Raw genomic sequence first — 57,671 nt, 5'->3', positions numbered from 1 at the left:
AGCGCAGAAAATATACCTTTTTTAATCTCTCCCGTATAACCGGTGCCCCCTATAAGCACAATTTTACGGGTAAAATTAAGAATGGCAAAATTAGGGTTTTGTGTACCATCTATCAAAGGGTCTGCCTTAAAGCCCGGTGCACATATAACATGCCAGTCGGCAGTAAGATCGTCAAGTTCATTTTCGTTTGGGCGCAAAAACATGTTGTAGCAAAACAGGTTGCTCCATGCATGCTCTGTAACTGCCCTTACATTAAGTCTGTAGTTAGAGTCTGCACATACGTAACCATCGCGCACGTAAACTTCTTTATTGCTAAGATATGCTGTTACCTTATTGTAAAGCGCATCAAACTTTTTACTATCAAAAGGCAAATTTACCTTTCCCCACCATACTTTGTCTGCGGTAATAGCATCTTCAACAATAAAGCGGTCCTGAGGGCAACGTCCTGTAAACTCTCCTGTGTTAATTGCAAGTGCCCCTGTAGATGTTTCTGCTCCCTGCCCCTTTGCAACACATATACGGTGAAGCTCTGCAGGAGTTAACTGGTAATGCACGGAAGCGCCTTTGATTCCAAGGGTTTCCAGCGAAATCGATTTCGTAAAAAGAGCGTAATTATCCATAATCTTTGGGTTAAGTTGGGTTGATAACTGAGTGCAAATATACTAATTATCAACCAACACCTAACATATTACGATAATTTTATCCTTTTCGCTTAATTATGTGTAAAAATAACACTAACCAAGCCGATATTAATAGTAATCCTCCAATTGGAGTTATGAAGCCAATTTTCTTAAAATCGAATGAAAAAAGTGTATTACATGCTAAAAAATATATAGAAACCGAAAAGAATGCAACACCGGTAACTGTTAATGTAAGTATGGTTTTTTTAGCCTTATCGGTAATTAGATTTGTGCTGCCCACGAACAATAAAAAAAGCGCATGGTATATCTGGTACTTAACCCCTGTCTCAAAAACAATGATCGATTCGGGCGAAATTAATTTCTTCAGTCCATGTGCGCCAAATGCCCCAAGGGCAATTGCTATAATGCCTAATATTGCTGCGGTTGCGATAACTTTCCTGTCCATTTTTAATAATTTTAATGATGTAAATTTATAAACTCTGCAAGATTTAACCTTATAAAAATGTAATATAATATAACGTTTTACTACTTTCGTGTTACAATTTTAAACATTGTCATGAGAAATATACTTATTATAGGTGCCGGCCGTTCGGCATCATCGCTAATACAATATTTGCTAAACAAGTCAGAATCAGAACAACTGCACCTTACTATAGGCGACCTCTCTGCCGAGCTTGCCGAACGTAAAACCAATGGCCATCCTAATGCCCGCGCCATTGCTTTTGACATTTTTAACGAGACACAGCGCCATGAAGAGATAAGCCGTGCTAACATTGTTATATCTATGCTGCCCGCACACCTGCATTATGAGGTGGCTAAAGATTGTATTACCTACAAAAAGCACATGGTTACGGCATCTTACATTAGCCCCGCCATGCAAAACCTGGACGAACTGGTTATTGCCAATAACCTTGTTTTTATGAACGAAGTAGGTCTTGACCCGGGCATAGACCACATGAGCGCCATGAAGATATTAGACGAAATAAGGGATAAAGGTGGTAAGGTAAAATTATTTGAATCGTTTTGCGGAGGGCTTGTAGCCCCCGAAAGCGACAATAACCTATGGAACTATAAATTTACCTGGAATCCACGCAATGTGGTACTTGCAGGACAGGGCGGTACTGCCAAGTTTATACAGGAAGGCACGTATAAATATATACCGTACAACAAGTTATTCAGGCGTACCGAGTTTATGCATGTAGAGGGCTATGGCCGTTTTGAAGGCTATGCTAACCGTGACTCGCTTAAATACCGCAGCGTTTATGGCCTTGACGATGTGCTTACGCTATACCGGGGTACCCTGCGCCGTGTGGGCTTTTCTAAATCGTGGAATATGTTTGTTACCCTGGGTATGACAGATGATACGTATGTTATGGAGAACAGTGAAAAGATGAGCTACCGCGAATTTACCAATTCGTTCCTGCCCTACCACCCTACAGATTCGGTTGAACTTAAACTAAGGCACGTGCTTAAGATAGACCAGGATGATATACAGTGGGATAAATTATTAGAACTGGACCTCTTTAACCCTAACAAGATAGTCGGGCTGCGCGACGCTACCCCCGCCCAGATATTGGAAAAAATATTATCTGACAAATGGACACTAAACCACGACGATAAAGACATGATCGTGATGTACCACAAATTTGGTTACGAGCTTAACGGTGAAACCAAACAGATAGATGCCACCATGGTGTGCATTGGCGACGACCAAACGTATACCGCAATGGCTAAAACGGTAGGCTTGCCGGTTGCAATTGCTGCGCTGCAAATACTTAATGGTAATATTACTACGCCGGGAGTTCAGCTGCCTATAAACCGTGAGGTGTATACCCCTATCCTTAAAGAGCTTGAAGAATTTGGTGTTGTGTTTCATGAAAAACACGTGCCTTATATGGGTTACAATCCTCAAAACGTGGCGAGTTAAGTGTTTTTTTTTACCACGAATTACACAAATTTATTGACGGGTATAACTTCTTTTAAATAATTAGTGAAATTTGTGTAATTCGTGGTTAAACAAAACTTATTATTATATTTGACTTACAAACTGTAAGCCATGAAAATAAATTCGTTACAAATAGAAATAGACGGCATTGATAAGGAGATACTCCGTTACCTTATGGAAGATGCCAGAAAGCCCATATTACAAATAGCAAGTAAAATTGGGATTTCCGGTGCCGCCATTCACCAACGCCTGCGCAAACTGGAAACTGCGGGCGTAATAGCAGGTTCTAAATTTATAGTGAACACCCGTATTTTGGGCTATACCACCATGGCATTTGTGGGTATCTACCTGGATAAAGCCTCAAGCAACTCCGAAACGGTTAAGGAACTCCGCAAAATACCCGAAGTGCTGGAATGCCACTACACCACCGGTAACTGGTCTATCCTCATAAAAATGATATGCCGTGATAATGAACACCTCATGCAGTTGCTAAACAAGAAGATACAGCCTATAGACGGCGTTTCGCGTACGGAAACATTTATATCGCTGGAACAACAAATTGAAAGGCAGATACAATTGTAGATTTCAGATTTTAGATTTTAGATTGAGCTACACTCATATCTTAATTACATTACGCCAGACCCTGAAAGGGTCGCACATAATAGCGTGGGGCATCGCCCTACGGAATAAGAGTAATATTTCAGATTTTCAATTTTAGATTTTAGATTGAGCTTCACTCTTGCTTAAAACTACACGGCTACTGACCCTCAAATGGTCAAACATTATTGTATTGTCATCACCTTACGCGAAATAACACCTTGTGTTCCTCAGAAAACTTTGGTATTCATTGTGGTAAAACCCTTCTATTCAACCCACAAAAAAACCGCCTGACAAAAATGCCAAAGCGGTTTTTTCCTTCTATATATAGACAGGGTTTTTAATCCCTGGAACGGCCTCCAAAAACCTGAAGTGCCCAGTACAGTAAACTCGCTACTGCACCTATAGCAGCTACCACATACGTACGTGCTGCCCATTTTAAAGAATCTTCGGCACCGGCATATTCCTGTTGGGTTAACATATTTTTATTTTTTAACCATGCTAAGGCACGGTTGCTGGCATCATATTCTACAGGCAGTGTTATAAAGCTGAATATCGTGGCAAATGCCATAAACACAAGCCCTATTAAAGCTATGTAATAACCCCAGCCCAAACCCGATGCAGCACCTAATACCAGTCCGCCAATTACAAGCCATTGCGATAAGCCCGATGTGGCATTAACAACAGGCACCAAATTAGAACGTAATTTCAGCATATTGTAAGCTGTGGCATGCTGCACAGCATGGCCTACCTCGTGGGCAGCAACTGCGGCTGCGGCTGCATTGCGCTGGTTATATACGGCTTCGCTAAGGTTAACGGTTTTATCGGCAGGGTTATAATGATCTGTCAAACGGCCTGAGGTCGAAATAACGCGCACATCATAGATGCCGTTATCAGTCAGCATTTTTTGGGCGATCTCAGCACCGCTCATTCCGTTGCGCAGGTGCACGCGGGAGTAAAATTCGAACTTGCTTTTTAATTTAGAGCTTACCGCAAAGCTAACTAAAGCTATAAGCCCGATAAGTATATAATATCCTAACATGGTTGTTTTTTATTTTGAGATACTAAGTATATAGCAAAAAGAAAGCCAATCTTTACAGACTGGCTTTAGTTATGTTATTTTGTCATATTATTTATTACAGATAAAAATCCTGCCATAAATTATTTTGCAGACACATTTGTGTTTAAAAGTTACCACATAGATTTATAGGTTTTAGTTATTTCCTGAAAGAAAAACATAGTTGAAGCTACACTTCATTATCCTGCCTATATAAAATTCATTTCTATCTAACCTTATCTCAAAATTAGCATATGTATCTATGTGGTAAAAATTGTTTCTTAAATCATTATTACCCCACAAGGTTAATGATCTTACCCGGAACGATTACAAACTTTTTAGGCTGCTGCCCGTTAAGCTGTTGTATAGTACGCTCATCGGCCATAACGGCTTCCTGAATTTGCTCTATGGTTAAATCCATAGGCAGTTCTATCTTAAAGCGCATCTTACCGTTAAACGATACAGGGTATTCTTTACTGCTCTCTACAAGGTATTCCGGATTAAAATGCGGGAACGGCACTGTAGAGATACTCGTCTGGTGGCCTAATTGTTTCCAAAGCTCCTCTGCAATGTGAGGTGCATAAGGCGAAATTAATATAGACAACGGCTCCAGTATACTGCGTTCATGGCAGTTGATGGCTGTAAGCTCGTTAACCGCGATCATAAAGGCACTTACGGATGTATTGAACGAGAAATTCTCGATATCGTCCTGCGTTTTCTTAATAGTGCGGTGCAGTATTTTAAGTGCTTCGGGCGTAGCCGGGTTAGCGGTTACTATAAGTCCGTTATCATCAAAATACAACTTCCATAATTTTTTAAGGAAACCTGATACTCCTGTAATACCGGCAGTATTCCACGGTTTGGCCTGCTCTAACGGACCTAAGAACATTTCGTACAAACGAAGCGTATCGGCACCGTACTGCTCACAGATCAAATCGGGTGTTACCACGTTGTATTTAGACTTGGACATTTTTTCAACTTCGCGACCTACAATGTATTTACCGTTATCCTCTGTAATGAATTTAGCATCATTATAATCTGATCTCCATTCTTTAAATGCTTCTATATCTAATTCATCTGATGCATTTACAAATGAAACATCAACGTGTAATTTTTGAAATGAATCTATACCAATGTGAATAGCCGTTGTATTTGATGTTGTTAAAGAAAATAATTTTTGTGATAAATTTTCTAAAATATTATTACCAATTTTAGCCCCAACATATACTCCATCTCTTTTAAAACTAATTCTAAAATGTTTGTCAGCTTTAGATTTCTCAAAAATATTTATACATTCTTTTACATAATAGTAAGATATCAAAAGACCATCTAAATTTGCTCCAACATCATCCAAGCCAAATTCATTGTTATTTCCTGAGCTACCAACAGACAGCCTATAAACAAACGCAGATGTTCCCAATATCATTCCCTGGTTAATCAGCTTCTTAAAAGGCTCTTCTTTTTTTACAAAGCCACGGTCTTTTAAAAACTTATTCCAAAAACGGCTGTACAACAAGTGGCCCGTAGCATGCTCGCTGCCGCCTATGTAAAGGTCTACGTCCTGCCAGTAATCTTCGGCTTCTTTACTTACAAAGGCATCGTTATTGTGCGGGTCCATGTAACGCAGCCAGTACCATGAGCTACCTGCCCAGCCCGGCATTGTGTTAAGTTCCAGAGGGAACACGGTTACTTCGTCTATCAGGTCATTGCTTACCACCTTGTTTTCGGTAATGCTCCAGGCCCACTCGCGGCTGTTGCCTAATGGTGGCTGGCCATCCTCGGTAGGTAAATATTTTTCTACATCCGGCAGGCGGATGGGTAAATGCTGCACATCAATCAACTGCGGACTTCCGTTTACATAATATACCGGGAACGGTTCGCCCCAGTAACGCTGGCGGCTGAAAACAGCATCGCGCAGGCGATAATTGGTCTTGCCTTTTCCTTGTTGTATACCCTCTAAAGCTTTAACTACCTTTTTGGTCGCCTCTTTATAATTGGCGCCATCAAGGAAATCAGAATCTTGTAGCTTCACATTGTCTTTCGCGCCGTAAGCTTCTACAGAGATATCCTGTCCGTCGAAAATGTTTTTTATATCGATGCCAAAATGCTTTGCAAAATCATAATCCCTTTGGTCACCCGCAGGAACAGCCATCACGGCACCGGTACCGTAACCGGCCAGTACGTAGTCGCCTATCCACACCGGGATAGGTTCTTTAGTAAAAGGATGTTCGGCATACGCCCCTGTAAATACCCCTGATATGGTTTTTACATCGGCCATACGCTCACGCTCACTGCGTTTCGCCGTAGCCTGTACATACTCTTCCACTGCTGCTTTCTGGGCAGGCGTTGTTATTTTAGCCACAAGGTCATGCTCCGGTGCAAGCGTCATAAACGTTACCCCAAATATGGTATCAGGGCGCGTTGTAAATACTTCTATGGTATAATTCGCATCTGCTGAATGATCTTCAAAACCATCGGTAATGTCTTCAAAGAAGTCTTTAAGCCCCAAGCCTTCAAGTATAGACGGGTTGCCGTTTTGGTTGATGGTAAGGCCGTCTTGAGTATTCTCCTCAAACGAGGAAGTCCTCCCCTTTTCTTCAGGCCTCACCCCCAGCCCCTCTCCTTTGGAGAGGGGGGGAGCATCACTCAAATCATCATCAACTTTATAAGATTTTCTGTTGGATAAGGCAATTCGTATATTGGTTAAGACACTATTAATATCATTTGTGACTTGTTCATTAGTAAATCTAAGTACTTTAAAAAAATGCTTTTGTTCCAGTTCTAAAGTACGATTTTCATCAAGTTCATTTTGTTCTGAACTGTTATGATATCCACCATCAACTTCAACGATCAAACGCTTTTCAAGAGCAACAAAATCAGCAATATATTTTCCAATGGCATGTTGTCTCCTGAATTTAAACCCTAAATTCTTATTTCGTAATGCCTCCCATAGTAACGCTTCAGCTTGGGTTGCATCTTTACGGTTATTCTTACCATGTTCAACAAGCGCAGCTACAATGGTTTTATCCGCAGTCTGATATCCTGGAGTGGAGCTCGCTCCCCTCTCCTTTGGAGAGGGGTCGGGGGTGAGGCCATCAATTACCCTAAACACCACCGATGCCCCAACCGATTTACCTATCCAGTTCCTTTGACTTTCCTTAAGCGATTCGGTCCAGTCTATGGTGTCAAGGCCGGTTAGTAAACGCTCGGCATACGCCGAAATACGCATACTCCACTGGGTCATCTTTTTACGAATAACCGGGTAGCCGCCACGTTCTGATACTCCATTTACAATTTCGTCGTTAGCTAAAACCGTTCCCAGTGCCGGGCACCAGTTTACCTCGGTTTCGGCAAGGTAGGTAAGTCTGTATTTTAATACTATCTTTTCCTGTTGGTCTTTGGTGTAGCCTTTCCAGTCGGCAGCAGTAAATACAGCAATGTTGTCATCGCTTACGGCATTTACATTGGCGTTACCTTCGGTTTCAAAAATGCCAATAAGGGTATCAACATGCTCTGCCTTATCACTGTTCTTGTTATACCATGAGTTAAACAGTTCAATAAAAATCCACTGTGTCCATTTATAATATTCGGGGCTGCTGGTGCGCACTTCCCTGTCCCAGTCAAACGAAAAGCCTATTTTATCCAGCTGCTCCCTGTAGCGGTTTATATTCGCCTCGGTAGTTACAGCGGGGTGCTGCCCGGTTTGTATGGCATACTGTTCTGCCGGAAGGCCAAAACTGTCATATCCCTGTGGGTGCAGCACGTTAAAACCCTGGTGGCGTTTGTAGCGGGCATAAATATCAGATGCTATATAGCCCAGCGGATGGCCCACATGCAGACCCGCCCCACTTGGGTACGGAAACATATCGAGTACATAGTACTTTGGTTTGTCTGATTTATCTTCGGCCTGAAATGTGCCGTTCTCTGCCCAGTATTTTTGCCAGTGGTCTTCAATTCGTTTGTGGTCGTATCTCATTTTTCAGTTTCTTAGGTGCTGAGGTTCTTAGGTTCTTAGATATAGTATTTAGGAGTTATCTTCACCTCTAAGGCACTAAGCACCTCAGAAGCTAAGCCCCTCTTAAAAAAAACAAATTTACGCTTATTGTACGAATGTCAAAACTTTGCCCGTTATAAACTATGCCGAAAGAAATAGTTTATTTATTTTTACGCCTAAATTAAAAAACTTATGGCATCATCTTTTGAAAAATTCCAGAAACGACGGGTAATTTCATCGTACTTTTCCGTTGTGCTGTGTATTTTTATAGTGCTTACCCTGCTGGGGGCGCTGGGGCTGTTTGTTATTAATACCGATAAAATTTCCGGTTACGTAAAAGAGAACATACCCATGACGGTATACTTTAAGCGCGATGCTACCGATAGTATTACCAAAGCTTTTGGTACCCGCCTGGCAAATTCCGGCTATGTGAAAGACAGCAAATATGTATCTAAAGAAGATGCTGCCAAAAACAATCCTGATTTAATGCAGGGTTCTGAAACACTTTTAGAAGAAAATCCGTTACTGGACTCCTACGATATCCACTTAAACAGTGAGTACGTGCAGGCTGACAGCATCAAGAAAATTGAAGTTGAACTGCGCTCTGACCTTGCCGTGGGCGACATTAGCTATGATAACGTATTGGTAGACCTTGCCAACGAGAATATTAAAACAATAACTTTCTGGATACTTATCATTAGCGGTGTATTAGCATTCATAGCGATGCTGCTTATAAACAGCGCCTTAAGGCTGTCTATATTTTCGCACCGCTTTACCATAAAAACAATGCAAATGGTGGGGGCAACAAAATCGTTTATACGTAAGCCTTATATATGGAAGGGTATCAAGCTTGGGTTGTATGGCGCATTGCTTTCTATCGGTGCCCTTATTTACCTTGTATACTGGCTGGATGGCGCGTTCCCTATGCTTAACATTTGGGAAGACTGGATTCCTACCGCTATTGTACTTGGCGGGGTTTTAGCCTTTGGCATCATCATAGCGCTTATAAGTACTTTCTTTGCTACACAACGATTCCTGAACTTGAGGACGGATGATCTTTATTAGATCTTTTGGATTTTTAAATGTAAGATAATAGATAAGAGACATTAGATAATAGACTAACAAACAACATAACACGTAGCTCCTCCTCTCTCCTTTGGAGAGGGGCTGGGGGTGAGGAAAAAACTAAGTACCATGGAAAACAACGAAATAAAAACGCATTTCCTTTTTGAAAAGGTAAATTACAAAATACTACTTATTGGCTTAGGTGTTATTGCACTTGGCTTTATATTAATGGCCGGTGGCGGCAGCGACGACCCTGCTGTATTTAGCGATGCTATATTTAACTTCCAGAGAATTCGCCTTGCGCCTACTGTGGTGCTTATAGGTTTTGGCGTTACTATTTATGCCATTCTTAAAAATCCTAACCCAGCGTTAGCTACTGCCAGTACCGCTGAAACTTTCCCGGAAGACAGAGCTATTAAAAACTTTAAAAACAATAAATAGTACATGGAGTTTTATCAGGCCATTATCATTGCAATTATTGAAGGACTAACCGAGTACCTTCCTGTTTCGAGCACCGCACACATGATCTTTACAAGTTCGTACTACGGTATACAGGACGATCCGTTTGTAAAACTTTTCCAGGTATCCATTCAGTTTGGTGCCATACTTGCCGTAGTGGCATTGTACTGGAGAAAATTCTTTGATTTTAGCCGACTTAACTTTTACATTAAACTTGCCTGCGCCGTAATCCCCGCATTAGTTTTAGGCAAACTTTTAGACGACCCTATTGATGAAATGCTGGGCGATCCTATACCTATTGCCATTGTATTAATAATTGGTGGTGTTGTTTTACTGTTTATTGAAAACTTTTTTAAAAACCCAACGGTATTTAAGGAAGAAGATATCAGTATTAAAAAAGCGGTGACCATAGGTTTTTGGCAATGCCTTGCCATGATGCCGGGCACAAGCCGTTCTGCCGCCTCTATTATAGGTGGTATGCAACAAAAACTAACCCGTGAAGCTGCTGCCGAATTTTCATTTTTTCTTGCTGTACCTACCATGCTTGCCGTTACTGTATATTCTATTTTCCTTAAAGGATATGGGCCCGAAAACGCCGAGGTAAAAGGCTATAAATTACTTATGGAGGCAGATAACCTAAAGCTGTTCCTTATAGGTAATGTTATTGCTTTTGTAGTAGCCATTATTGCCATAAAAGGCTTTATCGGCATCATTAAAAAATACGGCTTTAAGCCCTGGGGCTGGTACCGCATAATTGTTGGCGCTGCACTTTTGGCTTATTTTGTAACTAATAAAGCATAACCATTGCCTACTACTCCAGAAGAATTTACCGAAGGCCAGATTGTACTTATAGATAAACCACTTACCTGGAGCTCATTTCAGGCAGTGAATAAGGTAAAATGGAGCCTTAAAAAGCACCTTGCCCTAAAAAAAATAAAAGTGGGCCATGCCGGCACGCTCGACCCATTGGCTACCGGACTGCTTATTATATGTACCGGTAAATTTACCAAGCGCATCAGCGAACTGCAGGGTATGGAAAAGGAATACACGGGTACGTTTTACCTGGGTGCCACTACCCCATCTTACGATCTGGAGACCGAAGTAAACGCAACGTTCCCCACAGAGCATATTACCGAAGAACTTATACACGCTACCATCCCGCAATTTTTAGGCGAAATAGACCAGAAACCGCCTATTTTTTCTGCTATAAAAAAAGATGGTAAACGCCTCTATGAACATGCCCGTAAAGGTGAAGAAGTAGAGATCGCTTTTAGAAAAACTACTATTCACGAATTCGAAATTACCCGCATAGCTTTACCCGAAGTTGATTTTAGGGTGGTATGCAGCAAGGGTACCTACATACGCTCACTGGCGAATGATTTTGGCGAAGCATTACAATCGGGGGCACATTTAACGGCTTTGCGTCGTACAAAAATCGGGGTATTCTCTGTTGAAGGCGCTATCACTCCTGATGCTTTTGAAGAGGGCGTTACTCCATAACCCTTAGCCACGAATTGCACAAATTTTCGCAAATTAAGCAACGATTGAATTTGTTAGATTATTGTGTTATGATTTACTACCCAGTAACTGTAGCAACCAAATACAGCTTTGTACTATGAAATATATACTTATCTTCCTGTTTGGATATGCTTCCCTTTTTGCTCAAAACAAAATCCAGCTAAAGGATGGCGACCTTATTTTTCAGGATATGGATTGCGGCCCGCTTTGCGACGCTATAGAAGCGGTTACCGAAGGCTACAACGGCCACGACTTTAGCCACATGGGCATGGTATATCATCGCAATGACACCCTATTTATTATAGAAGCTGCGGGGAATGCGGTACGGCTATCTACTCTTGAAAAATTCTCTAAGAATACAAAAAAGCCCATGTATGTGGGCCGGTTAAAGAAGCAATACCGCAAACTCATTAACCCTGCCATAGCATTCTCTTTAAAGCAAATGGGTGTACCTTATGATGATGAGTACGTTTATGATAATGGTAGCTATTATTGCTCTGAACTGATATATGATGCGTTTAAAGAAGCAAATAATGGCAAGCCTTTCTTTGAGTTATTCCCTATGACGTATAAGCAACCCGGCACTAACGGGTTTTTTCCGGCATGGGTAGATTATTACAAACAAATAGGCAAACCAATTCCCGAAGGCCAGCCCGGTTGTAATCCCGGTGGAATATCTACGAGTGATAAGATTGAGATAGTGGGAAAGATTTAAGTTTTCAGTCGCAGTCACAGTTTTCAGTCTTAGTTTGTCATTCTGAGCGAAGTACAACATAGCCAAAGAATCTCAATTTATCATTAGAGATTCCTCCTTCGTCGGAATGACAGAACCTAAATTTATCTACTTTAAACTCATGTTATGTCATTCTGAGCGAAGTGTAACGCAGCCGAAGAATCTCAAAATCTAACTACCACCTTTTTCACGTACTGTCATCGCAAGGCACGAAGCGATCTGTCCACAACACACCCCCACTCTCAAGAGGGGAGCAAGCTACACTCTTACCGTATTCCGTATATGAAAAATAAGTGTAACGAAGTCGAAGAATCTTACTTACTTTATAAATAGAGATTCCTCCTTCGTCGGAATGACAGAGCCTCAAATTTATCTACTTTAAACTCATGTTATGTCATTCTGAGCGAAGTGTAACGCAGCCGAAGAATCTCAAAATCTAACTACCACCTTTTTCACGTCTGGCATCGCAAAGCACCGAACGATCTGTCCACAACACACCCCCACTCTCAAGAGGGGAGCAAGCTACACTCTTACCGTATTCCGTATATGAAAAATAAGTGTAACGAAGTCGAAGAATCTTACTTACTTTATAAATAGAGATTCCTCCTTCGTCGGAATGACAGAGCCTCAAATTTATCTACTTTAAACTCATGTTATGTCATTCTGAGCGAAGTGTAACGCAGCCGAAGAATCTCAAAATCTAACTACCACCTTTTTCAAGTACTGTAATCGTGAGGTATGAAGCGATCTGTCACTAAACAACACACCCCCAACCCCTCTCAAGAGGGGGAGCCAGCTACACTCTTGCCGTATTCCGTATATGAAAAAGAAGTGTAACCAAGTCGAAGAATCTTACTTACTTTATAAATAGAGATTCCTCCTTCGTCGGAATGACAAAACGGATAATCTAAAGTTATATACTCAAAAAATCACCCCAACAACCCTACAATTTCCTGCATGGTGCTTAAACCTTTATCATGCAAATACCATTTTTGCAATTCGGTTTTGGCTTCTTCGTTTATAATGCCATGTTTTTGTTTAAAATCCACAATAAGCTTAGCGGCCTCTGCCGGGCGTGGGCCCCAACTGTTTATCGGCTCTAAAGTTTCTTTATCTAATAAAATTAGTTTAGGTATAGAACGGCTGCCATTGGTAAGGTAGGCATCCATCAACTCAGGATTATCGTCGCGCAAAACAATCTGCAAATCGAGCCTATCAGTAGCTTCCGTCATTTTGTTAATAACAGGAAGTATCTGTGCCGCATCGCCACACCATCCTTCAGAGATTACAAGCAGTGTATATTCCTTGTCTAAGTTTTTAAGGGTATCGTTTATGTCCTGCGGTATTTTTATGGTCTTGTCAAGGCGGTTCATACGCACCTCGTTAAGCGTGCTGTAATGGGTTAGGGCTTCACTTTGTGTAGTGCCTGTGCTAAGGCCTTCTAATAATAATTGCGACACATGGTTCCTGTATTCAGTATACGAGTAACTGTTTTTCAGGCTTTTTTCGATGATAGATTCTGTTGCTGTCATAATGCAAAATTAAGTGGAAAAAATAATTCCGCTTTAAGTACTTCAAAAAAAAGACCATTCAATAAAAAGCAGTAATTTAGTCATGAAATTACATCTACAATGAAATTTGAAGGAAACACCATTGGCATCATCCTATCGGGTGGTGGTACCAAAGGCATAGCCCACGCGGGTGTACTAAAATTTTTCGACGAAATAGGCTTACGTCCATCGCATATTGCAGGCACCAGCTCGGGTGCCATTGTGTCATCTTTATATGCCTGGGGCAAGCAGCCCGAAGAAATACTGGAATTCTTCAAATCCATTTATTTCTTTCACTGGAAACATTTTACATTTAGCAAACCCGGCTTTATAGATTCAAGCGCCTTTCGTGATTATTTTTACCATATTTTTAAAGATGCAACCCTTGGCGACCTGCCTTATAAAATGCACCTTACCGCTACCGATTTGGTGTCGGGAAAGCTTAAGATATTTGGTGCCGAAACAAAAATTGCCGATGCTGTTCTTGCATCATCTGCATTTCCCGGGGTTATATCGCCTTATGAAATTGATGGGCGCATATACAGCGATGGCGGGATCATTAACCATTTCCCTACCGATGTGTTGCAGGGACGCTGCGATACCCTGATAGGTATTTATGTGAGCCCGATACAGAAAATTGAGGCTGCCGATCTGAAATCTATAAAATCGATAACCACAAGGGCTTACGACTTGCTTTCGGCCAACAGTAACATGCAAAAGTTTACGTTATGCGACTGGGTTATAAGCCCTGATGAACTGGCGTTATACAGCACTTTTGAAACCAACAAAGCCAAGATGGACGAGATTTTCAGGATAGGTTATGAAGCCGCAAAAAAGTCGTATACCGAGCTTATTGTTTAGCTTCAAGTTAAGCATATCCATTACTACTTAATTAAAATAATGAAAGTAAATATCGAATACAGAGATAATTATAATTCTCCTTTTCCAGAGGCAGAATTAAAATCCATTAAAAACTACACAAAACTATATTTACAAAATGACATTGTAGTTAAGGAGGAAATATTTGAAAACATGATACTACAGGAAGGTATCTGTTATTTATTACCTGGGCAAGAATTTACAGATATTGTAGAAGAAATAGATACGACAGTGTATTGGAATATCAGAAGCGAAAAGGAAACCAAAAACAACTATGAGGTTTGGCAATCAAAGATTTATCAAAACGGTGTACTCTCCAAAGATTATAGTATAGAGGTTCTTATAAATGGCAAGCTTTTAGCAAGTAGATCTTTTACTTCTGAATTGATACCCATACAAGGCTCTACATTTAAAAAGCTTCATCTTACCGATTTATTGAACGTCAAATCTGACTCGCTATATAGCTTTTACTTTGATGAGGTTGGAAATATAGAGTTAATTATGCCGTATACTAATGGAAGAGACAGACCCTACAATCGTCTTTCTAAGTTTTTAGAGGAGGATGAAATTATTGCGAATTTATCACTTAAACAGATAAGATACTTTACAAATAGAGATCCGCTTATACCTGAAGACTGGCTGTTTTAAGTACGTTCAATCCAAAAATTACAATATAATCTCGTTACTAAAGAAAACTTTTATTATTATATTTGCACCAATCTAAAACAAACCCTGATGAAATACAACCGGATCCTGTTAAAGCTAAGCGGTGAGGCCCTTATGGGCGAGAGGCAATATGGTATAGACCCGCAACGTCTTGCAGAATATGCCCAGGAAATAAAACTGATACATGATAAAGGTGTACAAATTGCAATTGTTATAGGCGGTGGCAACATCTTTAGGGGTTTAGCCGGAGCCAGTAATGGTATGGACAGGGTTCAGGGAGATTATATGGGTATGCTTGCCACTGTTATAAACGGCATGGCACTACAAGGCGCCCTGGAAGATGCAGGAATGCAGACCCGCCTGCAAACTGCCCTTGAAATTAAAGCTATTGCAGAGCCTTACATAAAAAGAAAAGCGGTACGCCACCTTGAAAAAGGCCGTATTGTAATATTTGGTGCCGGTACCGGTAACCCATACTTTACTACAGATACTGCTGCAGTACTTAGGGGTGTAGAGGTAGAAGCCGATGTTATACTTAAAGGCACCCGTGTAGACGGTATTTATACCGCCGACCCGGAGAAAGACCTTACAGCCACTAAATATGACACGCTTACCTTTGAAGATGTGCTTAAAAAAGGGCTTAATGTAATGGATACCACTGCGTTTACCCTAAGCCAGGAAAATGCATTGCCTATTATTGTTTTTGATATGAATAAACCCGGCAACCTTGTTAAGGTATGCGACGGCGAACTTGTAGGAACTACTGTAAACGTTTAATTTTTTACTATAAAAAGAACAGAATTAAAACACGCTATGGAAGAGATTGATTTTATTTTAGATAGTACTAAAGAGCTAATGGAAGGATCGTTAGCCCACCTTGAAAAAGAATTCCTGAACATACGTGCCGGTAAGGCAAGCCCTGCTATGCTGGGTGGTGTTAAGGTAGATTACTATGGGTCGGCAACACCGCTATCTCAGGTGGCAAACATAAATGTGCCCGATGCACGTACCATTACCGTTACACCATGGGAAAAGAACATGCTGCACCCTATAGAAAAGGCCATTATGATAGCTAACTTAGGCTTTAACCCTATGAACAATGGCGATAACATTATTATTAATGTTCCTGCACTTACAGAGGAGAGAAGGCGCGACCTTGCAAAACAGGCAAAGGTTGAGGCCGAAGATGCCAAGATAGGTATACGCAGTGCCCGTAAGGAAGCTAATACGGATATTAAGAAACTTGAAAAAGACGGACTCTCTGAAGATGTGTGTAAAGGCGCCGAAGAAGAGGTTCAGGATCTTACCAATGCTTACATTAAAAAAGTAGATGAGCTGCTTGCCCTTAAGGAAGCAGAGATCATGAAAGTATAAATTGAAAGTCCGCCCATGAGGCGGATTTTTTTTTGGTTGCTAATTTGCTGTCAGATGGATACTATTTCTAAAAAGAATAAAATACTGCTTGCCCTTGCCGGCCTAATATTTATAGTTAACTGTGTTGTTTTAGTATTTGCATACGGCAGCATTCCCAATAACATTGTTGTTCATAGCTACAACGGAGGTGATGACAGTTATGGAGACAAAAGTTCTTTATGGTGGCTGGTTACGCTAAATGCCGTTTTACTTATGGTTATAACGGTTACAGTAGCTAATTGCCAAAAATGGATGCGACCAACACCTGAAATGACTCCTAAAGAGAGAGCAGAATCTATTGATAACGCGAGACTGATTCTTGCAATAGTAGCCATTAAAATATCGATAGTATTTTCGATAATACTATTTAAATAATCAGCTGTTTTGTATCTGTAAAAGTGCGGCAATTTAAGCATCATAAATTTTCAGAAAAGTCGTTATCTTTACATTATTAATACCACCGCCATGGATATAGCTTTAACCAAACTCGAATTATTAGACTGGGTGATGCACATTAGCAATAAAGCTACTTTTGAAAAACTGCTTGCATTAAAGGAAGAAACTACAGAAGATGAAGTTATCGTTGCCTATTCATCGTTAGGGAAACCCCTTAATGTTAATGAGTATAAAGCTCATATTAATGAAGGGATAAAAGACATTAGAGAAGGAAATTTCATAACAGATGACGAACTTCGTGATGAAATGAAATCCTGGTAATTATTGAAGATAAATAGCACCGTTATATAGTCCGTCTTAAAGACGGATTTTTTTTGCACCATAAAATAGTTTAAAACCCGTTATCTTTGCAGTGGCATTTCGTTACTTAAATAAACAGGAACTTACATACTTTCTATTTTAAAGAAGAACCCCAGCATACTTCATGAAAATCCTTACGTTTTTGCTTTTATTATTTACTCTTACCGCTGGGGCACAAACTGCCATTACGGTTACCGTAAAAGATGCTGAAAACAACAGTGCATTGCCTTTTGCTACGGTAATTGCACATAACAAAAACTTTATAGCCGATGTTGATGGAAAAGTAATAGTAACCGATCCCGGAAATAGCTTTACAGTAACATATACAGGTTATAAACAGCAAAAGGTAAGTGTTACCACTTCACGTAAATTTTACACCATTAAGCTCACCCCCTTACCGGAAGTTTTAAAGGAAGTTGTTATTAATGCCACTAATCCTGCCAACGAACTTATGGGCAGGGCTATAAGGCGAAAGTTGCTGACCGACCCGCAACGCAAACTGGAAAGCTTTAAATACAAAACTTACGACAGGCTTGTGGTTACTGCAAACCCCGATTCTATAAGCGGAAAGCTGGACTCTGTTTTTGCTTATGAAAAGCTGGGAAAACGTTTCCAAAAGCTGGATTCTACTATTTTTAAGTTTAAGAAAATTATAGACCGCCAGCATTTATACCAAACTGAGAAGGTATCAGAGTTTAAATTTAACCGCAACCAGGGACTTAAAGAAGAAGTACTTGCCACACGAATGGCAGGCTTTAAGCAACCATTGTACGAATTTATAGGGCTTAATTTACAGTCGTACTCTGTTTATACGGACAAGATAGAGATTTTTGAAACTAAATATGCAGGCCCATTAGCAGATGACGCATTGCTCGAATACAATTTTAAAATTCTTGATACGGTAACCATAGATAACCGCAGCGCCTTTATGATATACTTTAGCCATAAACGCCGTGAAAAATATAAACTTAATGGAGTTCTTTATATAGACAAGCTAAATTATGGTGTTGCTAAGGCAATATTCAGGGTTAAGAATGTAATGGACATAACATCTACCCATTTTTTTACATATAACGAAGAACAGCATTTGTGGTTTCCTGACCGTAAAACGCTTAAAATTGTAAAGGGCAACAACAAACAGGATATTAAAATTCTTGGCGAAACTATTAAGTTTGATGCCATAGACAGCAAGGACCATAAGCGGGAAAAAGAGCCATCGGATTATGTGTACCTTTACTCTGAATCGGATAATTTTGATAAAGAGTTTAATATTCCGCTTACCATAAGAAGATCTTCTGTAGCGATCGAAATTAAAGACGACGCCATAAACAGACCCGAAGAATACTGGAACCGCTTTAGGCCGGACACTCTTGATTCCCGAAGCCTGACTACTTACTCTACTCTTGATAGCCTTGTGGCAAAAGACAACTGGGAACAGCGTATTATACTGGGCAGGCGCATTATTAACGGCTATATACCTGTAGGACCCATAGACCTCGATATACGATCTATAGTAAAATACAATAACTATGAAGGTTTTAGGTTGGGTATTGGCGGAATTACTAACGATAAGTTTGCCGAAACCTTCAGGATAAGCACTTATGGAGCATACGGTACTAAAGACGGGCAGTTTAAATACAACCTGGGCGTAGCAGTACGTGTAGGTAAATTTTCTAACTCATGGATAGGCGGTTCTTATACAGATGACATCCAGGAGATAGGCAGCACCTCTTTTGCTACAGACAAACGTGTGTTTAAAATTTACGACCCACGACCCATAAATATTTCTACCTTTTATAATTACCAGAGGTGGCAGGGCTTTATAGAAACGCGCATACTGCCCAAAACCGAAAGTATGTGGCAGCTTAGCCGTAGCAGGATAGACCCTAAGTTTCTTTATTTGTATAATCCTGATGGAAATCCGTTTACGGTGTTTAACCTCACTACAGCATCTGTAGCCATACAATGGAACCCCTTTAGCGATTTTATGCAGACCCCACAGGGACGTATAGAGATAGAAAAAAGATTCCCTAAGTTTGCTTTTCAATACACCCAGGCCGTATCGGGTATATTTGGCAGCGATTTTAATTTTGGCAAGCTGGACTTCAGGGCAGAGTTTGAACAGAAGTACCTTAACGGGCAAAAAACTACTGCATTATTACAAACGGGGCTTGCCATAGGCGATACACCCTTAACCCATTTATACAGTACATCGCCCAATAACCTTGACAGAGAGGGTGTACTGGCGCGTATAACCATTGCCGGTAAAAACAGTTTTGAAACCATGTATTTTAATGAATTCTTTTCGAGCCGCTACATGATGGTACAACTTAAGCATGGGCTAACACGTTTTACGGTTTTCAGGAGTATAAAGCTTTCCCCTATGCTGGTTACCCGCTTTGCATGGGGTGCTATGGATAATAACCGTGACCATATAGGGCTGCAATATAAAACACTCGAAAAAGGGTACTATGAAAGTGGTGTAGAGTTTAACGAAATCTTCCACGGCCTTGGGTTATCTACTTTTTACAGGTATGGCCCTTACCACCTGCCGCAATTCGACAGGAATATATCTGTAAAACTATCCTTTGTTTTCAATTTGTTTTAGATGAAAAAGTACCGAAATATTTAATTTAAAAAAATGCCCTGCCTAAAATAAGACAGGGCATTTTTTTAAATAGCAGGCACTACGCTGATAATTTGCAGCACCTGTAATACCTGCTCCATCAGGAAAATTGGTTCTCCATGTATCAAAATCCTTACCTGCAACATAAATACCATTATTGTACTCAGCAACATTATCCTCATCAGTATCTATTGAAATTACCGGTAATGAAACCTGTTTTGCGAATTTAGTGCAACAAAATAATTTTGGGTTATTGTCCTGCTGGCCATTGAGCCGGCTTTAATTACTTTTGCCCTAAACCAACGGATTGTAAAAACAAAGGAACGGTAATCCTACAAACGACTCTAAAAAATACTTAATGCAGTATTTACTGGCTTTACAACAAATTTGCAATTATAGACCTCTATACTATTATATCTATAAAAAAAGACTTTTAATATAACAAACCCATATTACATCTTTACGCTTTTTAGTACATTTGCAGGCATTTGCGTTTACGGTTTAATCCCGTTTAGAGCATAACCCTGTAATAAGATAGACAAACAAAGATTTAAATCTTTTAAAAAATGAAGCACACAAAAATTAAAGACCTGTTAAACAGCACAAAGCCAATTGACAATGTAACCGTAAAAGGATGGGTAAGAACGTTTAGGAATAATCAGTTCTTAGCTATAAATGACGGGTCTGTAATTCATAATATACAGGCAGTGGTAGATTTTGAAAACACATCGCCCGAAACGCTTAAAAGGCTTACAACAAGTGCTGCTGTATTAGTAACCGGTAATCTTGCCGAAAGCCAGGGCGCAGGACAAAAATTTGAAATACAGGTAAAACACCTTGAAATACTGGGTGATAGCGATGCCGAAAAATACCCAATACAACTGCGCAACAAACCAAGCCTCGAATTTTTAAGGGAGCAGGCTCACCTGCGAGTGCGTACTAATGCTTTTGGCGCTATCATGAGGGTACGTTCTGTATTATCTTTTGCCATACACCAGTACTTTCAGGAAAAAGGCTTTGTATATGTAAACACTCCTATTATTACAGGCAGCGATGCCGAAGGTGCGGGAGAAATGTTTCATGTAACATCATTCCCTGTAAATGATGCCCCAAAAAATGACGATGGCAGCGTAAACTACAAAGAAGACTTTTTTGGTAAAGAGACTAACCTAACAGTGTCTGGCCAGCTTGAGGCAGAAACTTATGCTATGGCTCTTGGACAGGTATACACTTTTGGCCCTACGTTTCGTGCAGAGAACAGTAACACAAGCCGCCACCTTGCCGAGTTCTGGATGGTAGAGCCGGAGGTTGCCTTTAATAACCTGGACGATAACATGGACCTTGCCGAAGATTTTATACAGTATGTTATTAAATATGCTCTTGATAAATGCCCGGACGACCTTGCGTTTTTAAACCAGCGTCTTACAGATGAGGAGAAAACCAAACCTGCTGCCGAGCGTAGCGAAATGAGCCTGCTGGAAAAGCTAAACTTTGTTTTAGAAAACAACTTTAAGCGTGTAAGCTATACAGAGGCTATAGATATACTAAAAAGCAGTAAGCCTAACAAGAATAAAAAATTCAATTATATTATAGAAGAATGGGGTGCCGACCTGCAAAGTGAGCACGAGCGATTCTTAGTTGAAAAGCACTTTAAATGCCCGGTAATTTTATACGATTACCCTGCAAAAATTAAGGCCTTTTACATGAGGCTTAACGATGATGCCCCTCAGGACAGGCAAACCGTTAGAGCTATGGATATACTTTTCCCCGGTATTGGAGAAATTGTAGGTGGCTCGCAACGTGAGGAACGCCTTGACATCCTTCAGCAAAAAATTGCCGATTTGGGTATTGATGAAAAAGAGTTATGGTGGTACCTTGATACCCGCCGTTTTGGTACAGCCGTACACAGCGGTTTTGGCCTTGGCTTTGAGCGCCTTGTACTTTTTGTAACCGGTATGACAAACATTCGTGACGTAATCCCTTTCCCAAGGACTCCACAAAACGCAGAGTTTTAATATATTTGCTAACATCCTTTAGGCAATATAGTATTTCAATGTTTTATGCAGAGAGATATTATAATGCCTTTTTTTTATAGTTTTAAAGCATTAGGACAATACCGCTAAATATCATTTTGCTATCTTAAAATTCAAAAATTAAATCTATAATGAAAAAGCAGGTTTACAGTTTAATGATTTTAAGAGGGGTAGCAGCCCTTGCCGTTGTATTATCTCATTTTGGAAGGATGTTTACAAATGACCCGAAATTTGGTGATCTATTTGCTTTTTTTCGGGATTACGGGCGTTATGGTGTCCAAATGTTTTTTGTGATATCCGGTTTTGTAATCCCTTTAAGTTTAGACCAGGCACATTACAAACTAACCAGTTACGCAGCTTTTTTAAAAAAACGCGCTTACAGGCTACATCCTCCTTACATAGCCGCTTTAATCCTTACACTTGTATTAAGTTATCTCTCTTATAAAGCTACAGGACAAGTATATGAAGAAAACGCCATATCAATAACCAAGAGCTTTTTTTACTTACATTTTCCTAAAAGTAATCCTGTTTTCTGGACTCTTGGGGTAGAGGTTATATATTATCTGTTCATTGGATTATTTTTTCCGGTATTTAAAAAATATCCAGCACTGGCAGCAATAGTTATATTGCCACTTTTAATTGTACTTTCTCAAACTACATTGGTGGGTTATGTAAAATTTTTTAATTACACCTTGTATTTTTTAGTTGGCATTTTTGGGTACTTTATATATAGTAAACAAAAATTACTATTTAATGCTGTAGGCTTGGCGGCTTCTTTAACAGCTTTATTTTATTTTAAAGAACTGCCTTCTGCATTTATAGCATTATTAACAATTCTGTTTATATTTTTTTACAAATATAAAGTACCGAAGCCTTTAAATTTTTTAGGAGAAATATCCTATTCAGTGTATCTGATACATTTTGTTTTCGGGATAAAATTAATCAATCTTTTAGCAAGATATATTAGCCCGTCCTATTGCTGGGCACTGCTTATAGCGGCTATACTATTTGTTTATGCCGTTAGTTATGTATTTTATTTATTAATAGAAATTCCGTCAGCCAATCTTTCTAATAAAGTAAAATATAAAAAAAGTGTTGAAACAGTAATAGACAGACAAACTTTATAAAACTATAGCTTAAATACAAGAAGGCTTTACAATTAAATTTGTAAGGCCTTCTTGTATCAAGTTGTATTTTATTCTTAAAAATTATTCGCAAACCATTCGTATAAAAATCTGCCATTATCAAAAAGTGTACCCTGATTTTTATTTCTATTAATTTTATCTAAAAAGCATTAATAAGTATGCTGGTTTTTTTGTAATTTTATACTGTACAAAATCACCGTTTTTATTATGCTCAAGCAAAATTTACAATTAAAATTATCTCAAAAACTATCTCCGCAGCAAATACAGCTGATGAAGCTGATACAGTTGCCTACGCAGGCCTTTGAGCAGCGCCTTAAAGAAGAGATGGTAGAAAACCCTGCGCTGGAAACCGGCAAGGAAGAAGATGAGTTTGAACGTGATGAGTTTGACAACACCACAAACGATGAAAGCTATGACGACTATGATGATTATGAAGGCGAACGTATAGAAGCCGATGAGATTAATATAGACGAATACCTTAGCGATGATGAAACTCCCGGCTACAAGCTACAAGCTAATAATTATAGCGATGATGACGAAGACCGTAGTATGCCATTTGCGGCATCTGTAAGTTTTCATCAAAGCCTTACCGACCAGTTAAATACTTTTATCCTTACAGATGATGAGAGGGATATTGCCGAATTTTTAGTAGGCAGTATTGATGACATGGGATACATACGCCGCAGTATTCCTGATATTGTAGATGACCTTGCTTTTACCCAGGGTATTTATACCGATGAAAATACTGTAGAACATATACTGCATATTATCCATCAGCTTGAACCGGCCGGTGTAGGCGCACGCGACCTTCAGGAATGCTTGTTACTACAGCTTAAATTTAAAACTCCTACACAGTCTACAGAGTTGGCTATTAATATACTCGAAGACCAGTTTGATGCTTTTACCAAAAAGCATTACGACAAGCTTTTGCAAAAATATGACATTACAAACGACCAGCTTCGTAGTGCCATTGACGAAATTGAACACCTTAACCCTAAACCGGGCGGTGCTTATGACAGCAACTCTAAAGACGTAGAGCATGTAGTGCCAGATTTTGCCATAAAAATTGTAGACGGAGAACTGGAACTTAGCCTTAATGGCCGTAATGCGCCGGAACTGCATGTTAGCAAAGACTATCAGGAAATGCTGCAAAGCTATAAAGACAGCCGCGATAAAAGTGCCCAGCAAAAAGATGCCGTGCAGTTTATTAAGCAAAAGCTTGATTCGGCAAAATGGTTTATAGATGCCATTCGCCAGCGCCAGGAAACGCTTTTTGTTACCATGAACGCCATAATGCACTATCAGGAAGAGTATTTTCTCGACGGTGATGAAGGCAGGCTTAAACCCATGATACTTAAAGATATTGCAGACCTTGTGGGGTTAGATATTTCTACCGTATCGCGTGTGGCAAACAGTAAATATGTAGAAACACCTTATGGCACCAAGCTCATTAAGGAGTTTTTCTCTGAAGCCATGAAAAACGACCAGGGCGAAGATGTATCTACTATTGAGATAAAAAAAATCCTGCAAAATGTTATAGGCGAAGAAGACAAACGTAAACCTTTACCGGATGATAAACTTGCCGATATACTTAAAGAGAAAGGCTACCCTATTGCCAGGCGAACTATTGCAAAATACCGCGAGCAGCTTGATATTCCTGTAGCCAGGATGAGGAAGAAGATATAAATGCAAAAGTTTTTACAGTCGTTCAGTTACATTTTTCACCCGTTATTTATACCGGCTTATGTTACTGTATTTTACTTTTTTATAGCTCATAACTTTTTTTACCAAAACGAAATTTACCTCGTTTTTGTGCAGGTGCTTATTCTTACAGTACTGTTACCAATATCTTTATATTATTTACTAAGGTCGTTAGGGCTTATAAAGTCTAAAATAATGCTGAGTAAAAAAGAGCGCAGGCTGCCCTTAGCTTTTTATGCCCTGTTGCTTTTCATGCTCATAAAGCACAGCTTTTCCACCTTTATGATACCGGAGCTGTCTAATTACTTTACCGGCTTACTTATAAGTACGTTACTTGCATTAACACTGGTACTGTTTAACCATAAAGCAAGCCTGCACATGATGGCAATAGCGTCGTTTTTTATCTTCGCAGTAAGCATATCAGTTTATTACCACATACAACTTATAAGCACAGTAGCATTTTTAACAGTATGCATGGGCTCTGTAGCATCGTCACGCATTCAGGCTAAGGCACATACCTTAAAAGAGTTAGCATCAGGAACTTTAATTGGTATAGTACCCCAAATTGGGTTGTGGTATTTTTGGTTATTGCCTTCGTTGTAATACCATTTATGAATATATATTAGCCCAATTTTTTCTGCCATTTATTTCACGCAAAGTCGCCAAGACGCAAAGCTATATACTAAATTAAGTTTCGATACAGCTTTGCGTCTTGGCGACTTTGCGTGACAAATTATTTAGACTGGATTATATTAATAATGGTACAAATAATGCAGTAGCATATTTTACTAAACTATATGTTCTGACTGTTTTTAAAGTATATAAAAAACAAGCCCAACCTTTATAGCATGCATGGTTAGTTTATCGCCATTAATTGTTACAGCATTATTGTATAATGGCGTAAGGCCATAGTAAGCATAAAAATTCCAAGTGTTCCACCCTACAGATAAGTACGTGCCATAAACCAGTTTGTTAAGATTAGCATCATTAGTAACTTTTGCAGTAGCACCCTGAAATTCGTACTGGGCTTTATCATAAAACAGATAGCTGGCCTTAAAGCCAAGGTAAACCCGCCAAAATTTATGGCTTATGGAGTCAGAATTTCGCCACCTTAACTCTAACGGAACTTCCAGATAATGCAGCACAAGTTTATTCCTGTCATATTTATCGCTGGATAGTGGCGTATACGTATTTACACCACCTGCCTGCTGCACTGCAAGGCTGTGTTTAATATTGTTGTATGAATACCCGAAGCCTAAAGCAACAGAGTGGTTACGGCGTTTATTAACAGGCATATCTCTTAAAAAACCGGTGCTTAAACCCGTAGAGAATGAATATTGATTATATCCCGGGGGCGTTGCCTGGATAAGGTTATAGGTTATAGTTGCATAAAACTGATCTTCGCGGTATTTGGGGTCGGCCACAGGAGCAAGGCTGTCGGTCTCTACAGGTTTCATTTCCTCCTGGGTTTGAGACCAAAGCGGCAAGGCAAATAAGAATAAAAACAGTAGTTTTAAAAACCGCATAGCAATAGTTATAATTTACAGAATTACAAAGATGCAAAAGTTTAGCAACACTTTTTATATAAACAAGCGGTTATGTTTAGCCTAAAATACATTTAAATTAGGATGCCTGCAAACCGACCAATACTCTAATATCAGCTTTATATTTTTTTTCATTGTTTCATAATCATTTTCCTTTTTAAAGAAACCCTGTATTGTCATTTGGGTATATGCCGTATTTACATCATGCTGGTTTGCCGATGTAGAGTAAAATATATATGGAATACTTTTTTTGCGAAGCTCCGGCACATCATCAATTTTTTTCTTGAAATCAAGCCCATTCATTCTGGGAAGGTTAACATCTGAAAAGATAACAAAAGGCGAATCGGTAGTATTACATAAATAATCAAAGGTCTGATCCGTATTTTCATGCCATATTATAAGGTTTTTATAACCCAATTCTCTTACAATGGTTTCAAAAATATGTTTATCATCCTCATCGTCTTCAATTATAATAATCGGCCCTGTTTTAGACATAATTTTTAACATTTAGATATTCTTTCAAATGTAAAAACATACTGACAATTTAAAACTTAAAATTATGCTAAATAGTTATTATTAAGATAGTTTAAAATCATTCTTACAACGAGGGTTCATCCTTTCCCTTAACCGAAATACGCGTTTTAGGCAGGCAATCGGGATAGTTTTGCTGTATAAATGTGATGAGCTTTTCGCGGATGAATACGCGCAGATCCCACGAAGTGGGAGAGTTTTTAGAGCTCATAAGCGCCCTTATCTCCATACCTGTCTCGGTAGCATTAGTAACCTGCAGCACATTTACATTACCATCCCAAAGCGGGGTCGACTTTAATAACCGCGTAAGTTCTTCACGAAGCGCATCTACCGGAAGGCCAAAATCGGTATAAATAAATACGGTACCCAAAATTTCAGAGGTGGTCCTTGTCCAGTTCTGGAAAGGTTTTTCTATAAAATAAGTGGTAGGCAATACCATGCGGCGCTTATCCCAAATGCGCACCACTACATAGGTAAGGTTAATTTCTTCTATCCAGCCCCACTCGCCCTCTACAATTACAACATCGTCTAACCGTATAGGCTGCGTTATAGCTATTTGTATACCGGCCACCAGCGTACCCAGCATTTTTTGGGCCGAAAAGCCCAGTATAATACCGGCAATACCGGCAGAGGTAAGAAAACTGATGCCTATAGCACGAATACCATCAAAGCTCATTAAAGCCACACCTATGGCAAAAACAATAAGCAGGAATATTACCACCCGTTCTAAAATAGTAAACTGGGTAAAAACACGGCGGGCATTAAGGTTATCATCGGCAGTAATATCATACTTGCGCATAAGACCCGATTTAAAAGACCGCAGTATTACAATGCAGCTCCACGTTACGGCAAAAATGAGCAGGAGTGTGCACACATGACCTATTATAAGCATTAAGCTCCCTTCAAAAACATCATTTAGCAGGCCTATGCGCAATACAAGTGCTATAATTATGAGCAACAGCGGGATTTTAATACGGTTTGCAAAATTTATGGGAAGCAGGTTTTTAGGATCCTTCCCAATACGCTTCAGTACAAAAAACACTATACTGAATGTGAGTACCAGGCCCAGGAACCCAAATACCAGGAACTGCAAAAACCGGCTGTCTGTATGGAAGTTATTCATAGAAAAGCATTAACCCTTAAAATTAAATAATCTGTTTCTTAAAGGGTACGGATTATAGATATCATTAACATTTTACACGTAAAACATTACCTAAATTAAAATAACACTACTCTTAAAGTTTTGCAAATTCCAAATTCATTACAGTTTCACGCTCAACATTTGTACTATAAAAACACTTACAATGAGCGCATTAAAATTCTTTATAACAACTATAGTGTTAGTATTATTTATCTCAAATTGTAATGCGCAGTTAAGCCCTCCAGGGCTTGGCACTACACAATCAGCTTTTTGGGGAGCGGTAGGTGTGCGGCAAAAACTGGACGCAAAAAACACATCGGTCACTTATGTAGGCATCGGGAGGATAAGCGATCCTGAAGGAGACGCCAATCCGTTTAAAAAGCAGTCTATAATTGTGTTAAACCAGGAGTTTTACCATAAACTAAATACCCACTGGCAATACAGCTATGCACTAAGCTACAGGAGCCAGAACCAGTACAGCAGCAAAGAACCTTATGAAGCAGAATCCCCTACTACCCACCAGGAATTCAGGGGTTATGGCAGGCTAAGCTATACTGCAAAAATAGGATCGGTTAAATGGAAAAGTACTTTTAGGGAAGAAATCAGGAAGTTTTACACTCCCGATTTCGAAACGGTAGAAGACGACTTCCAACTGCGATCACGATTTAAAACACAGGCTACCATTCCGTTAGACGTTTATTCGGAAAGCAGCCTTGTAGGTAGTGCCGAAGCTTTATTCTCTATAAGCAACGATGATACTGAGGGCTGGAGTGATTTTGAATATAAGGAAAGCCGTTTTTGCCTTTACTACAGCTATTCACCAGATTCTATACCGGTAACTTTTGATATTGGCTATATGAACGACCTTATAGGCCATGGACACCATATAAAGGATGCTAATTATTTAGCTTTTGATATTGTGCTGGAAAATGTTTTTTGACAAAACCCATTTTCGTGTAACTCTGCCAAAACAAAAAACCATCAGAAAAGCATTACTACTTCCCCAATGGTTCACATATAAAGCCTCGACAAAACAAATTAACCTCTACTATTCATGGCGTGCAGGGCCGCAGCAGGATCGCTTAGGCTTAGTTTGTAGATATCGGCAGTGGCACCGGTATGAATTTCAAATGTATTGTTAGTAAATGCTTCGATTAGGTCGTCTGCAAGTACCGATGGTGCAATGCCATTCTCCCCGCCTATGTCTTTAGAAAAATCAGTGTTTACAAGTGGTGGCATTAACTCAAATACTTTAACCGATGTATCTGCAATGGTAAGACGCAATGATTGCGTATACGAATGCAGTGCTGCTTTACTGGCAGAATATGTTGGAATATAGCCATTAGGCACAAATGCCGCGATAGACGATACATTTACTACAGCACTTTCTTCCTGGCTCTTAAGCACCGGCAGTAATTTCTCGGTTAAGCGAATAACCGACAGGTAATTGGTAATTATTTCTTCCTGAGCGTTTGCAAAAGCATCGGCTTCGCTGCCCAGTTTATAATAGGATGCCGCCCCTGCATTATTAATAAGCACATTAAGCTTAGGGAAATCTTTAGATATTTTTTGTACTAAAGTTTCAACCTCATCAGCGTTAGACACATCTGCTGCAATAGCGGTTACGTTTCCGCCTAATTTTTCGGCTGCTGCCTGAAGCCTGGCCTCATTCCTGCCGGTTATAATAACGTTGTTGCCTTCGGCGATAAATCTCTCGGCTAATGCTAAGCCTATACCGGCGCTACCTCCGGTAATTAATACAGTATTTCCAGTTGTTTTCATTTTTTATTTATTTAATTATGTGGTTATACCACGGTTATATTTTTATTTTATCGTTATAGAAAACATCAATAGTTACCATGATTTTACCACAAAGCCCACAAAGGATTTCACTAAGAACACGAGGCGATACGAGTAAAGCTTGTTTCAAGCCACAAGGACACAAAGCAGTTACGCAAAGCCTTGTGTTCTTCAATCACATTAGTGGGATTGAAAACTTAAATACTTACTTAGTGAACCTTATGAAATCCTTCGTGTACTTTGTGGTAAAGAAATACATGATGTTATCATCTTGTAAAAACTTAGCCTACTTTCTTAAATATTGTACTTGCCGTATGCCCCCCAAAACCAAAGGTATTATTCAGCACATAAGTAATATCGGCCTTTTGTGCTTTGCCTAAAGCAAGGTTAAGCCCGGCAGGAACCTTCTCATCTATATTTACAGTGTTTATTGTAGGCGGAATGATACCGTCTCTTATAGCCAGTATACTAATGATGCTTTCCACAGCTCCGGCAGCACCAAGCAAATGACCCGTCATCGATTTGGTTGCGCCAATAGGCACATTTACACCTTTAAAAACAGTGCTGATAGCGGTAAGCTCACTAATATCACCAAGGCCTGTAGAAGTTGCATGGGCATTTATATAATCTATTTTATCAGGTGTTATTCCGGCATCTGCCAATGCTTTAGTCATGCCCAGTGCAGCACCAAGCCCATCAGGTGGCGTACCCGTTAAGTGATACGCATCGGCAGCCATGCCACCGCCTACAATCTCGGCATAAATGGTTGCGCCGCGAGCCACGGCATAATCATAATCTTCAAGAATAAGGGCACCGGCACCCTCGCCGGCTACAAAACCATCGCGGTCTTTATCAAAAGGACGCGACGCACCCTGTGGGTCATCATTACGTTTTGACAGCGCATGTGATGCATTAAACCCACCAATAGATGATGGTGTTAATGCTGCCTCGCTACCACCCGCTATCATAATGGTTGCTTTTCCTAACCTTATAGTATCAAAAGCTGCTATAATTGCAGTATTAGACGATGCACAGGCAGATACCGTAGCATAGTTAGGCCCATGCAAACCATTACGTATAGAGAGCACCCCGGCAGCAATATCTACGATCATTTTCGGTATGAAGAAAGGGTTAAAGCGTGGTGTGCCATCTCCGGTATGAAATTCACGCAGTTGCTCTTCAAACGTACCAATACCGCCGTTGCCCGATGCCCAAATAACACCCACATCAAACCGTTCGTGCTGCGGCATGCTTACAAAATCAAGGCCGGCATCTTTTATAGCTTCGTCGCTTGCAGCAATGGCATACTGGGTAAAGAGGTCATACTTACGTATCTCTTTCTTTTCTATATAATCTTCGGCATTAAAACCTTTTACCTCACAGGCAAAATTGGTTTTAAACTTAGAGGCATCAAACTTTGTTATGGGTGCTGCACCGCTTTTCCCGGCAAGGATATTTGCCCAGAATTCCGATACCGAATTTCCCAACGGTGTTATTGCCCCAAGGCCTGTTACTACTACTCTTTTCATTTTTTTATTTCGGTTTTTATCAGGTTGGTATATCCTTTTGCGAGGAGGCGTGTACGATCTTCATTCCACACATCACATTGGGCATTAACTAACTGCCTGCCTTTTTTAATGACCTGTGTGTGGGCAATGATAACATCACCTTCTTTAGCGGCAGCAAAATAATCTATAGCCAGGTTTACGGTTACATGAAAGTACGGCTCGCCATAAGCAATTAGCGTTGCGCCAATAGCATCGTCTATCATGGCCGCGGTTATGCCGCCATGAAGTGTACCAAACGGATTGGTCATTTCATGCCTTACCGTATACTGAAACGCAAGGCTGCCTTCATCTACCGAAAGTATTACCGGTTTAAGCCAGTTCATAAACGGCGACGGCGACCCACTAATCTCTTTACCTATGTGTGTTTTTAAAAAAGTTGCTTCTATACTATCCATAACTTTATATTTTATACCAATCGGTATATTGTTTTTGCTAAAAAACGGCTTATCAAAAGCCGCCTTATATTAAACCGCTATATCTGTAATCATTTTTTCTGCCTGTTTAATAACTGCATTTAAACCGTCCATCTTTCCGGTTACTTTAGCAAGCATTACACCACCCTCTATTATGGCAATGTATGCTCCGGCAAATTCTGCATGGTTAACATCGGCATTTATCCTTCCTTCTTCTTGGCCCTTTTTAATAATTTCACTAATAACACTATACCAGTTGTTAATAGCCGCTATTGCCTTTTTACGTAATTCTGTATGCGTATCGTCCGACTCTATTGCCGTATTTAAAACAGGGCAACCATATTTAAAAGCTTCATTAGTATGAATCTCAGAAAAAACTTTGAGCCAAACCCGTAGCTTATCTAAAGTATCCGGCACTTTATCCATCTCCAGCCTGATGGTAGCCTTTATTAATCCATAATTATGGTCGAATGCAGATAGTGCCACTTCATCTTTATTGCTAAAGTTGCCATATATACTGCCCTTAGTTAAACCGGTAGCCTCAGTAAGGTCGCTTATAGACGTTCCTGCATATCCCTTCTGGTTAAAAATAGGTGCCGTTTTTTCTATAATAAACTGCCTTGTCCTTTCTGCCTTGCTCATTGTATCATTTTCTGTTTACAAAATTATACCAATTGGTATTATAATCCAAGTTAATATGATAATAAATAACTATAGCATGATAGCTTTATTAATCTTATGCTAATTAGCGTGCACGGCTACTTTAAAAAAGGTAAATTTGAGTATATCAATTAAACATTATAACCATGCAAATTTCAATAAGAACAGACAACCACATAGAGGGTAGCGACAGGATGGAAAACTACTTTACCGAAGTACTTACTACTACCCTAAAACGATTTGAAGATAAAATAACAAGCCTTGAAGTACACGTAAGTGATGAAAACGGTGGCGACAAAGGTGGCCTTGACGATAAAAGATGCCTTATAGAAGCCCGTGTAAATGGTATGCAGCCCCAGGCAGTATCTCATAACGCACCAAGCGTAGAACTTGCCATAAAAGGCGCTACAGATAAAATGAAAAAACTACTGGAGCACACATTTGATAAAATACGTAGCCATTAATATAAACAGTCATTCTGCTTAAACAAAAAAACCTTCAGCGTAGTGCTGAAGGTTTTTTTATGCCCCCACGTAATAAGTAAACTACTAAAGCAATTTATTAAGCTGTCGTTGTAACTCCGGGTTAGACGGCCTTTTGGCATCGGCATCAACCACATTGCCTTTAGGGTCTATAAGTATAAAGCGGGGTATAGAATGAATACCATACGCCTTTATAAAATCAGATTGCCAGTCTTTATCAGCCATGAGCTGCACACCACCTAAATCATCTTTCGCTACCATTTCCTTCCACTTGTCGTGGTCTTTTGCCTTATCTACAGATATACTTATAAATATAATATTTTTGTCTCTATTCGCTTCTTCTACTTCCTGTAAAAAAGGTATTTCCATTTTACAAGGCCCACACCAAGTTGCCCAGACATCTATATAAACATATTTACCTTTAAACTGGGAAAGCTTAGTGTTACCACCTTTAAAATTCTCAAAATTAAAATCGGGCGATTTTGTGTTAACAAGGCGTTGTTTATAAATTTCTTTCGAAATTTCCTTAGGCAGGTTTTTCCTGTCTATGTAATCTATTTTAAAGGTTAAGTTCATAGCCATCATGTCAGTTTGTGGTTTACTTTTTAAAACAGCAACCCAGGCATCAACCATAATATTTACATCTTTTTGCAACTCCTCATCGGTAAATGCAGCCTTATATTTTTCGACAAGCTTATGTTTGTCCCGTTCCATCCCTACTATAAAATCGTTCTCCTTTGCCCCTGCCCCTTCAAAGTGCAGCGTTTGCACAAAGTTTTTAGCATCGGCAGTTATGGTAAGGTCAAACTCGTTCTCTAACCATATTTGCGTTTTTACATCGCCAACGCTTAGTGTAAACACATTAGCTCCCTGTTGGATTTTACCCTCAAAATGGCCTTTAGCATTTAACGCCATTGCCTTATGCCACCTGCCCGATTTGCTTGTAACCACTACTGAGTCGGCAGTAGTATTTGTTATTTCACCTTTAAAGTTAATAAGGTCAGTTTGGGCAAAGGCGCCGGTGCCTATAAGTAGTGCAAGCAGTAATATTTTCATGGTAAATTGGTATTAAATAAAAAACCCACGCATAAGCATGGGTTAGTAAATATAATAATTAATTACTTACTTAAGTAATTTATCAAGTTGTTCCTGTAATGCAGGGTCAGACGGCCTTTTTGCATCGGCATCAACTACATTACCCTTAGGGTCTATAAGGATAAAGCGCGGTATAGAGTTAATACCGTAAGCTTGAGTAAAATCAGATTTCCAATCTTTATCAGCAATAAGCTGAACGCCGCCTAAAGCTTTATCACCCACCATTTTTTTCCATTTTTCATGGTCTTTAGCAGTGTCTATAGATATGCTTGTAAACACAATGTCTTTACCGTGGTATTTTTCTTCTACTTTTTGCAGGAAGGGTATTTCCTGGCGGCAAGGGCCGCACCATGTAGCCCAAACATCTATGTACACATATTTACCTTTAAAATCTTCAAGCTTGGTGGTACCGCCCTTAAAGTTCTCGTAGTTAAAAGATGGAGACGGTTTTCCTTTTAGCTTGCCTGCTGCAAGAGCCTGCTGAGCCATTTGGGTAAGCTGTTGCTTTTCCTGGCCTAACTGGGCTTTAAGCCCGTTCCTGAATGTTTCATCATAAGAAGCATCGTTAATAACAACCTCAGTATTTTTTACACGCTCGTCTATAAGTTTAGTAAGTGCGTCGCCATTACCTAAAGATGCATTAAGGTTTTCGCCAAAAACTTCGTCCTGCAGCGTTCTTTTAGCAAGGTAATTATTTTCTTTTTCGCCTGTACCTTTAAACTTAATAGTTTCGTCAAACTGTTTGGCATCCATCGTCATGCTCAGGTCGAAGCCATTTTTAAGGTAAACTGTTGCATACTCGGCACCGTCAAACAACTTGTACACTCCCGGTTGCGGTACAGCAAAGGCGTCTGTAAACTTACCTTTAGCATCGCCCTTAATAACTTTTGTAAAAGTACGCGAGCTTACAACAAGCGAGTCGCTGTTGCGGTTTTGTATGGTAGCGGTAAACTTTACCTTATCGGCCTGGGCAAATGCACCGGCATAAACAAAAAGAAGCAGTAATAAGATCTTTTTCATTGTTGAATTAAATTTAGTGTTCGTAAAATTAAAATTTGTTTACCATATAATACATACCTAATTGCAAGTATTTACCTGCCTTACCCCAAATAACATAAATTAAGCCATATGTTACATATTTAGTATATTGCATTACCAACAAATTAAACTATCAAACCCATGAAATTAAAATTTATTGCCGCCGCCCTTACCTTATTTATACTAACAGCATGTAAGCATACTATAGAAACTGTAAAGGTAGAAGGGAAATATACCTTAGACCTGCCTTCTTTTTTAAATAAAACCGACGACCTTAATAAAGCAGCATCATTACAGTATAAAAACGAAATGCGTGAGTTTTATGTACTTGTAATGGATGAGCCCAAAGAAAATTTTCATGAGGTACTTAACGAAGGCGGCCTTGATTATGATAGAGACCTTAACGGCTACAGCGAAATTCTTGCTAAGGATATTGCGAAATCATCGGGCATAGAGATTACACCTAAGCTGCAAAAAACTACAATTAATAACCTTAATGCACGCTTACTGAATTTTCAGGGCGTTGTTAATGGTGTTAACGTTTACTGGAAAATAGCCTATATTGAGGGCAAAAACAGATACTACCAAATATTAACATGGACTCTGCCTGAAAAAAAAGAGAAGAATGCGGAGGCCATGGATGCTATAATAAACTCGTTTAAAGAAACGGATAAGACTAAAAGTCACTAAAATGTTTTTTATTGCATAGAGCATTATTGGTAATAGTTACTAAATTTGCAGCACAAAAATTTATGTAATGTACAGAAGCCATAATTGCGGGCAGTTAACTGCCGCCGATATTAACAAGGAAGTAACATTAGCCGGATGGGTGCAAAAGACCCGTAACAAAGGATTTCTTATCTGGACCGACCTTAGGGACCGTTACGGTATTACCCAATTAATATTTGATGCCGACCGTACCCAGAAAGAGGTTTTTGAACTTGCTGCCACACTGGGCAGGGAGTTTGTTGTACAAGTAACAGGCACCGTTATAGAACGTGAAAGTAAAAATGCAGGTATGGCCACCGGCGATATCGAAATTTTAGTATCGCAGCTAACCGTTCTTAATGCATCGCTTACCCCTCCTTTTAGCATAGAAGACGATACGGATGGCGGAGAAGACATCCGTATGAAATACCGCTACCTTGACATTCGCCGTAACCCGGTTAAAAACAGCCTGCTGTTTCGCCACCGCGTTGCTATGGAGGTGCGAAACTATTTATCATCTCAAGGGTTTATAGAAGTAGAAACACCGGTACTTATAAAATCAACACCGGAAGGTGCACGCGATTTTGTGGTGCCAAGCCGCATGAACGAAGGGCAGTTTTATGCCCTGCCGCAATCGCCACAAACTTTTAAGCAGTTGCTTATGGTGGGTGGTATGGATAAATATTTCCAGATAGTAAAATGTTTCCGCGATGAAGACCTTCGTGCCGACCGCCAGCCGGAGTTTACCCAGATTGACTGCGAAATGGCTTTTGTAGAGCAGGAAGATATTATACAACAGTTTGAAGGGCTTGCCAGCCATTTACTAAAACAGGTAAAAGGTATAGATACAGGCGCTTTCCCAAGGATGACGTATGACCAGGCCATGAAAAAATATGGCAATGACAAACCGGATATTCGCTTTGGGATGGAGTTTGGCGAACTTAACCAGTGGGCACAACACAAAGAATTTGCTGTATTTAACAATTCAGAGCTTGTTGTAGGTATTGCCGTTCCCGGTGCAGCCACCTATACCCGTAAAGAAATTGACGGACTTATAGACTGGGTTAAGCGCCCACAGGTAGGTGCTACAGGTATGGTATATGCAAAATATGAAGCCGACGGAACTATAAAATCATCGGTAGATAAATTTTATGACCAGGCTGATCTATTGCAGTGGGCAGAGATTACCGGCGCAAAACCGGGCGACCTTATACTGGTACTAAGTGGCGATGCCCATAAAACCCGTACACGCCTTAGCGCCCTGCGTATGGAACTTGCAACACGTTTAGGACTAAGAAATCCCGAAGTATTTGCTCCACTATGGGTGGTAGACTTCCCATTATTAGAGTGGGATGAAGATACAGAGCGTTTTCATGCCATGCACCACCCGTTTACATCGCCAAAGCCGGAAGATATTGCTTTACTGGAAACAGACCCCGGAGCAGTACGCGCCAATGCTTATGACCTTGTACTTAACGGTAACGAGATAGGCGGCGGCAGTATACGTATACACGATAAAGCTACACAATCGCTTATGTTTAAATATTTAGGCTTTACAGAGGAGCAGGCAAAAGCACAGTTTGGTTTCCTTATGGATGCTTTTCAGTATGGAGCACCCCCACACGGCGGCCTTGCTTTTGGTTTTGACAGGCTTGTTGCAATATTAGGCGGACAGGAAACTATACGTGATTTTATCGCATTCCCTAAAAACAACAGTGGTCGTGACGTAATGATAGATGCACCTTCTGCCATAGATGATGCCCAACTTAACGAACTGCATATACAGCTTAAGTAATAGGCAATTTCGATATTATATTAGGGCTATTTAACTTTTCAGTTATTTAGCCCTTATTTTTTGGTAATACTTAAAAGGTTTTATTAAAGGTAGTAATGACATTTTAAATATGATTCCTTTAGTATGCCTGCTATATTAAAAATGTTTTAAAAATCCAGCTAAACACTCATAAATAAATAGTTTAAAACATCAATAGAGGCCTAAACTATAGTCTAAAAAAACTATCATTAAAGCAGCAAAAATTATAATTATTGCTTCTTTTTGAATCAAAATAATGATAAAGTCAAATCTTAAATAAAGCTCTTTTTATAACATAATCTACCTAAACTGTAACATTAATTACCACATATTAAAAAATAACCATTTTAAATAATTATTTTTTAAATTAATTAACATATCATATTGTAGTGTCATAAAAAATTTTACCTTTGATATTATTAATTATTTTTTTACTATAATGCGAACAGGTAAAGTTAAATTTTTTATTGAATCTAAAGGTTATGGATTCATTACAGACGACGAAACAGGAAGAGACATCTTTGTACATGCTACAGGGCTTAATGCAGAAAACCTGCGTGAAGGCGATAAAGTAAGTTACATTGAAGAAGACGGAAAAAAAGGTAAAGTTGCGGCCCAGGTGGCATCAATGAGCTAATATATAAATAGTATTGCTTAACCTCTTTAAAACAAGAATCAGCCGCCCTAACCTTAGAGCGGCTTTTTTTATAAATACCTTTACTAATCGTAGTATTTTACAATTTTTTTTACCAATTTGTTAACAATCAAAATGCTGCGATAACAAGTTTATACAAATAAGCATTTTAACAAATTCGATTTTTATTTAGAACCAATAAAAATTAACCGGTAAAAAATTTTCTCTCAAATAATCCTTGAATTTGTTAGAGAATGACGTGTATATTTGTGAATTGTTACACAATAAAACATTTAGTTTATGCAAACCAGCCAGGCAGATTACTTCCCTATACTAATGCAGTTAATACTTGCAGTAGGTTTTGTAACAGGAACTATTTTTGTTTCGGGCAAACTTGGCCCTAAAAGAAACTCGCTTAACAAAGACAAAAACTTTGAGTGTGGTATAGAGTCGGTAGGTAATGCGCGTATTCCATTTTCGGTAAAATATTTCCTTGTAGCCATATTATTCGTACTGTTTGATGTAGAAGTTATTTTCATGTACCCATGGGCGGTAAACTTTCGTGCAATGGGCTTTGAAGGGCTAATAAAAATGGGCATTTTTATGTTCCTCCTTATAGTTGGTTTCTTTTATGTAATGAAGAAAAAAGGACTGGAGTGGGAATAAATTGGGTATGCTTTTTGAAAGTATATACCTGATAATCAAAATTAATTTACAATGAGCAAGTCAACAGATATAAAAATTGTCGACGCTCCTCCGGGAGTAGAAGGCAGCGGTTTTTTTGCAACAAAGCTGGATACAGTTGTGGGTATGGCACGCGCTAACTCACTATGGCCTTTGCCTTTTGCTACTTCATGCTGCGGTATAGAGTTTATGGCAACCATGGCATCGCACTATGATGTGGCCCGTTTTGGGTCAGAGCGTATGAGTTTTTCTCCACGCCAGGCAGATATGCTGCTTGTTATGGGTACTATTGCTAAAAAAATGGCACCTATTTTACGCCAGGTTTACGAGCAAATGGCCGAGCCACGCTGGGTTATTGCCGTAGGTGCCTGCGCATCATCGGGTGGTATTTTTGATACGTACTCTGTACTTCAGGGTATCGATAAGGTAATACCTGTAGATGTTTATGTACCGGGATGCCCGCCAAGGCCGGAGCAAATACTGGATGGCATTATGACCCTGCAGGACATTGTAAGGAATGAATCTGTAAGGAGAAGAAGTTCTCCCGAATATCAAGAACTAATGGCTTCTTATAACATAACGTAATGGCTTTAGAAACATCTGTAATAGAAGATAAGCTTACGGGTAAATTTGGCGACAAAGTTACCGGCTTTATCCAGATAAAAGATATACTATCGTTTGAGGTACATGCCGATGCGATGAACGATGTAATGCGTTTTCTTAAAGAAGACGAATTGCTTCGCTTTAACTTTTTAACCGATGTTTGCGGGGTACACTACCCTGATAACGAGGTTAACAGGCAGTTTGCCACTGTATACCACATGCACAACTGGATGGATAATGTGCGTATACGCTTTAAAAGCTTCTTAAACGGCGAAAAGCCGGAAATAGATACTGCTACCAACCTGTTTTTAAGTGCTAACTGGCAGGAACGCGAAACCTACGATTTTTACGGTATTATTTTTAAAGGCCACCCACAGCTTAAAAGAATTTTAAACATGGACGAGATGGTGTCTTTCCCGATGAGGAAAGAATTTCCGCTGGAAGATGGTGGGCGTACCGATAAAGATGACCGCTTTTTTGGCCGTAAGCCAGACAACGTTAACAATAACTAACCGGGAATAAATTTTTATATAAAATGTCAGACCTGTTATTACCACCAGAGCACCGCTATGCCAAGATGATTGAGCAAAGGCAGAATGAAGACGGCAGCGAGCTCTCTATACTAAACCTTGGCCCTACCCACCCTGCTACGCATGGTATCTTCCAGAACATTCTTTTAATGGATGGCGAGAGGATACTGGATGGCGAAGGTACCGTAGGTTATATACACCGTGCTTTTGAAAAAATTGCCGAAAACAGGCCGTTTTACCAGATAACCCCGCTTACCGACAGGATGAACTACTGCTCTGCCCCCATTAACAATATGGGCTGGTGGATGACTTTAGAGAAAGCTCTGGATATAGAAGTGCCCAAAAGGGTACAGTATTTAAGGGTTATTGTTATGGAGCTGGCACGTATTGCCGACCATATTATATGTAACTCTGTACTTGGTGTAGATACCGGAGCACTAACAGGATTTTTATATGTTTTTCAGTACCGCGAAAAAATATACGAAATATACGAAGAGATTTGCGGAGCCCGCCTTACTACAAATATGGGCCGCATTGGCGGGTTTGAAAGGGACTGGAGCCCTGCTGCCTTTAAAAAGATCGACGATTTTTTAAATGAATTTCCTGATATCTGGAAGGAGTTTGAAAACCTTTTAGCAAGAAACAGGATCTTCATGGACCGTACTATAGATGTAGGGCCAATATCTGCAGAAAAAGCAATGAGCTACGGCTTTACAGGCCCTAACCTTCGTGCTGCAGGTATAGATTATGATGTTCGCGTTATGCAGCCTTACAGCTCTTACGAAGATTTTGAATTTAATGTTCCCGTAGGGAAATCGGGCGATACATACGACAGGTTTTGCGTGCGCAATGCCGAAGTGTGGGAGAGCCTTAGTATAATTAAGCAAGCACTGGCTAAACTGCCTGAAGGGCCTTTTCATGCTAACGTACCCGATTATTATCTCCCTCCTAAAGAGGAAGTGTACCACAATATGGAGGCGCTTATTTACCACTTTAAAATTGTAATGGGCGAAATTCCGGTTCCTAAGACCGAAGTATACCACCCGGTAGAAGGCGGTAATGGCGAGCTTGGCTTTTATCTTATTACAGATGGTAGCCGCACGCCATACAGGCTGCATTTCCGCAGGCCATGTTTTATATATTACCAGGCATTTAACGATATGGTAAGGGGGCAAATGCTATCTGATGCCATTGCAACATTATCAAGCCTTAATGTTATTGCAGGCGAACTGGATGCTTAAATAAGATTATTTTAAATTATAAGTTTTGAATTTTAAATTGCCAGTTTACGGAAAGGCATTTAAATAAAATAAAAGAGATTGGACTATACGTTAAAGTGCTGAATGGCATTTAAAATTTATAATTCAAAATTCTAAATAAAAAGAAGGATGGAGATTAGTCACGCACATCAGGAGATCAATATAACACCCGCTTTGCAGGCAAGGATAGATGAGCTGCTGAGCCACTACCCTGCCGACAAAAAGAAATCGGCGTTGCTGCCCGTGCTTCATGAAGTACAGGACGCACACGATAACTGGCTGAGTATTGGCCTACAGGATAAAGTTGCCGAAATACTTGAAATTAAACCTATTGAAGTTTATGAGGTTGTATCGTTTTACACGATGTACAACCAGAAGCCTATAGGTAAATTTATGTTCGAATTTTGCAGGACTTCGTGCTGTGCACTGCGCGGCGCCGAAGACCTTATGGAGTATACATGCAATAAGCTTGGCGTTAAAGAAGGTGAAACCACGCCCGACGGTTTATTTACCGTTGTAGGCGTAGAGTGCCTGGGTGCCTGTGGTTATGCCCCAATGCTGCAGGTAGGCGACTTTTACAAAGAGCACCTTACAACTGCTAAGGTTGATGCGCTTATAGACGACTGCAGGGCAGGAAAAGTAGATTTACACAAACTGACCATTACTGAATAACAATGGCTACAAAGATATTATTAGAACACATAAACGTACCGGGCATAAAAACCTACGATGTGTACCGCCAACAGGGTGGTTACCGTTCTGTAGAGAAAGCGCTTAAGGGCATGACCCCGGACGAAGTAGTGGAAGAAGTAAAAACCAGTGGCCTTCGTGGCCGTGGTGGTGCAGGTTTCCCTACCGGAATGAAATGGAGCTTTATCGATAAAAAATCGGGTAAGCCAAGACACCTTGTTTGCAATGCAGACGAATCTGAACCGGGAACGTTTAAAGACCGTTATTTAATGGAGTACATTCCGCACCTTTTAATAGAGGGAATGATCACTTCAAGCTACGCACTGGGCTGTAACCTTAGTTACATATACATTCGTGGCGAGTATATGTGGGTGTACCGCATATTGGAAAAAGCAATTAAAGAAGCCTATGCCGCAGGATGGCTGGGTAAAAATATATTAGGTACAGGCTGGGATTTAGAGCTGCATGTACACTGCGGTGCCGGAGCTTACATTTGTGGCGAAGAAACTGCACTTATAGAATCGCTGGAAGGTAAAAGGGGCAACCCAAGGATAAAACCACCATTCCCGGCTGTAAGCGGTTTATGGGCTAACCCTACAGTGGTAAACAATGTAGAATCAATTTCGGCAGTGCCGTGGATCGTGAATAACACCGGAGCAGAATATGCTAAGATTGGTGTAGGCCGTTCTACAGGTACAAAACTATTTTCTGCATCAGGACACTGTAAAAATCCTGGCGTATACGAAATAGACATGGGTATGACGGTAGATGAATTCATGAATTCTGACGAGTATCTTGGCGGAATGATGAACGACAGGCCGCTTAAAGGGTTAATCCCGGGAGGATCATCGGTGCCTATATTACCTACAAACCTTATTTTTAAAACAGCAGCCGGTGAAGACCGCCTGATGACATACGAATCGCTTGCCGATGGTGGCTTTGCAACAGGATCATCATTAGGGTCGGGAGGTTTCATAGTTTACAATGATACTTCGTGCATAGTTCGCAATACCTGGAATTTCTCAAGGTTTTACCACCACGAAAGCTGCGGGCAGTGTTCGCCGTGCCGTGAAGGTACCGGATGGATGGAAAAAGTATTGCACCGTATAGAAAACGGCCACGGGCGCGAAGAGGATATCGACCTGCTTTGGGATATCCAGCGAAAAATAGAGGGCAATACAATATGCCCACTTGGCGATGCAGCAGCATGGCCGGTGGCAGCGGCGATTCGCCACTTTAGGGACGAGTTTGAATACCACGTTCGCTTCCCTGAAAAAATCAAGAACAGAGACCATTTTGTAAATGAGCCTTTTGAAAAGGTGAAGCATTTGGTAGCTAAACAAGTAGTAGTATAGTAATGAAGAAGATTTTAATACTTTTGTCGGTTTTTTCTTTTGTTCCTGCTTTCGCGCAATGGGAAGCAAATGTTTTAGACCTGACCACCAATGATCTTGTGTATGATGCTGTGACTAATAAGTTATACGCCTCTATACCAAGTGCTAATGGCAGTAATGGCAACAGCATTGGTATTATCAATATTCAGACGCCTACGCTTGAAAATACAGTATTTATAGGAAGTGAGCCTACTGTACTTTGCATAACAGACGACGGGCAGTATATCTATGCCGGATTCAGTGGGTCGGCTATTGTAAGGAGGTTTAATATCGCAGCACAAACTGCGGGTTTACAATTTGCCCTTGGCAGCGACTCTTTCCTCGGGCAGTTTTATGCTGCAGATATTGAGGCAGTACCGGGGCAGCCAGGTGCAGTTGCTGTTTCTCGAAAATATACAAGCGTTAGTCCAGAATTTGCAGGTGTTGCCGTTTATGATGAAGGTGTTGTACGCGCAAGTGTAGTTAACAGATCTGGTGGCGAAATTAGCAATCAGATAGAATTTAAAGATAGCACTACCCTATTTGGGTATAATAATGAAACTACCGGGTTCGATTTTAACAGGATGGCTGTTAACGCAGGTGGGGTTACGCTTGTAGGGAACTATGGTAATACGCCCTCGGGTTATAATTTTTCACTGGATTTTACCTTTGCCCAGGATAAAGCCTTCTTTACAAACGGAAGTGTTGTAGATGCCACGGCTACGCCGTTTATATCAGGTACGTTTGCCAATGCTAATGGCCCAGTAGCCTACGATTATGCGAATAACTTAGCTTGTTATGCAAGTTCTCAAAACGAATCCCTTACATTTAAAAGATACAACCCTGAAACGTTTTTGCTTCAGGATGCACTGGCAATAAACGGGGTATTTGGTAATGCTAAGAGCATTGTAACATGTGGTAATGGCTATTACGCCTTTAATACGACAGATAACAAAGTTGTTATACTCCATGATACCTCATTAGGTATCGAGGTTCCTATAGCTAATGGTTTGAAATTATACCCAAACCCGGCATCGGATATCGTTAAGATTGATATTGCAAATTCGTTAACTATTGAAAAGGCTGCTATTTTCGGTTCAACTGGCATTAAAGTATACGAGAGTAAACCTGACAACAAGAGCATAAACATCAGTAATCTGTCATCGGGTGTATACCTTGTGCAACTAACAGATAACAATAATAATATTTACACTAAAAAGATTATTAAACTATAATTTTAGTGTCACTATAGCGCATAAAACAATGAAAGTAACAATAGACGGCCAGGAAATAGACGTAGAACCGGGGACCACCATCCTGCAGGCTGCGCGCAAAATAGGCGGCGAATCCGTTCCGCCAGCCATGTGCTATTACTCTAAACTTAAAGGAAGCGGTGGTAAATGCCGTTGCTGCCTGGTAGAAGTTTCTAAAGGCAGCGAAGCCGACCCAAGACCTATGCCTAAACTTATGGCATCTTGTGTAACGGGCTGTATGGACGGTATGGAAGTAAAAAGCATATCATCTGAAAGGGTTGTAGATGCCCGTAAATCGGTAACGGAATTCCTTTTAATAAACCACCCGCTTGATTGCCCTGTGTGCGACCAGGCCGGTGAGTGCGACCTGCAAAACCTTAGCTTTAAGCACGGTGCTGCAAAAACACGTTTTATTGAAGAGAAGCGTACCTTTGAGCCTGAAAACATTGGCCCAAACATTCAGCTTCACATGAACCGCTGTATTTTATGCTACCGTTGTGTAATGACCGCCGACCAGCTTACCGATAACCGTGTGCATGGTGTATTGAACAGGGGTGACCATTCGCAAATTTCTACAGCGATATCTAAAGCTATTAATAATGAGTTCTCGGGTAACATGATCGATGTATGCCCTGTGGGAGCCCTTACCGATAAAACATTCCGCTTTAAACAAAGGGTTTGGTTTAACAAACCTTATAACGCGCACAGAAATTGTACTAAATGTTGTGGTAAAACCACGCTCTGGATGTTTGGCGACGAGATACAAAGGGTTACTGCACGTAAAGATGAGTACCACGAAGTGGAAGAATTCATCTGTAACGAATGCCGTTTTGACCATAAAGACACTGCCGACTGGGTAATTGAAGGCCCTCGTAAATTCGAGAAAGATTCGGTTATCAACCAAAACAATTATACAAGGAAAATTACCCCTGTAAAAATTGAGACAGAACATAACATACTTCTTGGCCGCGACCAGGACCGTGTAAAAATAAGTATGCCTGCTGTGCCGCTTAGGCTGGAGGAACAGGAAATATATAAAGAAGGTAACGTATAAACTATGGATCAAGCAATTATTATAGAGAAAGGCATATTTATAGTAGCAATTTTTGCTATTACCATGCTTTTTGCCATGTATGAAACCTTAGCCGAGCGTAAAATTGCCGCATGGCTTCAGGACAGGATAGGCCCTAACCGCGCGGGTCCGGGTGGTATATTACAGCCGCTTGCCGATGGTTTAAAACTATTTTCTAAAGAAGAATTTTTCCCTGCTACACAAAACAGGTTCCTGTTTATATGTGGCCCGGCCATATCTATGATAACCGCTTTAATGACGAGTGCCGTAATTCCGTGGGGAAGCAGCCTTAATATTATGGGCCGTGATGTGGTGCTTCAGGCAACAGATATTAACATTGGTATCCTTTACGTTTTTGGTGTACTGTCTATAGGTGTTTACGGCATCATGATAGGCGGATGGGCATCAAACAATAAATTCTCCCTAATGGGTGCTATGCGCGCTGCATCTCAAATGATATCGTATGAAGTTGCTATGGGACTTTCTATCATTGCATTAACAATGATGACACAAAGCCTTAGCCTTAGCGATATTGCAGCTGGCCAGCACGGCTGGAGATGGAATGTTTTATACCAGCCTGTAGGGTTCCTAATATTTTTAGTATGTTCTTTTGCAGAAACTAACCGTACCCCTTTTGACCTTGCCGAGTGTGAGGCAGAACTTATAGGTGGTTACCATACCGAATATTCATCAATGAAAATGGGCTTTTACCTGTTTGCTGAATATGCGAGCATGTTTATATCGTCTACAGTATTAGCAGTACTTTACTTTGGGGCTTACAATTATCCCGGTATGGACTGGGTTAAGGATAATGCAGGCGCAAACATTGCGAGCATTTTAGGAATTGGGGTGTTATTTATAAAAATATGCTTCTTTATATTCTTTTACATGTGGATACGCTGGACGGTGCCAAGGTTCCGTTACGATCAGCTTATGAAACTGGGCTGGAAGATGCTTATACCTCTTGCAATAGCAAACATTGTAGTAACAGGTATATTAATCTTATTTTTTGATAATAATTTACACCTGTAACAGGGTTAAACGATAAATAAAATGTCAATACAAAACATATCATTATCGGGAAAGAAAATTGAGGTTTCTAATAAAAAGATGACCTTTCTGGAAAGCCTGTACCTTGTGGCAATTGCCAAAGGCCTTGTGATTACTATAAAACACCTTTTTACAAGAAAGGTTACTATAAAATATCCTGAAGAAACCCGTGAACTTAGCCCCGTTTATCGCGGACAGCACATGCTTATGCGCGATGATGAAGGCCGTGAGCGTTGTACTGCCTGTGGACTTTGTGCCCTTTCATGCCCTGCAGAAGCTATTACTATGAAAGCTGAGGAGCGCAAGCCGGAGGAGAAACACCTGTACAGGGAAGAGAAATATGCTTCTATTTATGAAATAAACATGCTGCGCTGCATTTTTTGCGGCCTGTGTGAAGAAGCCTGCCCTAAACAGGCTATTTACCTTACTAAAAGCAGGGTAATGGTAAAATCTAACACTGACAGGGAAGAATTTATTTACGGAAAAGAGAAACTTGTTATGCCGCTTGATATGGCTATCAGGAATACCCAAATGCAAACGGCTAACTAATATGATAACAATTGTATTTTATATCTTATCGGCTATAACACTTGGTACTGCGTTTTTAACTATACTTAGTAAAAATCCTATACATAGTGCCATTTACCTTGTACTATGCTTCTTTTCTATAGCCGGGCATTACCTTATGTTTAATGCGCAGTTTTTAGCTATAGTACACATTATTGTATACTCAGGAGCCATCATGATCCTTATGCTGTTTACCATAATGCTTATGAACCTTAATAAAGAAGACGAACGGCACAAACCTATACTTTCGCGCATTGCTGCCGTAGTATCATTTTGCCTTGTGGCATTTGTACTGCTTGCAACTTTTATTAAGGCGCAGCCGGCATTAAGGGAGTATAAAGTATCCGGACAGGATTACCAAAGCATACAGGTACTGGGTAAAGTATTGCTTAACGATTATATGGTTCCGTTTGAATTTGCATCGGTACTACTTTTAGTATCTATGATAGGTGCGGTACTATTATCTAAAAAAGAACACATCAATAGTTAGTATGGAAAATATTTTACAGGAAATAGGCATAGACAACTACATTTACCTCGCTACCCTGCTGTTTTGCATAGGTATCTTTGGTGTATTGTACAGGCGTAACGCCATTGTTATGTTCATGTCTATAGAAATTATGCTTAATGCCGTTAACCTTTTGCTGGTAGCTTTTTCTACTTACCACCAGGATGCAGCCGGACAGGTATTTGTATTTTTCTCTATGGCGGTTGCCGCTGCAGAGGTTGCTGTGGGCCTTGCCATACTGGTAGCGGTTTTTAGAAACCACAACGGTATTGATATTGATAACTTAAAGAATTTAAAAGGATAACGCCCGATGGAGACAAATTTGGCCTTACTATTACTATTTGCCCCCTTTGCAGGGTTTTTAATCAATATCTTTTTTGGTAAAAAAATAAGCAGGACACTATCGGGTACGCTTGGCACTATTGCCGTGGCAGTATCATTTGCAGTAACCGTATTTTTCTTTTTACAGGTAAGCAGCACTAAGGTTCCCGTTATGGTAGACCTTTTTCAGTGGCTTACACTACAAAATTTTAGTGTAAACTTTAGCTTTCAGCTCGACCAGTTATCGCTGCTATGGCTTATGTTCGTTACCGGTATTGGTACACTAATACATGTTTACTCCATCAGCTACATGCATGATGACGAAAATATTAATAAATTCTTCGCTTACCTTAACCTGTTTATCTTCTTTATGATAACGCTGGTAATGGGCAGCAACCTGCTTATTATGTTTATTGGCTGGGAAGGTGTTGGGCTTTGCTCGTACCTGCTTATTGGGTTCTGGTATAAAAACCAGGATTATAACGATGCTGCCAAGAAAGCATTTATCATGAACCGTATTGGCGACCTTGGTTTCCTTATTGGGATATTTATATTAGGATACCTTTTTCATACTGTAGAATTTACAGGCATGAAAAGTATGATAGATAATAAATGGCCAATAAACGAATCATTATTAGGTGTTGCCATGCTATGCCTGTTTATAGGTGCCTGTGGTAAAAGTGCCCAGATACCATTATATACCTGGCTACCTGATGCAATGGCCGGCCCTACTCCGGTATCGGCATTGATACACGCGGCTACCATGGTAACAGCAGGTATCTTTATGATAACAAGGCTTAACTTCCTGTTTAACCTTACACCGGATGTACTTGAAATTATAGCTATAGTTGGTGCAATAACATCGTTAGTAGCAGCGTCTATAGGGCTTGTACAAAACGATATTAAAAAAGTACTGGCTTACTCTACAGTATCGCAATTAGGCTTAATGTTCCTTGCCCTTGGACTTGGTGCTTATGAGGTAGCTGTTTTCCACGTAATAACACACGCGTTCTTTAAAGCATGTTTATTCCTTGGATCGGGTTCTGTTATACACGCTTTACATGGCGAACAGGACATGCGCAACATGGGCGGACTTCGTAAAGTAATGAAGATAACATTTATCACTTTCCTAATCTCAACGCTTGCCATATCAGGTTTACCACCGTTATCAGGTTTCTTTTCTAAAGATGAAATTCTACTAACGGCCTTCCATCATAATAAACCATTATGGGTTATTGGTTCTATAGCTTCTATTATGACAGCTTTCTATATGTTCCGCCTGGTATACCTAACTTTTTACAAAGATTTTAGGGGTACCGAAGAACAAAAGCATCATTTACATGAATCGCCATCGCTTATAACATTCCCCCTTGTAGTGTTGGCTATACTTGCCTTTTTTGGTGGTGCGATAAGCTTTCCCGGAATGAGCTGGCTTAACGAATATCTTGCCCCTGTAATTGCTAAACCTGCCGTACATGAGCATTTAGGCACAACTGAATATATCCTTATGGGTATCGCTGTGGCAGGTGCCTTTTTAGGTATTGGCCTGGCATATAATAAATACATAAGCAAAGGCGAAGTACCGCCACAGGACAGCGAGATTACCGGTGTAGCCGGAGTACTGTACAACAAATATTATGTAGACGAAATTTATACCGCAATAATTGTAAAACCAATATATGCCATAGGCAGCTTCTTTAAAAATGTTACAGAGGTTGCAATATCTGCCTTTATTTTTGGATTGGGCAAAGTGGCTGTATTGTTAGGCAACGAGGGTAAAACAATACAAAACGGCAGCATAGGTTTTTATCTTTTGTTTTTTGTACTGGGCGTTTGCTCTATTATAGGTTATATATTTCTGGTAAAATAATTCATACTGATGGACGTATCTTTTATACTTATTATTCTATTGTTTGGCGCAGGGGCAACATATTTTGTTGGCGATAAATGGGCCTCTAAAGCGGCGCTAATTTTTAGCTTTGCAGCTTTTGCCGCCACTGCATACCTAACATATCTTTTTAGCACAGGCCATAAAGTAAACTCTATGCATTTATGGATACATAATCCTATGGTATTGTTTGCCCTGCAGGCAGATGGCTTATCGCTTGCAATGACTTTACTTACAACAGCACTTACACCTATAATTGTATTTACCTCTTTTGGAAACCTGTTCCCAAAAACAAGGTCATTTTACGCTCTTATACTTTTCATGGCATTTGCTATGGTAGGTACTTTCCTGGCTGTAGATGGGTTACTGTACTACATTTTCTGGGAACTATCGTTAATACCAATATATTTTATAGCTCTTATATGGGGCAGCGGCGATGCTAAAGAACGCAAAAAAGCGGTGATAAAATTCTTTATCTATACGTTTGCAGGTTCATTGTTTATGCTTGTTGCTTTTATATACCTGTACCAAAAAAGGCACTCGTTCCTTAACGTACATTTATATACCGCCATACTTACTAAAAATGAGCAGATATGGATATTTTTCGCATTCTTTTTAGCTTACGCAATAAAGATTCCTTTAATACCTTTTCATACATGGCAGGCTAATGTATATCAAAAAGCTCCGGCAGCGGGTACTATGCTACTATCTGGTATCATGCTTAAAATGGCATTATACAGTATTATAAGATGGCAATTGCCTATTGCACCTTATGCCGCTGCACAATACAAGTACCTGCTAATAGGATTAAGTATAGCAGGCGTTATATACGGCTCTGTGCTGGCTTTAAAACAAAATAACATTAAGAAGCTCCTTGCTTATTCGTCTCTTGCTCACGTAGGCCTTATTGCTGCAGGAACATATACCCTGACACTAGATGGCCTTAGGGGTGCAGTATTGCAAATGGTTGCCCACGGCTTTGGTGTTGTAGGCCTGTTTTTTGCTGCTGAAATTATAGAGCGCAGATTTGGCACGCAGGAAATAAGCGAAATGGGAGGCATACGCCTTCAGTCGCCTAAATTTACATCGATGTTCCTTATACTGGTACTGGCATCTGTTGCGTTGCCGGGAACATTTAACTTTGTGGGTGAGTTTGAATTGCTTTACAGCCTTGCGCAGGCTAATATATGGCTTGCCGTTATAGGCGGTACAACAATAATACTTGGAGCATTTTATATGCTAAGGATGTTTCAATATGTAATGCTTGGCGAAGCTAACACAAAAGTGTTTAAAGATGTTACTTTTAATGAAGGCCTTGCCCTTGTATTGATACTTGCTGTATTATTGTTTTTAGGAATATACCCTAAACCTTTAATAGATTTTATTACACCCGAACTGGAAAAGACTTTAGTTTTCATAAACCGATTTAATTAAGAATGGATATTTTAATAGCTATTGCAGGATTAGGTATAATATGCCTTGTAGCTGAGATTTTTAACCTTAGAAAAGCAATCGTACCCGTTACTGTTGCCGGCCTTCTTGGTGTTCTTGCTTTTGTGGGAGCAAAGATATTCAGTAAAAATCCGGATATTTTAGGTTTGGGCTTTGATAAAGAGCCTTATATCAACATGATCATAAACGATAAATTTGCACTGTCATTCTCTGCACTATTTATACTGCTAACCGCCTTTTTGGTGGCTTTAAGCCCGGAATTCCATAAAAATCACAAGGCAAAACTGTCAGATTTTGTTGCTATAAAACTTTTTTTGCTTACCGGTGCAATTGCCATGATATCGTTCAGCAATCTTTCTATGTTCTTTTTGGGCATCGAAATTCTGTCTATATCCTTATACATACTTGCCGCCAGTAACCCTAAAGATGTTAAGAGTAACGAGGCGGGTATGAAGTACTTTCTTATGGGAGCTTTTGCATCGGGTATAATCCTGTTTGGTATTGCTCTTATTTATGGTGCAACAGGATCGTTCAACATGCTAACCATTAATGCAATGGATAGGGAAGCGTTGCCATCATGGTACAACATAGGCGCAGTAATGCTTACTATTGGCCTAATGTTTAAAATAGCCGCTGTTCCTTTCCACTTTTGGGCACCGGATGTTTATGAAGGTTCTCCTGCGCTTAGTACGGCTACTATGAGTACTCTTGCTAAAGTTGCAGCAATGGCTTCATTCTTTAAACTTATAACGACACTTAACCCACATTTACCGGGTTTCCTTACAACAATAAATATCATTGCCGTATTGTCTATGACAATAGGTAACCTTATGGCATTAAAGCAAACTAATGTAAAGCGTATGCTGGGCTTCTCCGGTATATCGCATGCGGGTTATATGCTTTTGGCGTTCCAGTTCAGGGATCTCACATTTGCACAGGGCAACCTGTTTTATTATGCGTTTGCTTATACACTTGCCGGTATTGCAGCTTTTGCAGTGGTGCTGTATGTAAGCAGCAGCAAAGGCAACGAAGAGGTGTACAGCTTTAATGGCCTTGGTAAAACTAAACCTTTAATGGCTGCTGTACTTACATGTGCACTACTATCTATGGCAGGTATACCAATATTTTCAGGGTTCTTTGGTAAAATGTTCCTGTTTAACCAGGTGTTAGACAAAGGCAGGATGATACTTGTTGTATTTGCTGTTATAAACTCTATAATCGCTGTTGGTTATTATTTTAAATTAATTTTAGCCATGTATTCTAAAGAAAGTATAGAAAATAAGGAAGATAATAATACCGTACCATTTGTTTACAGTGCTGTTGCAGTTATTGCCATACTTATAAATATAGGCATAGGTTTATGCCCGGAACTGATATTACAATTAATGAGGTAATTATGTAATTTACCATAATAAAAATGGCGCTGTACAAATTGTACAGCGCCATTTTTAATTAGCATGTTTTTATTATTGTATTACCATCCTTCTTTAAAACCGTTTTGAAGTGCGGCAGTATATTTTTCTATGTTAAACTTATAAAGGTTAGGTGCTTTATGTGCTCCTCCCTTACGCGACTCCTCTTGTTTATCTAAGATATCATAACCTATCATCTTGCGGTAAAAATTACCACGGTTAAGCTTTTTGCCTAATATTATTTCATATAGCTTTTGCAGTTCGGGCATGGTAAACTCTTCCGGTAAAAGTTTATTACCTATCGGTTTATAGTTAAGCTGTCTTCTAAGGGTAAGCAATGCCTTATCAAATATACTACGATGGTCCATCATCATGGCAGGTAAATTGTCTATATCTATCCATTCACTATCACCGGAAAACTCGTCGGCCACAGGCACAACATCAGTATAATTGACTAATGCATAAAACCCTACCGATATAAATCGTTGTTTGTGCCATAAATTATCAGGATAGCCCTCAAAAAAATCTTCAGAACGGTTCAGGTCGGCAAAAACCTTAAATTGCTGTAAATAAATATCCCTGACCCCGGTTCTTTCATTAAGAATACGATTTGCCGCAATTTTTATTTCCTCATCCTTGCCCATATATCCACCGGGCAGGCTCCAAAGCTCCTGATCCTTTAGCCTGACAAGTAAAACTTTTAAGGATGATTCGTGAAATCCGAATACCACACAATCAATAGAAATATGAGGAATGCAATCTTTCCAAAGTATTTCTGACCTCTTCTCTAATAAACTTTTTAAACTTTCCTGCTCCATAATTAAAAACAAAAATAGTAAATCTCCGGTAACATGTATAAAATTTACAATTTTTAACTATGGTTTCTAAAAAACAAATACCATAAAGAAATTATTGATTCTAAAAGAAGCATTTATTTTTGTATTTTTGGAAATCTATAAACCTGACCATAATATTTTTTTATAGAGTGTTTTGTTGGTAAAAACCACCGCACGAGCGCGGTGGTTTTTTATGCTTTGTATTTAGAGGATCTATTACTTTTATTATTTATGGCTCTTAAATAGTGAAATTATCATTCGGTGTTCATCCTTTTGATTTTCTTTATATAGCTCTTTAAAATCAGCTACAGATATACTTTTCCTAAACGATTCTACAAACGATTCAAATAATTTATCCTTTTGCGGCTCTATAGCATCAAAGTATTTCAGGATAGGCCCGGTGGCCTCAAAATATAATATGTAAATGGTGGGTATATTATCAAGTCGTTTAAAATAAATATTTTTGCAATTTAATTGTTTAAGTATGGCATAGCATTCATTGTGTTTTGGTGAATTTGCCAACTGTATCTTGTAAATACCATTACCTATTTTAGAGCCATATCTGTAATAAGCGCCAAGTAAAAAAGACAATTTGTTTTGACTATTATCAAATAACAAAGTATCAACAATCCTGTTGCCTTTATAAAAAGAGTTCATCTTCTTGTATAACTCATTCGAAAAGTAACAGCCATCTTTTTCAACGAGATTAATCTTAAAATCTTTTTTTACAAAGCTGTCAACAAAACCCATCAATGGCTTTTCGTAGGGATAATACCTGTCAAAAAGGTTCTCTTTTAAACCCCAGTTCCTGCCTGCATAATCATTTAATGTGCCTAACAAAAAGTATGTGCTGTTTACCTTAACAGTTGTCGTATCGCTATCTTTATGTTTGTTAATAACCCATCTGGTAGTATTAGGTTGCTGTGATAAAACATTAGTTGTAGCGAAAACTGCAAGAATAAGCATTAAAACATTCATTTTCATAACATTGATATTAAATACCTAATTGTAAATGTAGATACAAAAAAGTAATTATAGCAAAAAACCCGACAAATTGCCGGGTTCTATATTTTTTAGAAAAAATCTACTTGCTAAGAATCTAAGTCTCTAAGCACCTGTCTCCTATCCATGATACACACGCGAGAAAACAATCTTGCCATCTCTAAGTTCCAGTACTTCGGCAATTGCCATATCAGGCTCGCCATCCACAGTACGGGTATATTCCATAAACACACGATAGTTATTGGCCGTAAGGCTGTTTACTTTATAAAAAAGTGTTGGCAGCCTCAAGTAAGCTCCTTCCCACCAGTCGCGCAAAGCGTCTTTACCCTTAACTAAACCTTCCGTTTCCGGCTTGTGCACTTTTAATTTAGGGCTAAAGTGTTCGGCATCATCAGCATAAAGGTTTAAAAGCCTGTCGAGGTCGCGGGTATTAAAAGCCTCAATCCATTGCATAGCTATATACTCAATATCTCTTGGCTCCAAGACTAAACGTTTTTAAGGTTTATAATTTCCTGCTCAGTTAAGAACCTGTAATTACCGCGAGGTAAATTCTTTTTAGTAAGGCCGGCATAAGCCACACGGTCTACCTTAAGAACATCATATTTAAACGATTCAAAAATAGCACGCACTACCTTAACGTTCTGTGTACGTAATTTAAGGCCTATCTCTGTTTTTGGCTGGTCTTCAATATAGCTTATTTCGTCTATAAATAACCTGTGGCCATCAAGCATTACGCCCGCAGCAATATTTTCAAGGTCTTCAAACTTCAGGTTCTTATCTAAAGTAACCTGATATATTTTAAATGATTTTTGGTTTGGCAGGCCAAACTTCCTAACCATATCGGTATCATTGGTAAAAATAAGAAGCCCTGTAGTATTTTTATCCATACGGCCTATGGGGTGTAGCTTAGTAGGTGTAGCACCACGCACCAGTTCGGCTACGTTACGAAGGTCGTTTTCCTCGTCGCCACTGGTAGTAAAGTTTTTAGGCTTGTTAAGCAGCACATATTCCTTTTTCTCAGGAGTTATCATCCTTCCGTCAAATTCAACTTTATCGGTAAGTTTCACCCTGTGCCCCATCTCGGTAACAACAACACCGTTTACTTTTACGTTGCCCGATTGTATATAAATATCGGCATCCCTGCGCGAACAGGCACCCGAATTTGATATATATTTATTAAGTCGTAACTCGTCCGGGTTAGACGGTACTTTAGGTGTTGCAGGTTTGCGGTCCCTGTCGGCCGGCCTTCTTGTAAAACCTGGTTTCCCTTTTACAAAGCCGTCTTTTTTAGGTGCAGCGCCATCACCTGCAGGTGCAGCTTTTTTAGTACCGGGCTTCCTTGCCTTGTTAAGTGGTTTAGATGGACCGTTGCTTTTCTTTCTGTCATTGCCGCCTCGTCCTGAGGTGTCGCCATTTCTGCTGTTACCGTTGCTCATTATAATGCAAATATTTTTGCAAAGATAAGATTAAATGGCAGATAACAACTGCCTGCCATGCACTAAAACAGAGGGATCTATAAGTACAATGCAAAATACTCCCGCCACAATGAGCGCTTTAAGGGTATTATGCAGCAACTGGTAGTCTTCACGGCTCACGGCCTTCCATAATTTGAACAGGAAAAAAATCATAATTATCATGCCTGTGTAAAAATAGATGTCCATATACCCCACCTCATATACATCAACTAAAAGGTAAACAGGTATAAGCGTAGAGAATGCAAGCACCATAATAATATTCTTTGCCACCTTTTCGCCAAACATTACGGGTATGGTGCGGTAATTAGCCACGAGGTCGCCCTGAATGTTCTCAAGGTCCTTTATAAGTTCACGTATAAGGATAAGTAAATACAGGAATGTAGCATGCGCAAAAATTACCTCATAAAAGTTTTTAAAGTACATGAGTATACCAAAAAAAGGCAGCACCGCCAGCAAAGCCGCAGTAAGGTTGCCTATTAACGGGTACTTTTTAAGCTTGTGCGAATAGAACCAGATAAGGAATATGTATACCGAAAAAAACACCGCTGCCCGCCACGAAACTAAAAAGGCAAGCAACACCACTATAAAGTTAAGCACAAAATATACCTGTAGCTTGGTTCCCTGGCTTACAAGCCTGTCGAGCATGGATTTTTTAGGCCGGTTAATTAAATCCTTTTGCGCATCGTAAAAATTATTGATGATGTAGCCCGAAGCAATGGTTAACGATGATGCCAGTACAATAAGAAAAAGGTTACCATCGAGCAGTACATCGAGGGCACGGCGCTCTTTATCTAATATAAAAATGGCTGAAAGGTATTGCGCCAACGCTATAACAGGGATGTTATAACCACGCACCACAGAAAACAGGCTGAATATCTTAACCAGTACCAGTTTAGTTTTCCTTGATGCCATAGAGTGCTTTTAGTTTTTAACCTTTTTTTGCCTTATTTATTGTAACGGCTTGTAAAGATAAAAGTAAAAGGGGTTAAAAATTTTATAATACTTTAAAAAAGCATATATTCAAAAGTACAAGCTTATTGCAGCTTAACAATTTAATAATAACCAATTGATTACCAGTTAACAATAATAACATTACTTTGAATAAAAGCATAAGTATGAAAACTTTCATCTTAAAATATCTGGTATCGTTCAGGGAGTGGCTTTTGCTAAGGGCAATGAAGTCAACTTTTCTTCACTAATAAGAGCATCGTATTAGCTGAATGGATTTAACCCCTGATTTACAATTGAATAAAGAACTGTTTGGAAACGATTTCAAATGGGGCGTTGCTACGGCTGCCTTCCAGATAGAAGGCTCGCATGAAGCCGATGGTAAAGGCCTCTCTATATGGGATGTTTTTACTGCAAAAAAAGGCAGGATAAAAAGCGGGCACCATGCTATGGATGCCTGCGATTTTTACAATTGCTATAAAGATGATGTTGCGCTTATACGCGAATTAAACATCCCGAATTTCAGGTTTTCATTAAGCTGGT

The 57,671-nt window shown here is 39.7% G+C and carries 57 protein-coding genes and 1 pseudogene (2 of these 58 cut by a window edge); 39 read left to right on the top strand and 19 right to left on the bottom strand.

From position 1 onward, the window contains the following. Positions 1–620, bottom strand: the start of a protein-coding gene (gene pckA, locus F565_RS0111475) for a phosphoenolpyruvate carboxykinase (ATP) (RefSeq protein WP_020213374.1). 982 nt of this gene lie to the left of the window's left edge; only the first 620 of its 1,602 coding nucleotides appear in the window; its start codon is at positions 618–620; the stop codon falls past the left edge of the window. Between the two features lie 79 nt (positions 621–699). Beyond that, entirely contained in the window at positions 700–1,086 is a 387-nt protein-coding gene (locus F565_RS21535; RefSeq protein WP_020213373.1) for a DUF423 domain-containing protein, read from the bottom strand. Between the two features lie 111 nt (positions 1,087–1,197). On the opposite strand from F565_RS21535, the gene F565_RS0111465 reads away from it, so the two are divergent. Further along, the gene (locus tag F565_RS0111465) at positions 1,198–2,568 is read left to right on the top strand and encodes a saccharopine dehydrogenase family protein (RefSeq protein ID WP_020213372.1); all 1,371 of its coding nucleotides are present in this window, start codon (positions 1,198–1,200) and stop codon (positions 2,566–2,568) included. A gap of 129 nt (positions 2,569–2,697) precedes the next feature. Continuing rightward, entirely contained in the window at positions 2,698–3,168 is a 471-nt protein-coding gene (locus F565_RS0111460; RefSeq protein WP_020213371.1) for an Lrp/AsnC family transcriptional regulator, read from the top strand. A 355-nt stretch (positions 3,169–3,523) separates the two neighbouring features. Here F565_RS0111460 and F565_RS0111455 read toward each other — a convergent pair whose 3' ends face one another. Continuing rightward, positions 3,524–4,225 carry a zinc metallopeptidase gene (locus tag F565_RS0111455; protein WP_020213370.1) on the bottom strand — a complete coding sequence of 234 codons (702 nt, stop codon included), beginning with the start codon at positions 4,223–4,225 and terminating at the stop codon, positions 3,524–3,526. 307 nt (positions 4,226–4,532) lie between these two features. Then, positions 4,533–8,216, bottom strand: a complete 3,684-nt coding sequence (locus tag F565_RS0111450) for a class I tRNA ligase family protein (protein ID WP_020213369.1) — start codon at positions 8,214–8,216, stop codon at positions 4,533–4,535. 210 nt (positions 8,217–8,426) lie between these two features. Between F565_RS0111450 and F565_RS0111445 the strand changes: the two genes are divergently transcribed. The 5 genes and pseudogenes from F565_RS0111445 (at position 8,427) to F565_RS0111425 (ending at position 11,991) form a co-directional block, all read left to right on the top strand. After that, the gene (locus F565_RS0111445; RefSeq protein ID WP_020213368.1) at positions 8,427–9,299 is read left to right on the top strand and encodes a cell division protein FtsX; all 873 of its coding nucleotides are present in this window, start codon (positions 8,427–8,429) and stop codon (positions 9,297–9,299) included. 129 nt (positions 9,300–9,428) lie between these two features. Beyond that, positions 9,429–9,662: pseudogene (locus tag F565_RS21530) on the top strand (DUF3098 domain-containing protein); the annotation flags it as partial. 81 nt (positions 9,663–9,743) lie between these two features. Next, positions 9,744–10,559, top strand: coding sequence for an undecaprenyl-diphosphate phosphatase (locus F565_RS0111435; protein ID WP_020213366.1), 816 nt, complete (start codon positions 9,744–9,746; stop codon positions 10,557–10,559). A 3-nt stretch (positions 10,560–10,562) separates the two neighbouring features. Further along, positions 10,563–11,258, top strand: coding sequence for a tRNA pseudouridine(55) synthase TruB (truB, locus tag F565_RS0111430; RefSeq protein WP_020213365.1), 696 nt, complete (start codon positions 10,563–10,565; stop codon positions 11,256–11,258). A gap of 115 nt (positions 11,259–11,373) precedes the next feature. Further along, a complete protein-coding gene (locus tag F565_RS0111425; protein ID WP_020213364.1) occupies positions 11,374–11,991 on the top strand; it encodes a YiiX/YebB-like N1pC/P60 family cysteine hydrolase in 618 nt (205 codons plus the stop codon). A gap of 947 nt (positions 11,992–12,938) precedes the next feature. Here F565_RS0111425 and F565_RS0111420 read toward each other — a convergent pair. Then, positions 12,939–13,541 (bottom strand): thioredoxin family protein, encoded by a 603-nt coding sequence (locus F565_RS0111420; RefSeq protein ID WP_020213363.1) that lies wholly within the window; start codon positions 13,539–13,541, stop codon positions 12,939–12,941. Positions 13,542–13,640: 99 nt separating this feature from the next. Here F565_RS0111420 and F565_RS0111415 point away from each other — a divergent pair, with 99 nt between their 5' ends. The 11 genes from F565_RS0111415 (at position 13,641) to F565_RS0111360 (ending at position 25,381) form a co-directional block, all read left to right on the top strand. After that, positions 13,641–14,420, top strand: coding sequence for a patatin-like phospholipase family protein (locus F565_RS0111415; RefSeq protein WP_020213362.1), 780 nt, complete (start codon positions 13,641–13,643; stop codon positions 14,418–14,420). Positions 14,421–14,459: 39 nt separating this feature from the next. Beyond that, positions 14,460–15,086 carry a hypothetical protein gene (locus F565_RS0111410; protein ID WP_020213361.1) on the top strand — a complete coding sequence of 209 codons (627 nt, stop codon included), beginning with the start codon at positions 14,460–14,462 and terminating at the stop codon, positions 15,084–15,086. Positions 15,087–15,173: 87 nt separating this feature from the next. Further along, positions 15,174–15,881, top strand: coding sequence for a UMP kinase (gene pyrH / locus F565_RS0111405; protein ID WP_020213360.1), 708 nt, complete (start codon positions 15,174–15,176; stop codon positions 15,879–15,881). 36 nt (positions 15,882–15,917) lie between these two features. Then, positions 15,918–16,478 (top strand): ribosome recycling factor, encoded by a 561-nt coding sequence (gene frr, locus F565_RS0111400; protein ID WP_020213359.1) that lies wholly within the window; start codon positions 15,918–15,920, stop codon positions 16,476–16,478. A 54-nt stretch (positions 16,479–16,532) separates the two neighbouring features. Beyond that, complete coding sequence (locus F565_RS0111395) at positions 16,533–16,892, top strand: DUF1648 domain-containing protein (RefSeq protein ID WP_020213358.1); 360 nt, start codon at positions 16,533–16,535, stop codon at positions 16,890–16,892. Positions 16,893–16,982: 90 nt separating this feature from the next. Then, complete coding sequence (locus F565_RS0111390) at positions 16,983–17,234, top strand: hypothetical protein (RefSeq protein WP_020213357.1); 252 nt, start codon at positions 16,983–16,985, stop codon at positions 17,232–17,234. Between the two features lie 163 nt (positions 17,235–17,397). Continuing rightward, on the top strand, positions 17,398–19,881 hold the full coding sequence (locus F565_RS0111385) for a DUF5686 family protein (RefSeq protein ID WP_020213356.1): 2,484 nt from the start codon (positions 17,398–17,400) through the stop codon (positions 19,879–19,881). Positions 19,882–20,465: 584 nt separating this feature from the next. Continuing rightward, positions 20,466–21,914: an asparagine--tRNA ligase gene (asnS, locus tag F565_RS0111375; protein WP_020213354.1), complete on the top strand. Its 1,449-nt coding sequence runs from the start codon at positions 20,466–20,468 to the stop codon at positions 21,912–21,914. A gap of 149 nt (positions 21,915–22,063) precedes the next feature. Continuing rightward, positions 22,064–23,059: an acyltransferase family protein gene (locus F565_RS0111370; RefSeq protein WP_020213353.1), complete on the top strand. Its 996-nt coding sequence runs from the start codon at positions 22,064–22,066 to the stop codon at positions 23,057–23,059. 225 nt (positions 23,060–23,284) lie between these two features. Then, positions 23,285–24,763, top strand: a complete 1,479-nt coding sequence (gene rpoN / locus F565_RS0111365) for an RNA polymerase factor sigma-54 (protein ID WP_020213352.1) — start codon at positions 23,285–23,287, stop codon at positions 24,761–24,763. Continuing rightward, complete coding sequence (locus F565_RS0111360) at positions 24,764–25,381, top strand: hypothetical protein (RefSeq protein ID WP_020213351.1); 618 nt, start codon at positions 24,764–24,766, stop codon at positions 25,379–25,381. A gap of 209 nt (positions 25,382–25,590) precedes the next feature. Here F565_RS0111360 and F565_RS0111355 read toward each other — a convergent pair whose 3' ends face one another. The 3 genes from F565_RS0111355 to F565_RS0111345 all read right to left on the bottom strand — a co-directional run bounded on the left by F565_RS0111355 (position 25,591) and on the right by F565_RS0111345 (position 27,976). Then, the gene (locus F565_RS0111355; protein WP_169336022.1) at positions 25,591–26,235 is read right to left on the bottom strand and encodes a porin family protein; all 645 of its coding nucleotides are present in this window, start codon (positions 26,233–26,235) and stop codon (positions 25,591–25,593) included. Between the two features lie 150 nt (positions 26,236–26,385). Continuing rightward, positions 26,386–26,817 (bottom strand): response regulator, encoded by a 432-nt coding sequence (locus tag F565_RS0111350; protein ID WP_035642168.1) that lies wholly within the window; start codon positions 26,815–26,817, stop codon positions 26,386–26,388. A gap of 103 nt (positions 26,818–26,920) precedes the next feature. Further along, the gene (locus F565_RS0111345; RefSeq protein ID WP_020213348.1) at positions 26,921–27,976 is read right to left on the bottom strand and encodes a mechanosensitive ion channel family protein; all 1,056 of its coding nucleotides are present in this window, start codon (positions 27,974–27,976) and stop codon (positions 26,921–26,923) included. A 181-nt stretch (positions 27,977–28,157) separates the two neighbouring features. Between F565_RS0111345 and F565_RS21525 the strand changes: the two genes are divergently transcribed. After that, positions 28,158–28,934: a DUF2490 domain-containing protein gene (locus F565_RS21525; protein ID WP_020213347.1), complete on the top strand. Its 777-nt coding sequence runs from the start codon at positions 28,158–28,160 to the stop codon at positions 28,932–28,934. Positions 28,935–29,032: 98 nt separating this feature from the next. On the opposite strand, the gene F565_RS0111335 is transcribed toward F565_RS21525, so the two are convergent. From F565_RS0111335 to F565_RS0111320, 4 genes are all read right to left on the bottom strand, one after another. Continuing rightward, complete coding sequence (locus F565_RS0111335; protein WP_020213346.1) at positions 29,033–29,776, bottom strand: SDR family oxidoreductase; 744 nt, start codon at positions 29,774–29,776, stop codon at positions 29,033–29,035. A 299-nt stretch (positions 29,777–30,075) separates the two neighbouring features. Continuing rightward, the gene (fabF, locus tag F565_RS0111330; RefSeq protein WP_020213345.1) at positions 30,076–31,323 is read right to left on the bottom strand and encodes a beta-ketoacyl-ACP synthase II; all 1,248 of its coding nucleotides are present in this window, start codon (positions 31,321–31,323) and stop codon (positions 30,076–30,078) included. Further along, on the bottom strand, positions 31,320–31,757 hold the full coding sequence (locus F565_RS0111325) for a PaaI family thioesterase (protein WP_020213344.1): 438 nt from the start codon (positions 31,755–31,757) through the stop codon (positions 31,320–31,322). The genes fabF and F565_RS0111325 overlap by 4 nt, the downstream gene beginning before the upstream one ends. Before the next feature lie 69 nt (positions 31,758–31,826). Continuing rightward, on the bottom strand, positions 31,827–32,417 hold the full coding sequence (locus tag F565_RS0111320; protein WP_020213343.1) for a TetR/AcrR family transcriptional regulator: 591 nt from the start codon (positions 32,415–32,417) through the stop codon (positions 31,827–31,829). Positions 32,418–32,581: 164 nt separating this feature from the next. On the opposite strand from F565_RS0111320, the gene F565_RS0111315 reads away from it, so the two are divergent. Next, positions 32,582–32,899, top strand: a complete 318-nt coding sequence (locus F565_RS0111315; protein WP_020213342.1) for an HPF/RaiA family ribosome-associated protein — start codon at positions 32,582–32,584, stop codon at positions 32,897–32,899. Between the two features lie 84 nt (positions 32,900–32,983). Here F565_RS0111315 and F565_RS0111310 read toward each other — a convergent pair whose 3' ends face one another. Then, on the bottom strand, positions 32,984–33,973 hold the full coding sequence (locus F565_RS0111310; protein ID WP_020213341.1) for a TlpA family protein disulfide reductase: 990 nt from the start codon (positions 33,971–33,973) through the stop codon (positions 32,984–32,986). Positions 33,974–34,039: 66 nt separating this feature from the next. Then, positions 34,040–35,032, bottom strand: coding sequence for a TlpA family protein disulfide reductase (locus F565_RS0111305; RefSeq protein WP_020213340.1), 993 nt, complete (start codon positions 35,030–35,032; stop codon positions 34,040–34,042). A 159-nt stretch (positions 35,033–35,191) separates the two neighbouring features. On the opposite strand from F565_RS0111305, the gene F565_RS0111295 reads away from it, so the two are divergent. The 18 genes from F565_RS0111295 (at position 35,192) to F565_RS0111210 (ending at position 52,849) form a co-directional block, all read left to right on the top strand. Further along, positions 35,192–35,740, top strand: a complete 549-nt coding sequence (locus tag F565_RS0111295; protein ID WP_020213338.1) for a PsbP-related protein — start codon at positions 35,192–35,194, stop codon at positions 35,738–35,740. Positions 35,741–35,807: 67 nt separating this feature from the next. Further along, positions 35,808–37,553: an aspartate--tRNA ligase gene (aspS, locus tag F565_RS0111290; protein WP_020213337.1), complete on the top strand. Its 1,746-nt coding sequence runs from the start codon at positions 35,808–35,810 to the stop codon at positions 37,551–37,553. A gap of 457 nt (positions 37,554–38,010) precedes the next feature. After that, positions 38,011–38,208, top strand: a complete 198-nt coding sequence (locus F565_RS0111285) for a cold-shock protein (protein ID WP_020213336.1) — start codon at positions 38,011–38,013, stop codon at positions 38,206–38,208. 297 nt (positions 38,209–38,505) lie between these two features. Beyond that, positions 38,506–38,871: an NADH-quinone oxidoreductase subunit A gene (locus F565_RS0111280; protein ID WP_020213335.1), complete on the top strand. Its 366-nt coding sequence runs from the start codon at positions 38,506–38,508 to the stop codon at positions 38,869–38,871. A gap of 51 nt (positions 38,872–38,922) precedes the next feature. Then, the gene (locus tag F565_RS0111275; RefSeq protein ID WP_020213334.1) at positions 38,923–39,474 is read left to right on the top strand and encodes an NADH-quinone oxidoreductase subunit B; all 552 of its coding nucleotides are present in this window, start codon (positions 38,923–38,925) and stop codon (positions 39,472–39,474) included. Beyond that, entirely contained in the window at positions 39,474–40,004 is a 531-nt protein-coding gene (locus F565_RS0111270) for an NADH-quinone oxidoreductase subunit C (RefSeq protein ID WP_020213333.1), read from the top strand. The genes F565_RS0111275 and F565_RS0111270 overlap by 1 nt, the downstream gene beginning before the upstream one ends. Before the next feature lie 23 nt (positions 40,005–40,027). Beyond that, positions 40,028–41,263: an NADH-quinone oxidoreductase subunit D gene (locus F565_RS0111265; RefSeq protein WP_020213332.1), complete on the top strand. Its 1,236-nt coding sequence runs from the start codon at positions 40,028–40,030 to the stop codon at positions 41,261–41,263. Positions 41,264–41,410: 147 nt separating this feature from the next. Continuing rightward, positions 41,411–41,953 (top strand): NADH-quinone oxidoreductase subunit NuoE family protein, encoded by a 543-nt coding sequence (locus tag F565_RS0111260; protein ID WP_020213331.1) that lies wholly within the window; start codon positions 41,411–41,413, stop codon positions 41,951–41,953. 2 nt (positions 41,954–41,955) lie between these two features. Further along, positions 41,956–43,326: an NADH-quinone oxidoreductase subunit NuoF gene (nuoF, locus tag F565_RS0111255; RefSeq protein WP_020213330.1), complete on the top strand. Its 1,371-nt coding sequence runs from the start codon at positions 41,956–41,958 to the stop codon at positions 43,324–43,326. Between the two features lie 2 nt (positions 43,327–43,328). Next, complete coding sequence (locus F565_RS22375; protein ID WP_020213329.1) at positions 43,329–44,579, top strand: T9SS type A sorting domain-containing protein; 1,251 nt, start codon at positions 43,329–43,331, stop codon at positions 44,577–44,579. Positions 44,580–44,607: 28 nt separating this feature from the next. After that, positions 44,608–45,651 (top strand): NADH-quinone oxidoreductase subunit G, encoded by a 1,044-nt coding sequence (locus tag F565_RS0111245; RefSeq protein ID WP_020213328.1) that lies wholly within the window; start codon positions 44,608–44,610, stop codon positions 45,649–45,651. Positions 45,652–45,654: 3 nt separating this feature from the next. Next, positions 45,655–46,701, top strand: coding sequence for an NADH-quinone oxidoreductase subunit NuoH (gene nuoH / locus F565_RS0111240; protein ID WP_020213327.1), 1,047 nt, complete (start codon positions 45,655–45,657; stop codon positions 46,699–46,701). A gap of 21 nt (positions 46,702–46,722) precedes the next feature. Then, a complete protein-coding gene (locus tag F565_RS0111235) occupies positions 46,723–47,268 on the top strand; it encodes a NuoI/complex I 23 kDa subunit family protein (protein WP_020213326.1) in 546 nt (181 codons plus the stop codon). A 1-nt stretch (position 47,269) separates the two neighbouring features. Further along, the gene (locus F565_RS0111230; RefSeq protein ID WP_020213325.1) at positions 47,270–47,776 is read left to right on the top strand and encodes an NADH-quinone oxidoreductase subunit J family protein; all 507 of its coding nucleotides are present in this window, start codon (positions 47,270–47,272) and stop codon (positions 47,774–47,776) included. A 1-nt stretch (position 47,777) separates the two neighbouring features. Then, positions 47,778–48,098, top strand: coding sequence for an NADH-quinone oxidoreductase subunit NuoK (gene nuoK / locus F565_RS0111225; protein WP_020213324.1), 321 nt, complete (start codon positions 47,778–47,780; stop codon positions 48,096–48,098). A gap of 6 nt (positions 48,099–48,104) precedes the next feature. After that, positions 48,105–49,985 (top strand): NADH-quinone oxidoreductase subunit L, encoded by a 1,881-nt coding sequence (nuoL, locus tag F565_RS0111220; protein ID WP_020213323.1) that lies wholly within the window; start codon positions 48,105–48,107, stop codon positions 49,983–49,985. Positions 49,986–49,994: 9 nt separating this feature from the next. Continuing rightward, positions 49,995–51,437: a complex I subunit 4 family protein gene (locus F565_RS0111215; protein WP_020213322.1), complete on the top strand. Its 1,443-nt coding sequence runs from the start codon at positions 49,995–49,997 to the stop codon at positions 51,435–51,437. 2 nt (positions 51,438–51,439) lie between these two features. Then, positions 51,440–52,849 carry an NADH-quinone oxidoreductase subunit N gene (locus F565_RS0111210; RefSeq protein WP_020213321.1) on the top strand — a complete coding sequence of 470 codons (1,410 nt, stop codon included), beginning with the start codon at positions 51,440–51,442 and terminating at the stop codon, positions 52,847–52,849. An 80-nt stretch (positions 52,850–52,929) separates the two neighbouring features. On the opposite strand, the gene F565_RS0111205 is transcribed toward F565_RS0111210, so the two are convergent. The 5 genes from F565_RS0111205 to F565_RS0111185 all read right to left on the bottom strand — a co-directional run bounded on the left by F565_RS0111205 (position 52,930) and on the right by F565_RS0111185 (position 57,092). Beyond that, a complete protein-coding gene (locus tag F565_RS0111205; protein WP_026300012.1) occupies positions 52,930–53,685 on the bottom strand; it encodes an NUDIX hydrolase in 756 nt (251 codons plus the stop codon). Between the two features lie 243 nt (positions 53,686–53,928). Further along, entirely contained in the window at positions 53,929–54,687 is a 759-nt protein-coding gene (locus tag F565_RS0111200; protein WP_154652595.1) for a hypothetical protein, read from the bottom strand. 138 nt (positions 54,688–54,825) lie between these two features. After that, positions 54,826–55,188, bottom strand: a complete 363-nt coding sequence (locus F565_RS0111195) for a nuclear transport factor 2 family protein (protein WP_026300011.1) — start codon at positions 55,186–55,188, stop codon at positions 54,826–54,828. 2 nt (positions 55,189–55,190) lie between these two features. Then, positions 55,191–56,141, bottom strand: coding sequence for a pseudouridine synthase (locus tag F565_RS0111190; RefSeq protein WP_020213317.1), 951 nt, complete (start codon positions 56,139–56,141; stop codon positions 55,191–55,193). A 30-nt stretch (positions 56,142–56,171) separates the two neighbouring features. Continuing rightward, positions 56,172–57,092: a geranylgeranylglycerol-phosphate geranylgeranyltransferase gene (locus F565_RS0111185; RefSeq protein WP_020213316.1), complete on the bottom strand. Its 921-nt coding sequence runs from the start codon at positions 57,090–57,092 to the stop codon at positions 56,172–56,174. A 308-nt stretch (positions 57,093–57,400) separates the two neighbouring features. Here F565_RS0111185 and F565_RS0111180 point away from each other — a divergent pair, with 308 nt between their 5' ends. Further along, positions 57,401–57,671, top strand: the beginning of a protein-coding gene (locus F565_RS0111180) for a GH1 family beta-glucosidase (protein ID WP_020213315.1). The gene runs 1,085 nt beyond the window's last position; only the first 271 of its 1,356 coding nucleotides appear in the window; it begins with the start codon at positions 57,401–57,403; its stop codon lies off the right edge, out of view.

The organism is Flavobacterium rivuli WB 3.3-2 = DSM 21788 (assembly GCF_000378485.1).
GTDB classification, from domain to species: Bacteria; Bacteroidota; Bacteroidia; order Flavobacteriales; family Flavobacteriaceae; genus Flavobacterium; species Flavobacterium rivuli.
Note: the sequence above shows the minus strand (reverse complement) of the source record. Positions and strands in the feature narration are given on the sequence as shown.

Bases quoted from the DNA above. Each gene is read 5' to 3' on its own strand.
- F565_RS21535 (WP_020213373.1), bottom strand. From the start codon at position 1,086: ATGGACAGGAAAGTTATCGCAACCGCAGCAATATTAGGCATTATAGCA.
- F565_RS0111465 (WP_020213372.1), top strand. From the start codon at position 1,198: ATGAGAAATATACTTATTATAGGTGCCGGCCGTTCGGCATCATCGCTA.
- F565_RS0111460 (WP_020213371.1), top strand. From the start codon at position 2,698: ATGAAAATAAATTCGTTACAAATAGAAATAGACGGCATTGATAAGGAG.
- F565_RS0111455 (WP_020213370.1), bottom strand. From the start codon at position 4,225: ATGTTAGGATATTATATACTTATCGGGCTTATAGCTTTAGTTAGCTTT.
- F565_RS0111450 (WP_020213369.1), bottom strand. From the start codon at position 8,216: ATGAGATACGACCACAAACGAATTGAAGACCACTGGCAAAAATACTGG.
- F565_RS0111445 (WP_020213368.1), top strand. From the start codon at position 8,427: ATGGCATCATCTTTTGAAAAATTCCAGAAACGACGGGTAATTTCATCG.
- F565_RS0111435 (WP_020213366.1), top strand. From the start codon at position 9,744: ATGGAGTTTTATCAGGCCATTATCATTGCAATTATTGAAGGACTAACC.
- F565_RS0111425 (WP_020213364.1), top strand. From the start codon at position 11,374: ATGAAATATATACTTATCTTCCTGTTTGGATATGCTTCCCTTTTTGCT.
- F565_RS0111420 (WP_020213363.1), bottom strand. From the start codon at position 13,541: ATGACAGCAACAGAATCTATCATCGAAAAAAGCCTGAAAAACAGTTAC.
- F565_RS0111415 (WP_020213362.1), top strand. From the start codon at position 13,641: ATGAAATTTGAAGGAAACACCATTGGCATCATCCTATCGGGTGGTGGT.
- F565_RS0111410 (WP_020213361.1), top strand. From the start codon at position 14,460: ATGAAAGTAAATATCGAATACAGAGATAATTATAATTCTCCTTTTCCA.
- pyrH (WP_020213360.1), top strand. From the start codon at position 15,174: ATGAAATACAACCGGATCCTGTTAAAGCTAAGCGGTGAGGCCCTTATG.
- frr (WP_020213359.1), top strand. From the start codon at position 15,918: ATGGAAGAGATTGATTTTATTTTAGATAGTACTAAAGAGCTAATGGAA.
- F565_RS0111395 (WP_020213358.1), top strand. From the start codon at position 16,533: ATGGATACTATTTCTAAAAAGAATAAAATACTGCTTGCCCTTGCCGGC.
- F565_RS0111390 (WP_020213357.1), top strand. From the start codon at position 16,983: ATGGATATAGCTTTAACCAAACTCGAATTATTAGACTGGGTGATGCAC.
- F565_RS0111385 (WP_020213356.1), top strand. From the start codon at position 17,398: ATGAAAATCCTTACGTTTTTGCTTTTATTATTTACTCTTACCGCTGGG.
- asnS (WP_020213354.1), top strand. From the start codon at position 20,466: ATGAAGCACACAAAAATTAAAGACCTGTTAAACAGCACAAAGCCAATT.
- F565_RS0111370 (WP_020213353.1), top strand. From the start codon at position 22,064: ATGAAAAAGCAGGTTTACAGTTTAATGATTTTAAGAGGGGTAGCAGCC.
- rpoN (WP_020213352.1), top strand. From the start codon at position 23,285: ATGCTCAAGCAAAATTTACAATTAAAATTATCTCAAAAACTATCTCCG.
- F565_RS0111360 (WP_020213351.1), top strand. From the start codon at position 24,764: ATGCAAAAGTTTTTACAGTCGTTCAGTTACATTTTTCACCCGTTATTT.
- F565_RS0111355 (WP_169336022.1), bottom strand. From the start codon at position 26,235: ATGAAACCTGTAGAGACCGACAGCCTTGCTCCTGTGGCCGACCCCAAA.
- F565_RS0111350 (WP_035642168.1), bottom strand. From the start codon at position 26,817: ATGTCTAAAACAGGGCCGATTATTATAATTGAAGACGATGAGGATGAT.
- F565_RS0111345 (WP_020213348.1), bottom strand. From the start codon at position 27,976: ATGAATAACTTCCATACAGACAGCCGGTTTTTGCAGTTCCTGGTATTT.
- F565_RS21525 (WP_020213347.1), top strand. From the start codon at position 28,158: ATGAGCGCATTAAAATTCTTTATAACAACTATAGTGTTAGTATTATTT.
- F565_RS0111335 (WP_020213346.1), bottom strand. From the start codon at position 29,776: ATGAAAACAACTGGAAATACTGTATTAATTACCGGAGGTAGCGCCGGT.
- fabF (WP_020213345.1), bottom strand. From the start codon at position 31,323: ATGAAAAGAGTAGTAGTAACAGGCCTTGGGGCAATAACACCGTTGGGA.
- F565_RS0111325 (WP_020213344.1), bottom strand. From the start codon at position 31,757: ATGGATAGTATAGAAGCAACTTTTTTAAAAACACACATAGGTAAAGAG.
- F565_RS0111320 (WP_020213343.1), bottom strand. From the start codon at position 32,417: ATGAGCAAGGCAGAAAGGACAAGGCAGTTTATTATAGAAAAAACGGCA.
- F565_RS0111315 (WP_020213342.1), top strand. From the start codon at position 32,582: ATGCAAATTTCAATAAGAACAGACAACCACATAGAGGGTAGCGACAGG.
- F565_RS0111310 (WP_020213341.1), bottom strand. From the start codon at position 33,973: ATGAAAATATTACTGCTTGCACTACTTATAGGCACCGGCGCCTTTGCC.
- F565_RS0111305 (WP_020213340.1), bottom strand. From the start codon at position 35,032: ATGAAAAAGATCTTATTACTGCTTCTTTTTGTTTATGCCGGTGCATTT.
- F565_RS0111295 (WP_020213338.1), top strand. From the start codon at position 35,192: ATGAAATTAAAATTTATTGCCGCCGCCCTTACCTTATTTATACTAACA.
- aspS (WP_020213337.1), top strand. From the start codon at position 35,808: ATGTACAGAAGCCATAATTGCGGGCAGTTAACTGCCGCCGATATTAAC.
- F565_RS0111285 (WP_020213336.1), top strand. From the start codon at position 38,011: ATGCGAACAGGTAAAGTTAAATTTTTTATTGAATCTAAAGGTTATGGA.
- F565_RS0111280 (WP_020213335.1), top strand. From the start codon at position 38,506: ATGCAAACCAGCCAGGCAGATTACTTCCCTATACTAATGCAGTTAATA.
- F565_RS0111275 (WP_020213334.1), top strand. From the start codon at position 38,923: ATGAGCAAGTCAACAGATATAAAAATTGTCGACGCTCCTCCGGGAGTA.
- F565_RS0111270 (WP_020213333.1), top strand. From the start codon at position 39,474: ATGGCTTTAGAAACATCTGTAATAGAAGATAAGCTTACGGGTAAATTT.
- F565_RS0111265 (WP_020213332.1), top strand. From the start codon at position 40,028: ATGTCAGACCTGTTATTACCACCAGAGCACCGCTATGCCAAGATGATT.
- F565_RS0111260 (WP_020213331.1), top strand. From the start codon at position 41,411: ATGGAGATTAGTCACGCACATCAGGAGATCAATATAACACCCGCTTTG.
- nuoF (WP_020213330.1), top strand. From the start codon at position 41,956: ATGGCTACAAAGATATTATTAGAACACATAAACGTACCGGGCATAAAA.
- F565_RS22375 (WP_020213329.1), top strand. From the start codon at position 43,329: ATGAAGAAGATTTTAATACTTTTGTCGGTTTTTTCTTTTGTTCCTGCT.
- F565_RS0111245 (WP_020213328.1), top strand. From the start codon at position 44,608: ATGAAAGTAACAATAGACGGCCAGGAAATAGACGTAGAACCGGGGACC.
- nuoH (WP_020213327.1), top strand. From the start codon at position 45,655: ATGGATCAAGCAATTATTATAGAGAAAGGCATATTTATAGTAGCAATT.
- F565_RS0111235 (WP_020213326.1), top strand. From the start codon at position 46,723: ATGTCAATACAAAACATATCATTATCGGGAAAGAAAATTGAGGTTTCT.
- F565_RS0111230 (WP_020213325.1), top strand. From the start codon at position 47,270: ATGATAACAATTGTATTTTATATCTTATCGGCTATAACACTTGGTACT.
- nuoK (WP_020213324.1), top strand. From the start codon at position 47,778: ATGGAAAATATTTTACAGGAAATAGGCATAGACAACTACATTTACCTC.
- nuoL (WP_020213323.1), top strand. From the start codon at position 48,105: ATGGAGACAAATTTGGCCTTACTATTACTATTTGCCCCCTTTGCAGGG.
- F565_RS0111215 (WP_020213322.1), top strand. From the start codon at position 49,995: ATGGACGTATCTTTTATACTTATTATTCTATTGTTTGGCGCAGGGGCA.
- F565_RS0111210 (WP_020213321.1), top strand. From the start codon at position 51,440: ATGGATATTTTAATAGCTATTGCAGGATTAGGTATAATATGCCTTGTA.
- F565_RS0111205 (WP_026300012.1), bottom strand. From the start codon at position 53,685: ATGGAGCAGGAAAGTTTAAAAAGTTTATTAGAGAAGAGGTCAGAAATA.
- F565_RS0111200 (WP_154652595.1), bottom strand. From the start codon at position 54,687: ATGAAAATGAATGTTTTAATGCTTATTCTTGCAGTTTTCGCTACAACT.
- F565_RS0111190 (WP_020213317.1), bottom strand. From the start codon at position 56,141: ATGAGCAACGGTAACAGCAGAAATGGCGACACCTCAGGACGAGGCGGC.
- F565_RS0111185 (WP_020213316.1), bottom strand. From the start codon at position 57,092: ATGGCATCAAGGAAAACTAAACTGGTACTGGTTAAGATATTCAGCCTG.